Origin of the sequence: Salinicoccus roseus (genome assembly GCF_003814515.1) — a bacterium.
In the GTDB taxonomy this organism is placed as follows: Bacteria; Bacillota; Bacilli; order Staphylococcales; family Salinicoccaceae; genus Salinicoccus; species Salinicoccus roseus.
This window is the reverse complement of sequence record NZ_RKQJ01000003.1, coordinates 229717-286225: the sequence shown is the minus strand read 5'-3', so window position 1 is coordinate 286225 and position 56509 is coordinate 229717. Positions and strand designations below refer to the sequence as shown.

Annotated in this window: 60 protein-coding genes and 1 pseudogene (2 of these 61 running past the window's edge); 41 read left to right on the top strand and 20 right to left on the bottom strand. The window is 49.6% G+C overall.

All coding sequences use genetic code 11. The annotated features are described in order from the left end of the window. From EDC33_RS10630 to EDC33_RS10605, 7 genes are all read left to right on the top strand, one after another. On the top strand, positions 1-930 hold the 3' portion of the coding sequence (locus EDC33_RS10630; protein ID WP_124011162.1) for a hypothetical protein. It extends 285 nt beyond the left edge of the window; 930 of the gene's 1215 nt are visible here — the last part of the coding sequence; its start codon lies off the left edge, out of view; the stop codon is at positions 928-930. Then, a complete protein-coding gene (locus EDC33_RS10625) occupies positions 930-2105 on the top strand; it encodes a hypothetical protein (RefSeq protein WP_124011161.1) in 1176 nt (391 codons plus the stop codon). The genes EDC33_RS10630 and EDC33_RS10625 overlap by 1 nt, the downstream gene beginning before the upstream one ends. Further along, on the top strand, positions 2105-3001 hold the full coding sequence (locus EDC33_RS10620; protein ID WP_170156408.1) for an ABC transporter ATP-binding protein: 897 nt from the start codon (positions 2105-2107) through the stop codon (positions 2999-3001). The genes EDC33_RS10625 and EDC33_RS10620 overlap by 1 nt, the downstream gene beginning before the upstream one ends. Beyond that, complete coding sequence (locus EDC33_RS10615) at positions 2998-3720, top strand: hypothetical protein (protein ID WP_124011159.1); 723 nt, start codon at positions 2998-3000, stop codon at positions 3718-3720. Before EDC33_RS10620 ends, EDC33_RS10615 begins: the two co-directional genes overlap by 4 nt. Beyond that, positions 3720-4532 (top strand): carbon-nitrogen family hydrolase, encoded by an 813-nt coding sequence (locus tag EDC33_RS10610; RefSeq protein WP_249036096.1) that lies wholly within the window; start codon positions 3720-3722, stop codon positions 4530-4532. Before EDC33_RS10615 ends, EDC33_RS10610 begins: the two co-directional genes overlap by 1 nt. Before the next feature lie 220 nt (positions 4533-4752). After that, a complete protein-coding gene (locus tag EDC33_RS12890) occupies positions 4753-4884 on the top strand; it encodes a hypothetical protein (RefSeq protein ID WP_282957579.1) in 132 nt (43 codons plus the stop codon). 33 nt (positions 4885-4917) lie between these two features. Then, positions 4918-5670, top strand: a complete 753-nt coding sequence (locus EDC33_RS10605) for a tryptophan-rich sensory protein (RefSeq protein ID WP_124011158.1) — start codon at positions 4918-4920, stop codon at positions 5668-5670. A 50-nt stretch (positions 5671-5720) separates the two neighbouring features. On the opposite strand, the gene EDC33_RS10600 is transcribed toward EDC33_RS10605, so the two are convergent. Further along, positions 5721-7220: an FAD-dependent monooxygenase gene (locus EDC33_RS10600; protein ID WP_124011157.1), complete on the bottom strand. Its 1500-nt coding sequence runs from the start codon at positions 7218-7220 to the stop codon at positions 5721-5723. A gap of 182 nt (positions 7221-7402) precedes the next feature. Between EDC33_RS10600 and EDC33_RS10595 the strand changes: the two genes are divergently transcribed. From EDC33_RS10595 to EDC33_RS10585, 3 genes are all read left to right on the top strand, one after another. Further along, positions 7403-8866, top strand: a complete 1464-nt coding sequence (locus EDC33_RS10595; protein WP_094906917.1) for a PTS transporter subunit EIIC — start codon at positions 7403-7405, stop codon at positions 8864-8866. Positions 8867-8958: 92 nt separating this feature from the next. Continuing rightward, complete coding sequence (locus EDC33_RS10590; protein ID WP_124011156.1) at positions 8959-9378, top strand: pyridoxamine 5'-phosphate oxidase family protein; 420 nt, start codon at positions 8959-8961, stop codon at positions 9376-9378. Positions 9379-9390: 12 nt separating this feature from the next. Then, entirely contained in the window at positions 9391-9882 is a 492-nt protein-coding gene (locus EDC33_RS10585) for a dihydrofolate reductase (RefSeq protein ID WP_124011155.1), read from the top strand. 43 nt (positions 9883-9925) lie between these two features. On the opposite strand, the gene EDC33_RS10580 is transcribed toward EDC33_RS10585, so the two are convergent. After that, a complete protein-coding gene (locus EDC33_RS10580; RefSeq protein WP_124011154.1) occupies positions 9926-11056 on the bottom strand; it encodes an NADH-dependent flavin oxidoreductase in 1131 nt (376 codons plus the stop codon). 153 nt (positions 11057-11209) lie between these two features. Between EDC33_RS10580 and EDC33_RS10575 the strand changes: the two genes are divergently transcribed. Beyond that, positions 11210-11689, top strand: a complete 480-nt coding sequence (locus EDC33_RS10575; protein ID WP_124011153.1) for a hypothetical protein — start codon at positions 11210-11212, stop codon at positions 11687-11689. A 66-nt stretch (positions 11690-11755) separates the two neighbouring features. Here the strand turns inward: EDC33_RS10575 and EDC33_RS10570 are convergent, their stop codons facing one another. Next, positions 11756-12847, bottom strand: a complete 1092-nt coding sequence (locus tag EDC33_RS10570; protein ID WP_124011152.1) for a glycerol dehydrogenase — start codon at positions 12845-12847, stop codon at positions 11756-11758. Positions 12848-13034: 187 nt separating this feature from the next. On the opposite strand from EDC33_RS10570, the gene EDC33_RS10565 reads away from it, so the two are divergent. After that, on the top strand, positions 13035-14624 hold the full coding sequence (locus EDC33_RS10565) for a glutathione ABC transporter substrate-binding protein (protein ID WP_124011151.1): 1590 nt from the start codon (positions 13035-13037) through the stop codon (positions 14622-14624). Between the two features lie 67 nt (positions 14625-14691). On the opposite strand, the gene ggt is transcribed toward EDC33_RS10565, so the two are convergent. Beyond that, positions 14692-16407 (bottom strand): gamma-glutamyltransferase, encoded by a 1716-nt coding sequence (ggt, locus tag EDC33_RS10560; protein WP_371868346.1) that lies wholly within the window; start codon positions 16405-16407, stop codon positions 14692-14694. A 332-nt stretch (positions 16408-16739) separates the two neighbouring features. On the opposite strand from ggt, the gene EDC33_RS10555 reads away from it, so the two are divergent. The 7 genes from EDC33_RS10555 to EDC33_RS10525 all read left to right on the top strand — a co-directional run bounded on the left by EDC33_RS10555 (position 16740) and on the right by EDC33_RS10525 (position 22310). Continuing rightward, positions 16740-17519, top strand: coding sequence for a CHAD domain-containing protein (locus EDC33_RS10555; protein ID WP_124011149.1), 780 nt, complete (start codon positions 16740-16742; stop codon positions 17517-17519). Between the two features lie 97 nt (positions 17520-17616). Beyond that, entirely contained in the window at positions 17617-17847 is a 231-nt protein-coding gene (locus tag EDC33_RS10550; protein ID WP_124011148.1) for an AbrB/MazE/SpoVT family DNA-binding domain-containing protein, read from the top strand. Beyond that, entirely contained in the window at positions 17844-18239 is a 396-nt protein-coding gene (locus EDC33_RS10545; protein WP_124011147.1) for a type II toxin-antitoxin system death-on-curing family toxin, read from the top strand. The genes EDC33_RS10550 and EDC33_RS10545 overlap by 4 nt, the downstream gene beginning before the upstream one ends. A gap of 280 nt (positions 18240-18519) precedes the next feature. Next, entirely contained in the window at positions 18520-19254 is a 735-nt protein-coding gene (locus EDC33_RS10540) for an SDR family oxidoreductase (RefSeq protein ID WP_124011146.1), read from the top strand. Positions 19255-19340: 86 nt separating this feature from the next. After that, positions 19341-19862: an SRPBCC family protein gene (locus EDC33_RS10535; RefSeq protein ID WP_124011145.1), complete on the top strand. Its 522-nt coding sequence runs from the start codon at positions 19341-19343 to the stop codon at positions 19860-19862. A gap of 130 nt (positions 19863-19992) precedes the next feature. Continuing rightward, complete coding sequence (locus tag EDC33_RS10530; protein WP_094906905.1) at positions 19993-20217, top strand: hexameric tyrosine-coordinated heme protein; 225 nt, start codon at positions 19993-19995, stop codon at positions 20215-20217. A 197-nt stretch (positions 20218-20414) separates the two neighbouring features. Further along, positions 20415-22310, top strand: coding sequence for a heavy metal translocating P-type ATPase (locus tag EDC33_RS10525; protein WP_124011144.1), 1896 nt, complete (start codon positions 20415-20417; stop codon positions 22308-22310). Positions 22311-22528: 218 nt separating this feature from the next. Here EDC33_RS10525 and EDC33_RS10520 read toward each other — a convergent pair whose 3' ends face one another. The 6 genes and pseudogenes from EDC33_RS10520 to EDC33_RS10500 form a co-directional block, all read right to left on the bottom strand. Then, complete coding sequence (locus tag EDC33_RS10520; RefSeq protein WP_124011143.1) at positions 22529-23743, bottom strand: coiled-coil domain-containing protein; 1215 nt, start codon at positions 23741-23743, stop codon at positions 22529-22531. A gap of 555 nt (positions 23744-24298) precedes the next feature. Further along, positions 24299-25180: a helix-turn-helix domain-containing protein gene (locus tag EDC33_RS10515; RefSeq protein WP_124011142.1), complete on the bottom strand. Its 882-nt coding sequence runs from the start codon at positions 25178-25180 to the stop codon at positions 24299-24301. 384 nt (positions 25181-25564) lie between these two features. Continuing rightward, entirely contained in the window at positions 25565-25987 is a 423-nt protein-coding gene (locus EDC33_RS10510) for a hypothetical protein (RefSeq protein ID WP_124011141.1), read from the bottom strand. Positions 25988-26150: 163 nt separating this feature from the next. Beyond that, positions 26151-26369, bottom strand: coding sequence for a hypothetical protein (locus EDC33_RS12835; protein ID WP_229716727.1), 219 nt, complete (start codon positions 26367-26369; stop codon positions 26151-26153). A gap of 46 nt (positions 26370-26415) precedes the next feature. Next, positions 26416-26535 (bottom strand): annotated as a pseudogene (locus EDC33_RS12935) (alcohol dehydrogenase catalytic domain-containing protein); the annotation flags it as partial. Positions 26536-26816: 281 nt separating this feature from the next. Beyond that, entirely contained in the window at positions 26817-27035 is a 219-nt protein-coding gene (locus tag EDC33_RS10500; protein WP_188358200.1) for a heavy-metal-associated domain-containing protein, read from the bottom strand. Positions 27036-27254: 219 nt separating this feature from the next. Here EDC33_RS10500 and EDC33_RS10495 point away from each other — a divergent pair, with 219 nt between their 5' ends. From EDC33_RS10495 to EDC33_RS10475, 5 genes are all read left to right on the top strand, one after another. Beyond that, positions 27255-28163, top strand: coding sequence for a glycine betaine ABC transporter substrate-binding protein (locus tag EDC33_RS10495; RefSeq protein ID WP_124011140.1), 909 nt, complete (start codon positions 27255-27257; stop codon positions 28161-28163). Between the two features lie 247 nt (positions 28164-28410). Then, on the top strand, positions 28411-29448 hold the full coding sequence (locus EDC33_RS10490; protein ID WP_271400628.1) for a quaternary amine ABC transporter ATP-binding protein: 1038 nt from the start codon (positions 28411-28413) through the stop codon (positions 29446-29448). Further along, complete coding sequence (locus EDC33_RS10485) at positions 29444-30280, top strand: ABC transporter permease (RefSeq protein WP_040105906.1); 837 nt, start codon at positions 29444-29446, stop codon at positions 30278-30280. The genes EDC33_RS10490 and EDC33_RS10485 overlap by 5 nt, the downstream gene beginning before the upstream one ends. Before the next feature lie 46 nt (positions 30281-30326). Then, positions 30327-31226: a glycine betaine ABC transporter substrate-binding protein gene (locus EDC33_RS10480; RefSeq protein WP_229716728.1), complete on the top strand. Its 900-nt coding sequence runs from the start codon at positions 30327-30329 to the stop codon at positions 31224-31226. Between the two features lie 459 nt (positions 31227-31685). Continuing rightward, positions 31686-31961 carry a hypothetical protein gene (locus tag EDC33_RS10475; protein WP_124011138.1) on the top strand — a complete coding sequence of 92 codons (276 nt, stop codon included), beginning with the start codon at positions 31686-31688 and terminating at the stop codon, positions 31959-31961. Positions 31962-32078: 117 nt separating this feature from the next. Here EDC33_RS10475 and EDC33_RS10470 read toward each other — a convergent pair whose 3' ends face one another. Next, positions 32079-33815 carry a DUF2207 domain-containing protein gene (locus tag EDC33_RS10470; protein WP_170156407.1) on the bottom strand — a complete coding sequence of 579 codons (1737 nt, stop codon included), beginning with the start codon at positions 33813-33815 and terminating at the stop codon, positions 32079-32081. Between the two features lie 320 nt (positions 33816-34135). Between EDC33_RS10470 and EDC33_RS10465 the strand changes: the two genes are divergently transcribed. The 3 genes from EDC33_RS10465 (at position 34136) to arr (ending at position 35674) form a co-directional block, all read left to right on the top strand. Continuing rightward, positions 34136-34621: a LytTR family DNA-binding domain-containing protein gene (locus tag EDC33_RS10465; RefSeq protein WP_170156406.1), complete on the top strand. Its 486-nt coding sequence runs from the start codon at positions 34136-34138 to the stop codon at positions 34619-34621. A gap of 11 nt (positions 34622-34632) precedes the next feature. Next, positions 34633-35022, top strand: coding sequence for a DUF3021 family protein (locus EDC33_RS10460; RefSeq protein ID WP_170156405.1), 390 nt, complete (start codon positions 34633-34635; stop codon positions 35020-35022). 241 nt (positions 35023-35263) lie between these two features. Then, positions 35264-35674: an NAD(+)--rifampin ADP-ribosyltransferase gene (gene arr, locus EDC33_RS10455; protein WP_124011134.1), complete on the top strand. Its 411-nt coding sequence runs from the start codon at positions 35264-35266 to the stop codon at positions 35672-35674. A gap of 5 nt (positions 35675-35679) precedes the next feature. On the opposite strand, the gene EDC33_RS10450 is transcribed toward arr, so the two are convergent. Further along, positions 35680-36309: a TetR/AcrR family transcriptional regulator gene (locus tag EDC33_RS10450; RefSeq protein WP_170156404.1), complete on the bottom strand. Its 630-nt coding sequence runs from the start codon at positions 36307-36309 to the stop codon at positions 35680-35682. A gap of 117 nt (positions 36310-36426) precedes the next feature. On the opposite strand from EDC33_RS10450, the gene EDC33_RS10445 reads away from it, so the two are divergent. The 3 genes from EDC33_RS10445 to EDC33_RS10435 all read left to right on the top strand — a co-directional run bounded on the left by EDC33_RS10445 (position 36427) and on the right by EDC33_RS10435 (position 38981). Beyond that, positions 36427-37161: a glucose 1-dehydrogenase gene (locus EDC33_RS10445; protein WP_124011132.1), complete on the top strand. Its 735-nt coding sequence runs from the start codon at positions 36427-36429 to the stop codon at positions 37159-37161. A 162-nt stretch (positions 37162-37323) separates the two neighbouring features. Next, positions 37324-37506 carry a hypothetical protein gene (locus EDC33_RS10440; protein WP_124011131.1) on the top strand — a complete coding sequence of 61 codons (183 nt, stop codon included), beginning with the start codon at positions 37324-37326 and terminating at the stop codon, positions 37504-37506. 125 nt (positions 37507-37631) lie between these two features. Beyond that, entirely contained in the window at positions 37632-38981 is a 1350-nt protein-coding gene (locus EDC33_RS10435) for a M20/M25/M40 family metallo-hydrolase (protein ID WP_124011130.1), read from the top strand. A gap of 43 nt (positions 38982-39024) precedes the next feature. Here the strand turns inward: EDC33_RS10435 and EDC33_RS10430 are convergent, their stop codons facing one another. Beyond that, complete coding sequence (locus tag EDC33_RS10430; protein ID WP_124011129.1) at positions 39025-39897, bottom strand: patatin-like phospholipase family protein; 873 nt, start codon at positions 39895-39897, stop codon at positions 39025-39027. A 145-nt stretch (positions 39898-40042) separates the two neighbouring features. Here EDC33_RS10430 and EDC33_RS10425 point away from each other — a divergent pair, with 145 nt between their 5' ends. Continuing rightward, complete coding sequence (locus EDC33_RS10425; RefSeq protein WP_124011128.1) at positions 40043-40288, top strand: hypothetical protein; 246 nt, start codon at positions 40043-40045, stop codon at positions 40286-40288. A 54-nt stretch (positions 40289-40342) separates the two neighbouring features. Here the strand turns inward: EDC33_RS10425 and EDC33_RS10420 are convergent, their stop codons facing one another. After that, a complete protein-coding gene (locus EDC33_RS10420) occupies positions 40343-41110 on the bottom strand; it encodes an SDR family oxidoreductase (protein ID WP_124011127.1) in 768 nt (255 codons plus the stop codon). A gap of 230 nt (positions 41111-41340) precedes the next feature. Here EDC33_RS10420 and EDC33_RS10415 point away from each other — a divergent pair, with 230 nt between their 5' ends. Continuing rightward, positions 41341-42255, top strand: coding sequence for a DUF2382 domain-containing protein (locus EDC33_RS10415; protein ID WP_124011126.1), 915 nt, complete (start codon positions 41341-41343; stop codon positions 42253-42255). A gap of 50 nt (positions 42256-42305) precedes the next feature. Here EDC33_RS10415 and EDC33_RS10410 read toward each other — a convergent pair whose 3' ends face one another. Then, positions 42306-43061, bottom strand: coding sequence for a hypothetical protein (locus EDC33_RS10410; protein WP_124011125.1), 756 nt, complete (start codon positions 43059-43061; stop codon positions 42306-42308). A 192-nt stretch (positions 43062-43253) separates the two neighbouring features. Between EDC33_RS10410 and EDC33_RS10405 the strand changes: the two genes are divergently transcribed. Next, positions 43254-43961 carry a DNA alkylation repair protein gene (locus EDC33_RS10405; RefSeq protein ID WP_124011222.1) on the top strand — a complete coding sequence of 236 codons (708 nt, stop codon included), beginning with the start codon at positions 43254-43256 and terminating at the stop codon, positions 43959-43961. Here EDC33_RS10405 and EDC33_RS10400 read toward each other — a convergent pair whose 3' ends face one another. Next, positions 43962-44675 (bottom strand): DUF554 domain-containing protein, encoded by a 714-nt coding sequence (locus EDC33_RS10400; RefSeq protein WP_308809866.1) that lies wholly within the window; start codon positions 44673-44675, stop codon positions 43962-43964. 201 nt (positions 44676-44876) lie between these two features. Here EDC33_RS10400 and EDC33_RS10395 point away from each other — a divergent pair, with 201 nt between their 5' ends. After that, complete coding sequence (locus EDC33_RS10395; RefSeq protein WP_124011124.1) at positions 44877-45662, top strand: SDR family oxidoreductase; 786 nt, start codon at positions 44877-44879, stop codon at positions 45660-45662. A 49-nt stretch (positions 45663-45711) separates the two neighbouring features. On the opposite strand, the gene EDC33_RS10390 is transcribed toward EDC33_RS10395, so the two are convergent. Continuing rightward, positions 45712-46605 carry a YitT family protein gene (locus tag EDC33_RS10390; RefSeq protein WP_094906884.1) on the bottom strand — a complete coding sequence of 298 codons (894 nt, stop codon included), beginning with the start codon at positions 46603-46605 and terminating at the stop codon, positions 45712-45714. Between the two features lie 330 nt (positions 46606-46935). On the opposite strand from EDC33_RS10390, the gene EDC33_RS10385 reads away from it, so the two are divergent. Then, positions 46936-47625, top strand: coding sequence for a sulfite exporter TauE/SafE family protein (locus EDC33_RS10385; protein WP_124011123.1), 690 nt, complete (start codon positions 46936-46938; stop codon positions 47623-47625). Between the two features lie 96 nt (positions 47626-47721). Here the strand turns inward: EDC33_RS10385 and EDC33_RS10380 are convergent, their stop codons facing one another. Together EDC33_RS10380 and EDC33_RS10375 are read right to left on the bottom strand one after the other, a co-directional pair. Next, the gene (locus EDC33_RS10380; RefSeq protein ID WP_124011122.1) at positions 47722-48459 is read right to left on the bottom strand and encodes an SDR family NAD(P)-dependent oxidoreductase; all 738 of its coding nucleotides are present in this window, start codon (positions 48457-48459) and stop codon (positions 47722-47724) included. Between the two features lie 295 nt (positions 48460-48754). Then, positions 48755-49336 carry a YdhK family protein gene (locus EDC33_RS10375; protein WP_124011220.1) on the bottom strand — a complete coding sequence of 194 codons (582 nt, stop codon included), beginning with the start codon at positions 49334-49336 and terminating at the stop codon, positions 48755-48757. Positions 49337-49829: 493 nt separating this feature from the next. Between EDC33_RS10375 and EDC33_RS10370 the strand changes: the two genes are divergently transcribed. The 3 genes from EDC33_RS10370 to EDC33_RS10360 all read left to right on the top strand — a co-directional run bounded on the left by EDC33_RS10370 (position 49830) and on the right by EDC33_RS10360 (position 53337). Then, positions 49830-51233 (top strand): sensor histidine kinase, encoded by a 1404-nt coding sequence (locus tag EDC33_RS10370; RefSeq protein ID WP_124011121.1) that lies wholly within the window; start codon positions 49830-49832, stop codon positions 51231-51233. After that, positions 51211-51882: a response regulator transcription factor gene (locus EDC33_RS10365; RefSeq protein ID WP_170156403.1), complete on the top strand. Its 672-nt coding sequence runs from the start codon at positions 51211-51213 to the stop codon at positions 51880-51882. Before EDC33_RS10370 ends, EDC33_RS10365 begins: the two co-directional genes overlap by 23 nt. Before the next feature lie 132 nt (positions 51883-52014). Next, positions 52015-53337: an APC family permease gene (locus EDC33_RS10360; RefSeq protein ID WP_124011120.1), complete on the top strand. Its 1323-nt coding sequence runs from the start codon at positions 52015-52017 to the stop codon at positions 53335-53337. 77 nt (positions 53338-53414) lie between these two features. On the opposite strand, the gene EDC33_RS10355 is transcribed toward EDC33_RS10360, so the two are convergent. Next, positions 53415-53741, bottom strand: coding sequence for a four-helix bundle copper-binding protein (locus EDC33_RS10355; RefSeq protein WP_124011119.1), 327 nt, complete (start codon positions 53739-53741; stop codon positions 53415-53417). Positions 53742-53966: 225 nt separating this feature from the next. Here EDC33_RS10355 and EDC33_RS10350 point away from each other — a divergent pair, with 225 nt between their 5' ends. From EDC33_RS10350 to EDC33_RS10340, 3 genes are all read left to right on the top strand, one after another. Then, the gene (locus tag EDC33_RS10350) at positions 53967-54590 is read left to right on the top strand and encodes an NAD(P)H-binding protein (RefSeq protein ID WP_094906878.1); all 624 of its coding nucleotides are present in this window, start codon (positions 53967-53969) and stop codon (positions 54588-54590) included. Between the two features lie 33 nt (positions 54591-54623). Then, positions 54624-56204 carry an FMN-binding glutamate synthase family protein gene (locus tag EDC33_RS10345; RefSeq protein ID WP_094906877.1) on the top strand — a complete coding sequence of 527 codons (1581 nt, stop codon included), beginning with the start codon at positions 54624-54626 and terminating at the stop codon, positions 56202-56204. A gap of 203 nt (positions 56205-56407) precedes the next feature. Further along, positions 56408-56509, top strand: partial view of a CPBP family intramembrane glutamic endopeptidase gene (locus EDC33_RS10340; protein ID WP_124011118.1) — the 5' portion only. Its footprint extends 615 nt past the window's final position; 102 of the gene's 717 nt are visible here — the first part of the coding sequence; it begins with the start codon at positions 56408-56410; its stop codon lies beyond the right edge, outside the window.

The following is a 56509-nucleotide window of genomic DNA, read 5'->3' as shown; positions in this document are numbered from 1 at the left end:
TACCACAGTGCTATTGAAAATGGCGATGTCGCCCTGCTGGCCAGGATGACCGCCGGAGGACTGCCGGATTTCGCCATGGACACAGTGTGGGAGCAACTGAATGATAAATATGAGGGAGACCTCCAGATGATGGGCTACCATCAGACGCGCCTCTTCCAAGAGATGCGGAGCATTGCCGAGCAGGACGGGGTGACGCTCCATATGTACGACAGGAAAACGGCCTTCCAGCAGCTGTATACCTTTTTCGCCACTTACGGTCCGCTCATCGTGCTGCTCATCACAGTGTTTGTGGCGAGCGAGATACTTGTCGACGACCGGCGGCACAAAACGCTTAAAGCAGGTCAGCCGATGGGATGGCGCCGCTACATATTCCATCAGTCGCTCTCCCTTGCCATAATACTCGGTGCCATCTTCTCCGTACTGCTTGCGGTGTATTTCCTGGCTGCCGGGATAATGTACGGGTTCGGTTCACCGGGGCTTGAAGTGGGCGCCTACCAATATGATGAGGGATATCGCGGGGACGGCTCGAACTTCTCCACGCAGACAATCGGTGTCTTCATCGGCATGTCGCTCATCCTCATCATGCTGCTGATCTACTTTTTCATCCGTCTGAATGCACTGCTGTCACTTGTCTTCCGGCACGACATCCTCGTAATGCTCATCGGTTTCGTGATCCTGGGCTTCAACCGGATCTACAGCGGCAGAGGAGAGGAGGGCATCTTCGGCATCGGAGGGGAATATTTTCTGCACAACTATTTTGAGACGGGCCTCGTGCTGAGCGGGGAGCGGAACTTCCTCGCCATGACGGATGCCTACAGTTTCACCGGTGCCCTGATCATTATCGGGGTGTCGATACTGGTGCTCGAAATGCTGACCGCCCTCGCGGCAGGGTGGATGCATCGTCAGAAGTTCGAAAGGGAGGTGCGGTGATGCGCCTGTTCAAATGGGAAGTGCTTAAAATCCTCCGGGACTGGAAGGTGCGGATACTGCTTGTGGCACTGCTGCTGTTCCTCGCCACATACTCGACCCTCTATCAGGATCGTACAATAAAGCTTCCTGTGGAGGAGGCACGGGAAGAGTATCACGATACGCAGCGTCTTTTCCATGCGATTCCTGAGGCGCACTTCGAGACTGAGACCGGCCAGGACATTTACGACCGCCTCGCCCGTCAGCAGCAGATTCTCGGCATGCAGCGCTTCATCCTCTCCGAAAAGGAGGGGAACACGGTGGAAGGGCTTGAGGAGATCGTCAGCGACTACGTCGATCAGGGGATCGAGATGACAGAGAACCAGCTTCATTTCCATGAAGTGGATGACTTCGAATCACAGACATTGCTGTTGAGCTTCATACCCGGGGAAGTGGAACTTGAAAACAGGCTGAAGTTCCTGAATTACCTCAAGAAAAACGATGTGGCGATCGACTGGAACCCGATGTCGCCGAGTCTTGTGCTCTACAGTCTGATCAATATCCTCGCCGGCGTCTTCATCTATATCGTCGCTGCAGTCTTCGGTGCGGATCGGTTCAGCAGGGATCAGGAATACAACTGGAGCATCACACAGGGGATTCCGTTGACATGGAAGTCACAATGGCGGATGCGGACGGTCATCAGCTGGGTGCTGATATGGATTGCCATCCTCATCGGTCTTGTGGTCTCCTACATCATCAACCGCGCATCGGTGGACACCGGGACGCTCCTCTATCCTGTGCCGCTCTACAGCGGCAGCCAGCTGGAGTACATCAGCATAATGGAATACACTATGCTCGTGGTGGCCCTCACCATGGCTGCAAGCTACCTCATATTGAAGGTCTCTACTGGATTCAGTTGGATGTTCAGGAACACCTATCTCACAATCACGCTCGTAATCGGGATGTTCTTCGTCCCCTACATCTTCACGATCGTCCCGCCGCTCGGCAGTTGGAACCCGTTCCTCTATCTGCAGATACTCCCGGTTCTGGAAGGGGAATGGGCTGAAGCGGGTAGGGTGGATGTGCCGAAGCTCCTCATCAGTCTTCTAGTGCTTTATATTCTGGTCGAGCTCGCATTCCACTTCATATTCAGACTGATTCCGACACGTTCAGGAAAACTAGAAAGGAGGAGGAAATGATGACACTTGAAATAAAAGATCTGACCATCAGCTATGGCAGCCACACCGTCCTTGAAGATATCAGTTTCAGCATTCCCGACGGTACAATCATCGGCCTCGTCGCACCGAATGGCACCGGGAAGACCACGCTCTTCAATGCAATCATCCGCTTCATCCCGATCAATCAGGGTGAGATACGGATTGACGGCAGAAACTTCAGGAATACTGCGAAGGACGTCAGGGCGCTCCATGAGCAGATCACCTTCTTTCCAGATCAGGCGGAGCTCTACGAAAACTTTTCCGGCTACGAACATATCCAGATGTACAGGGATATCTGGAACAGGGAGGAGCAGGACATCGACGGCATCATCCAGCGGCTGAATATGGAGGGGTATGTCCGCAACAAGGTCAGCTCCTATTCCCTCGGCATGCGCCAGCGGCTCTGCTTTGCCATGATGATTGCTGCAGACACGAAGATCATGTTCATGGATGAGATCATGAACGGTCTCGATCCGATCAATGTCGAGCTTGTGAGCCGTATCCTTCAGGAGGTGAAGGCGTCGGGCAAGATCATCATTGTTGCGAGTCATCTGCTGGATAACCTTGATGACTACGCCGACCAGATATTCTTCCTGAATGACCGGCGTCTCGCCTACAAGTATGACCGCAGGAAGGAAACGGAAAAATACATCAAGGCCACAGTGCCGGGGGCAGCCCTCCATGCCATGAAACCATGGCCCGAGGGGACCATCCATCTGAACGGCAGCCGAATCTGCATACCGGCAGCGGAGCTTTCGGGAGAGCGGAAGGCCACCCTCATGGAGCGTCTTATGGAAAATGGAGCGGAATCGGCCACAATCGGACCGCTCGGGACATATGAACATTACTTGAGAATCTATAAGGGGATGGGGTCATGAGATGGTGGCTGTTTGCCGTGATCCTCATGGCTGGATGCAGCCATGGGGGTTTCATGCCGGAGAAATATGATGGTGAAGCGCTTGAAGCGGATAGGGCGGCCATCACAGCCTATGAAGAAAACAATATACTGATCACGGAAGATCTTCCGGAACGCTTCCCATTCACCAAGAGCACGGAGATAGCCGGCATCCAGGATGATACCGGTGAGGAGATGCAGCTTGAAGCAGGTACATATGATGTCGGAACCGATGTTCCTCCAGGCAGGTATGATGTCCTGCTGCAGGATGAGGCAGGGGCCCTTGTCATAGAGGATGATCAGGGCGTGCGGCTGCTTGAAATCCCAGTCGGTGTGCGGACACCGGTGGCACAGGTCGATCTCGCGCGTGGTTATACGCTGACGTTTGCATCCAGGGACGGCCAGCTGGCGATTACGCCAGTGGGAAATGATATGATGGAAATGGATGGGGAAGAATATATCGAAATTCCGGCCGGTACACACACGGTCGGCACCCATGTGCCAGCCGGAGAATATGAGCTGCTGTCGGAAAGCCTCCCGATCATGGGTGATGGTGGTCTCCCACGCATCTATTGGAATCCGTCCCCAATGATGCTGGGGCTTGATGAAGATATGGAAGACGTGAAGGGCGTTCCTACTGAAATGAAAGCAGGGGATACCATCGTTGCGGAATATCCTGTACAGCTGAAGAAAATAGAATGATGGGAGTGGTGGATATCAATATAAAAGCATTGCAGTATCAGGTGGCATTCGGAGATGTCGAAGAGAATATTGCCAGGGTCAGGGAGCAGTTTGACCGGGCAGAACTCAAGGGGACTGACGTCGTTGTGCTCCCTGAGATGTGGACATCGGGATATGACCTTGAAAATATCCAAAAGCATGCCTGCCAGGACCTCGAGCCTGCGCAGTCTGTAGTTTCCGAACTTGCACAGGAATATGATGTGAACATCGTCGCAGGTTCCGTCGCCAACATCAAGGATGATCCGGATGAGGTGTACAACACTGCATTTGTCGTCGACCGGAGCGGGAAGCTCGTATATGAGTACTCCAAGATGCATCTGGTCCCGATGCTGAACGAACCAGAATATCTGACGGGCGGAAAGGACAAGGTCGAGACATTTACACTCGATGGCAATACTTGCGGCCTCGTCATCTGCTACGACCTCCGCTTCCCGGAACTCTTCCGGGACCTGGCGTTGAAGGGGGCGACTTCCATCTTCACCGTCGCCGAATGGCCGATGGCGCGCAAGGCTCATTGGGAAGTGCTCATCAAAGCACGGGCAATCGAGAACCAGTGCTACCTCATCGCATCGAACACATACGGGGAGATTGGTGATCAGGAGTTCGCCGGCCGTTCCATGATCATCGATCCCTTCGGCAAAGTCGTCGATGAGGCTGCGGATCGTGGAGATGCGGCCGTAACCGGTCAATTGGACGGAAATGAAGTGGCACGGATCCGCAAGGAAGTGCCGATATTCGATAGCCGGAAAAGGGAGATGTATCATTTCCTGTAGTCAGCGGGCTCCCGCTGAATGCTCTATTCGTTCGAGCTCTCGTGGCATACAGGCTGAAAATACCTGATGAAATCATTTTCCCTCTGCTCTTCATGCTGGGTATGGAAGTTCGCGATGAAAGTGTTCGGACATATGGGCTGGGACCTATATTCCCGATTTTATTGGCATGGTGCTTTCATTTTTATGGGCAATGACCACGGGGGGCGATGTTACGGTTACCATGCTTGTCGGTGGGGTTGTCTATGCAACAAGCGCACCGATTACAGTGAAGATGCTGAACGTCCTGCAACTGAGCTTAAGAAGGTGTGCAGAAGTAGAATGTTTCATTGGCCGCTATAGAGAGAACAGATAAGGACACTATTACTTATAGAGAGAGTGAAGTCATATGTCCAGACAGAAGAAGTGGGCGACCGGGTACCTTGTCGCATTCATCGTCATGATATTCGTAAACTATTTGACCACCACCAATGTGGGCGGGGTGGCCAACAACAATGAAACGATCATCCAGCCGGCAGGATTTGCATTCTCCATCTGGGGACTGATCTATATTCTGCTGTTCATCTGGATAATAAAGGCATTCTTTGCGAAGACATGTGAGGAATCCGTGGCCTCCCGCCTGAAGTTCTGGCCGATCGTCAATTTTATGCTGAATGCCCTGTGGATCATCGTCTTCACGCAGCAGTGGATATTCGCCTCCGTCATTGTGATCATCGCTCTGCTGTATACGCTGGCGGAAATGTATACCACATTGACGGAAACCGGCTACCACTGGTTCGATCGGCTGCCGTTTTCCATCTACTTCGCATGGGTGACGGTGGCGACCATCGTCAATATCTTCAATTTGACGGAGAAGTACAACCTTGACGGCCTCTTTGGAATGGGTGAGCTTGGATGGACGCTCCTCATACTGGCTGTGGCGACACTGATTGGTGTTGCCATCGGAATCTACTTCAGAGACTGGCTGTATCCCCTTATCATCATCTGGCCATACTTCGGCATATACACGAAAAATGCCGGTGAGTATGGCAGCCTGGATATCGTCCTCCTCGTCGGATCGGTCATACTGCTGATCACCGCAATCATCGTCATCTTCATGAAGGTGCGCAGTGGATCGGGGAGGCCTGCAGAAAATCGATAGGAATAATCAATGGGAGACGCCCCTGATGCCGACAGCATCAGGGGCGTATTCTATCTCATCTTAAGGTTGAAGCGTTCCACATACTCTTCGATCGGCCTGATGTTTGCCGTGGTGGCGACCACTCCGACGTGGCCGTCCGGCCGGACGAGGAAGGCGGAGTTTCTTTTGATACCCTTCTTCTTCATATCCCTCGTCCATCGTGTGTAGTGGAGCGGGAGGCCGGACCGGTCGGACAGGTGTCTGATATTTTTGGCCGGACGGCCATAGACATGGAGCTGCCAATCCACACTAGTGAGCGGTTCGAAGTTGTCACCCTCTTCAATGGGCAGCCAAGGCAGGCGGTCACCGCCTCTGATGCCCCCACTTCTGCCCGTACTCAACTCACTGTCCGGATAACGGATCCTTGTCTGGGAAATGATCTTGAAGAGGATGCGTCGGACTTTGTAGGACTGCACCACTCTCGGGAATATATATGGCATCATGATGTTCCTGAACCGTTTCCTGTTGACCGCTTCCCTGAATATGCGGTCAGTGGTCGCAACGAGCTTCCGTGCAAAGGCGATCCGTTCCGTCTCGTACGTATCCAGGATGGCGGGGTCCATCCTTCCCTTTAAAACACAGGCGAGTTTCCATGACAGGTTGAAGGCATCGCCGATGCCTGTATTCATGCCCTGCCCGCCGGCCGGACTGTGTATATGGGCGGCATCCCCCAAAATGAAGGCCCGGCCTTTCCTGAATTTATCCGCCACACGGTGATGGACCCTGTAGGGAGAATACCAGTTCACCTCTCCCACTTTGATGGGCAGTACGCTCTCGACATGGGGGATGAGCGGAGAGAACTCCTGAGGGGGTTCGGGATCGATCAAGTGGGGTGGGATGATGCCGATCAGACGGACGGTGCCGGTTGTCCGGATGTTCAGTGCCAGATTGAACTCGCTGCCCCGGAAGCCGGCCGACATCCCTTTGAACGGCTGGGTGTTTTCTGCGTCTGCCACAAAGAAGATCTGGCTGTACGTGCCGCCGGGGAAATCAAGATCGAGCTGATGCCGTACTGTGCTATGTGCACCATCACATCCGCATACATAAGCATATCTGGAACGGGAGTTCCCTGAGTGGTTCTGAATCACTGCTTCGATGTGGTCTTCCTCTTCTTCGAATGAAATCAGTTCGGTCTGCCATTCCACCCGTATACCCTTTGAGGCCAGGTATTCGACGAGGATGGATTCATGTACATCCTGCGCCAGGCTCAGCAGGTAGGGGTAGGGGGTGATTCCTGTGCCCATCTCCCCGAGTGGGATTTTGCCGACCTCGAGACGGTCCTTATAGATGTGCACGGCATCCTCCACGATGCCGGCTTCCGTCAACCGATGTGCCAGTCCGAACTGTCGATAGAACTCGAGTGTCCGGGCATGGACGACCATCGCCCTCGACGTCTTACCGGGCTCGTCATTCTGTTCGATGATGCGGAACGGTACTCCCTGCTTCTCCAGTCCGATGGCAAGCGCGAGGCCGGTCGGTCCTGCACCGACGATCAATACTTCATTTTCCATGCATATCACCTCCGTGATGCGTTGTCCTTCCATCATTCATTACTACTATACCCATTATCCTCTTGGGTTCCTCCTGCGGATTCGAATGACACCCGCGGTTCTGCACCCCGGATTCTATGCTAGAATGATAGGGTCTGAACAATCATCCCATTACATATTGGAAAGAAAGGGGCAATCCATATATGAAGAATAAAAAGGACTACCGCATACTGGCCAGTGACATCATCAGGCTCGTAGGCGGGGAAGGGAACATCGATAAAGTGATCCACTGCGTCACCCGTCTCCGCTTCTATCTGAAGGACGACACCCTCCCGGACAGTGAGAGGATAAAGGAATTGGAGGGCATCATGGGGGTGGTGGAGGCAGGAGGCCAGTACCAGGTTGTTGTTGGGCCTGCGGTCGATGATATCCATAAGGAAGTGGTCAGCCAACTGTCTCTCTCTGATGAAACGGATTCGGAAGATGCACCTTCAGCCGGTCCTAAAGCGGACAGAACCGCTTCTGAAAAAGTACGGCATGGTTTCAACACCCTGATCGGCATCATTACCGGCGCCGTCATGCCGATCATCAGCATCCTTGCTGCCGCAGGGATAATCAAGGGGCTCCTTGCTGTACTGACAAGTTCGAACATCATTTCCGATACCGGGACGGCCTACCTGATCATCAATGCCATGGCTGATGCGGTATTCTACTTCCTCCCAGTACTGGTCGGCTTCAATGCGGCGAAACGGCTTGACGGCAATCCGCTGCTGACAGCCGTCATCGGGGGCGTCATCATCCATCCGACGATACTTGAAGCGGCAAACAGCGACGTCAGCATCTTCTCGATCGGCACGGTCGACTTTCCATTCCTGGCATATACCTATTCGATTTTTCCGATGATACTTGCCGCATGGATGGTCAAGAAGCTTGAAGAGTGGCTGAAGACATGGGTATCCGCCTACATACAGGCGATCTTCATCCCCATCGCCGTCATTGGAATTGTGTCGACCATCACCCTCATCCTGACCGGGCCGGTGCTGATCGGCTTCTCCTCACTGCTCGCCAATGGGCTGGAGTCGATGCTGAATCTGAATGCCCCGATATTCGGTGCGATCATCAATGGATTCTACCAGCTGCTGGTGATATTCGGACTGCACTGGGGCATCATTCCGATCTATGTCAACGACTTTGCGACCCTTGGCTACAGTTATCTTTCTGCGATGGTGAGCATGACCATCGTCGGACAGGGTGGGGCAGCACTTGGAGTAGCCGTCAAGACGAAGAAGGCCGACATCAAGGAAATCGGGTATGCAGGCGCCTTCTCCGCCTTCTGCGGCATTACGGAGCCGGCCATCTACGGCATCAATCTGCGTTTCCGCAGACCGTTCATCTGTGCGAGCATCGCGAGTGCACTTGGCGGCTTCCTGGCCGGGCTCCTCAACATCAACATGTGGAGCATCATCGGATCCCTCATCGGCCTGCCATCGTTCATAGATCCGGATAACGGCATCACTGCGAATTTCTGGTACGCCATCCTCGTCACAGCAATCACCCTTTTCGTAGCCTTCGGCCTCACTTATGTATGGGGCTATAATGACAGAATGGAAATGGCGAAGAAGCGCGAAAAGCCAAAGAATCCGGCCAAAGCGGACCTTGCGAAATGATTCTTTAATCCAGGAAATCGAACTTCGATGGTTCAAACGCCGTGATTCAGGATATGGATATATATAAATCAACAATAAGGACAGGTGATACGATGGAACAATCGAAGGTGATAGAACGCATTACTGAAATATTGGATGAATCGAAGATCGGTGTCCTCTCGACAGCACAGAATAATGAACCGAATGCACGTTACATGTGGTTCTATAATGATGGGTTGACGCTGTATGCGAAGACGAATGACCAGTCGTCGAAATATGATGAACTCGGGGATAACCCGAAAGCGCATGTATTGCTTGGGTTCCATGACTCCCCGAGTCACGCGTTCGTTGAAGTATATGGCGATGTCGAACGCATCAATGACCAGGAGACGATCGACTGGGTGTGGGAAGATGCCGATGCGGAATTCTTCGATTCCAAGGACAATCCACATCTCAAAGTGCTGAAGATTACACCGACGGACATAAAGATCATGAATGATGATAAGTATGAAGAAGTGAAATTGTCACTATAAGGAGAGGGTAGGATGCTTGCCTACGTATGGGCGGAAGACGAAAACAAACTGATCGGCAGGGATAAGGCGCTGCCATGGCGGCTCCCGGCCGACATCAAATTCTTCAAGGATGTGACGATGCAGGGAGATATCGTCACAGGCCGAAAGACATATGAGACCATCCCCAACCGGCCGCTGCCGGGCCGACGCAATATCGTCCTCACACTGCAGGCGGACTACGAGGCACCGGGTGCCATCGTCGTACATTCCAAAGAGGAGATACTGGCGCTTGAAGAGGAGAACGGGGAGGACCTCTACATCATCGGCGGTGGTACACTATTCAGGTTGTTTGAGAATGAGGTCGATGTACTTTATCGCACCGTCATCCATGACACTTTCGAAGGAGATACGTATTTCCCGCCGGATTTCGACTACACCCCGTTCGAACGTGTAGAATCATGGGACGGCCCTGTCGATGGGAAGAACAAATATCCGCACACCTATGAGGTATGGCGGCGCAAGTGATGCATACAGAAAGTCCCCGTATCATGGATACGGGGACTTCTTTCTACTGGTCCGTGCGCGGTACGGGATAGAATCCTTTATAGAGCTGCTGCCACAGCGGGTCCGGCAGTTCGTGCTTGTCCGACCGCTCCGGATCGAACACATTGATGATCTCATCTTCCCTGCCGGCTTCCGTCTTCTTGACGAAGTCATAGTCGAGCAGTGCGGCACGGCCGAGGGCGATCATGTCGACGTTGCCTGCTTCAACGGCTTCAAGCGCCTGGTCCGGCGTGAAGATGGAGCCGATGCCGATCAGCGGCATGCGGCCACCGATCCATTTATGCAGCAGTTCGACGCGTTCGATGCCTGCGTACTTGCCGTCGCGTGTCTCCGAATGTATATCGAACAGCGAGACGTGGAGGTAGTCGAGCGACTTCTCGACCAGCTTGCCGATCAGCGTTTCGGTGATTTCCATGTCTATCCCGGGAGACTGTGGCTCTTCAGGAGAGAAGCGGTAGCCGATGATGAAGTCATCGCCCGCATGTGTCTTGGCTGCCTTGACCACCTCGTCGACGACTTCCATCGCGAACAGGTAGCGGTCTCCTCCCCATTTGTCCATCCGCTTATTGAAGTAGGGGGAGACGAACTGATGGATGATGTAGTGGTTCGCGCCATGGATTTCCACGCCGTCGAATCCTGCTTCTGCCGCGCGCCGTGTCGCCTCGCCGAATGCCTTGATCGTCTCCTCGATCTCCGATTCGGTGATTTCACGCGCATCATGCGGTTCCGCTTCGCCAAAGCTCTGCATGGTGATCGGGCTCGGTCCGGCAGAGTCGCCACCCGGCGTCAGCTCAGGCAGTGCCTGTACGCCGCCATGGTGGATCTGGACGACGGCTTTCGCACCGTCGGCCTTCATGGCTTGGGCAACATTCTTCAGACCTTCGATATCCGAATCATGGGCGATGGACGGCTGGCCGGGGAAGGCCTTGCCGAGGTCTGTTACATTGGAAGCTGCAGTGAGCGCGAGTCCCATGCCTCTGGAGCGTTTGCCGATATATTCGATTTCCGCGTTTGATGCGGTGCCATCATCGTTCGAGGTGACGTGTGTCATCGGTGCCAATACAAATCTATTCCTGAGCTCGACGCCGTTCGGCAATGGAACGGTCTCGAACAGGGGTGCATACTTTTCGTTCATTGTGTTTGAAGCCTCCTGATATTTCTTGATTGGTGCAACAGGATATACTATACCAATCTGCTTTCCATCTTTTCAATTTTCCTGTTCGGCAGGGTGGTTAAGGGAAGGAAATATGGTAGAGTATGAAGAGAAAAAATGATGGAGGATAAAAACATGAGCATCTGGTTTCTATTGAATGGGCTGCTGCTCATCTGGGCGATATGGAATGTCGCTTCGGGTGTGGCGGTCCATACATCATACATCCATATCCTCCTCGGTTTCACGGGCTTCCTGTTCTTCATCTTCAATTGGACCCGCAACGCGGTCTTCTCCACAATCCGGAACATCGAAAACAGGCAGACGAAGATCAGGCTCGCCACAATGTCCAAGCGGATCCGGCCGTACCACCGATGGGTGGGGACGGGGGCGTTTCTGATCATACTGCTGCACGCCTGGGCGGTGGTCGCTCTATACGGATTCAATCTTGGCAACATGAAGATACTGACCGGTTTCCTCGCGTCCATCAACCTGTTTGTTCTCGTCCTCTCGGGCTGGTACCGCCTGCTGGTCGATCCGAGGATCAAAATCAGGAAACTCCATATCCGCCTCGGCGTTTCGATGTTCATCCTGACCGCTGTGCATTTCATCTATTGAATAAATAGAACCTGGCAGGAATGGAACCGCCAGGTTCTACTAAAGATTGATGTTTTGCGAGAATTCTCATCTGCTGCTTAGCTCGCTGACAGCAAGGATGGCATTCGCCACTTCTTCTGGAGTGATCTTGTCGCTCAGATTGGCAAATGTGTCGTTCGGGTCCGTGGCCAATTGCCCCACTTTTACGAGGTCCTCATAGTTTGTGTCTTCAAGATGCATTTCTTTAAGTGTCGTTGGCATGCCAATACTTTTGTAGAACTCGATGTACCTGAGCATTGTTTCATCAGAACTGTTTTCAAGCATCAGCTGGACGAGTGTACCATAGGTCACTTTTTCACCATGGGAGAGGTGATGGATATCCCCTGAAAGGGTAGTGAAGCCGTTATGGATTGCGTGGGCAGCAGCAAGGCCGCCATTTTCGAAACCAAGACCGGACAGAAGGGTATTGGCCTCTATAACGGCTTCCACCTGTGGTGTCACTAGCCCTTTGGATGCTGCTTTGTAAGCTGCATGACCATGCTTGAACAATGTTTCTTCACATTTTTCAGCTATTGCGACTGAAGCAAGTGTAGGTTGCCCGCCTACCATCGTTTCCCCGTTGCTCTTCAATACTGCACGGGCTTCCACAAGCGTGGCCATGGCATCGCTCATGCCTGAAGTAAATAACTTTATTGGTGCGTTTACGACGACTTCAGAATCGACAAGAATCAAATCTGGGTTCTTGTCATAGAACCGGTAGCCGGTAAATTCACCATCATCGGAATATATGACAGAAAGGGAGCTGGTTGGGGCATCGGTGGAAGCCGTGGTCGGAACAATGATTACCGGTACTTTCAAATTGTCAGCAATCGCTTTGGAAGTGTCCAAAGTTTTGCCGCCACCTATACCAATGATGATGTCTACGTCATTTTCCTTTCCAACATCACTCAGTCTGTCAATTTCAGTTTCAGAGGCTTCGCCTTTGAATTCTTCATATACAAAATCGATATTGGCATTGCGGAAGCTTTCTTTAATCTTCTCCCCAGTAATTGACCAGACCATCTCATCAGAGATGGCAAGGGGGTTTTTGGCCAGTTTCTCCGTCTCTTCGCCCAGGGTCTCGAGGACCCCTGCTCCCTGTATATATTTGCCGGGAGATTGGAATACGCTTTTCGCCATTGGAAAGACCTCCATTTTTATATTGTCTTTATAATTTTCATGTATCCTTCATTTATCCTCTGTATATACTTTTAAACATGGCGTATCAGAAGCTGCAGGTTATCCCTACCAAAATGGTAAGTTTGCGCCTTCATTCCGAGTACATAACTATGTATAATGGTGTGTATATGAAAATGGAGGTAGAGAGATGAAGAAGTATTTGTTTTTGATGCTGTCGGTATTGTTCGTGCTTGTACTGGCTGCGTGTACAGATGACAGTGGCGTGGAAGAGGAGGCGGAAGGGGACGGTGAGGCAAGCGCCGATGATGCGGAAACATCCGATGACATCACTATGAGCCTGCTTGCAACACCGAATTCCATGGACCCGCATGCGGCGAATGACCAGCCGTCGAACCATGTGAACGTGAATATATATGAAGGCCTGGTGCGATTCACGCCGGAACTTGATATCGAACCCGCTCTTGCGGAATCCTACGAGCAGATTGATGATGTGACGTGGGAATTCAAATTGAGGGAAGGCGTCGAATTCCATGACGGTACCCCGTTCAATGCGGAAGCGGTCAAGGCGAATCTCGACCGTGTAAGGGATGAGGAAGTGGGAGCACCGGTGGCATTCCTCTTTGAACTGATAGATTCTGTTGAAGTGGTGGACGAAAACACAGTACATATCAAGACCATCCACCCGTTCGCTGCCCTGCCGTCGCACCTGGCACACCCGGCGGGCGGTATGATCAGCCCGGCTGTCATCGAGGAAGACTACGCACAGTATGAAGAAGGTGGAGAGATCCTTACCGAGGTCAACCGCAACCCGGTCGGCACAGGGCCGTTCAAATTCGAGGAGATTTCAGAAGGGGACTACGTGACACTCGTGCGCAATGAAGACTACTGGGGAGAGCCGGCCAAATCGGCATCCTTCACCTTCAAGGCAGTCCCTGAAGATGCGACCCGCATCGCGGAACTCATGACAGACACAGCCGACCTGATCTATCCGGTCGACCCGAACGACTATGCACAGATCGATGAGTCGAATGATACGAAAATGAACGAAACGGAAAGTGTCCGGATGGAGTATGTCGGATTCAATACGGATAAGGCGCCGTTCGATGATCCGTCTGTAAGGCAGGCCGTCGCCATGGCCATCGACAAGCAAGCCATCATCGACGAGATGCTGGTCGGCCGGGCGGAAGTGGCGGATACACCGCTGGCGCCGGCCGTGTTTGGACATAGTGATGACCTGGACACCGTTGAGAATGACAAGGAAGCGGCAAAAGCACTGCTTGAAGAGAGTGGATATGCAGACGGCTTCACTGCCGAGATTACGGTCATGGACCGGACGGCTGCAGATATGGCAGCATTCATCCAGGAGGAGCTGGCCGACCTGAACATAGAGCTTGAAATCTACCAGCTCGAATCCGGTGCATTCCTCGATTATGTCGGGGGCGGAGATCATGACATGTTCATCGGCGGCTGGGGTACGGTGACTCTGGATGCCGACTATGGCCTCTATGCACTGTTCCATTCCTCAAACATCGGTACATCCGGCAACCGTTCCCGCTATCAAAATGCGGAAGTCGATGCACTGCTTGACGAAGCTCGTTCGGAAACCGACGAGGCCAGCCGACTGGCGCTCTATGAAGAGGCCCAGCAGATCATCCTCGACGAATCACCGATCATCCCGATCTACCATCCATCACTGCTCACAGGACTCGGAGCGGACATTGAAGGATACGGACAGCATCCTGCAAGCTTCCATTTCCTGAAGGACGTACACAGATAAAATGACAAACGCATTACCCGAGCGGGTAATGCGTTTTTTGGTCTGCCTGAAATATTTTATAATAATCCTACTGCGCTACAGGTTCCAGGCCGAGGGCGGCCCCGTTGCGGCTGCTGTCGGCAACCCCTCTGAAGGTGCCGTTCTCCTGATCGATCAGGATGCTGTTGACGTTGCCGAGGGACTCGGGCTCGTCACCGAAGTTATGACCCATGCCGTTCAGCCGGTCGATGACATCACTCGGCACCCCTTCCTCATAGGTGTAGTTCTCCATGCCATTCGTGAAGATGCGCGGTTCTTCAACCGCCGCCTGCAGTTCCATCTCATATTCGAAGTTGTTGATGATGGTCTGCAGCACGGAAGTGATGATCGTCTGTCCGCCCGGTGATCCGACGGTCAGCATCGGCTTGCCATCATCGAAGACGATGGTCGGGGTCATGCTGCTGAGCGGACGCTTATTCGGCTGGACTTCATTGGCGCCGCCCGGCTCTGCATCGAAGTCGGTCAATTCATTGTTCAACATGAATCCATATTCCGGAACCATGATGCCTGAACCGAATACCTGCTCGATTGTGGTCGTATAGGAGACGACATTGCCGTACTGGTCGGCGACACTGAAGTGTGTCGTCTGTCCGTCGACTTTATCTCCCGGCTGGTCGACGGAATCATAGTCCGCCATGCCGCCCTGGTAGTCGAACGGATTGCCCGGTTCCGGTTCTTCGATGACCGAATCGAGGCTGATCATGTTCCGTCTCTCTTCGAGGTAATCCGGGTGGAGGAGTCCTTCAATCGGTACTTCGACGAATTCAGGGTCCCCAGCATATTCACCACGGTCGGCATAGGACAGGTGCATCGTCTCCGCCATCAGGTGGTATTTCTCCCAGGACTTCATGTCATATTGGGAAAGGTCGAAGCCATCCAGTATGCCGAGCATCTGGAGGAGGAAGACGCCGCCGGAGCTCGGTGGCGGCATCGTGGCGATGTCATAGCCTTTGAATTCTCCCCATACCGGCTCATCGACCGTCACGTCATACTGCATCAGATCATCCTTCTCCATCGAGCCGCCGAATTCCTGGACGGTATTCGCCAAAGCTTCTGCAATCTCACTGTTGTAGAAGTGGTCGATGCCATTGTCTCTGATCAGCTGCAGTGTATGTGCAAGGTCTTCTTGGACTAGGGTATCCCCTTCAGACAGCGGTTCGCCATCATTGAAGAATACTTCACTTGCTGCGCTTTCCATCAGCTTTTCCTGGCTGTCCTCAATGGAGAAGGCAAGGACATCATCGATCGGGAAGCCCTCACTTGCGATATGGATCGCCGGATCGACCAGATCAGGCATGGCCATGGTGCCCCACATCTGGTGCGCAGTGTCCAGACCCTTCAACGTGCCAGGAACACCGACTGAAGTCCCCTGCATGACACGTTCCTCAAAAGGAATCGGCTCTCCATCCTCACCGAGGAACATATCTGGTGTGGCACCGGCAGGTGCCCGTTCCCGGCTGTTGACGATGGTCGTTTCACCCGTCGCCCCGTCATGGACGACCATGAAACCGCCCCCGCCCATGCCGGACATCATGGGTTCCACGACATTCAATGTAAACTGCATCGCAATGGCTGCGTCGATGGCGTTGCCATCCGACTCAAGAATATCCAGACCCACTTCGGATGCGAGCGGGTGGGCTGAAACCACCATGCCGCCATTCGCTTCTGCCACATCATTTTCCGTACCGTAATCCGCTTCGTAGTCTGCTGCGAGGACGCCTTGGGATACTGTCGTGATAATCATCAGCAATACGCCAAACATCAAACTGGAACGTACAAGAAACTCCTTCATCACTACACCCCTTATAATTTATTAATATGGGCTTGATATCCGTGCATCGGTATCCAGTCCATATTATGTAATCGGAATTGCGCAAGCGGTCCTGCCATATGTGTGGGGGTGAAGCATTATATTAATTTTTGTAATATTACAACTATTAAACTAATAGTAGCAATATTTTCCATATGCGTCAACGCTGCACTGTGGCACATGGGTAGGGACGCAGTATTCGGGTCACAAAGAAGTAGGTATTTGCAGAGCGGGGGAGGGTATAGAAAAGGAAAGGAGTGAGCAGAATGGAAGAATTGAAGAACGTGCTGTATAAACGTGTGGAGAAGCTGAAGAAATCCTACAGGGATTATGAGAACAATCCATACCATCCGAAGACGGCGCACGCATTGAGGGTGAGTTCGAGAAAGGTCCGTAGCTTGCTGAATTTCCTGAAGCATACTTTCGACGAGGAGGAATATGACCGCCTCAACAAGGAACTGAAGGATCTTGCACAGATATATGGACGGTTGAGGGAATTCGATGTACTCATCGACCTGTGCAGTGAGATTGCCCTGCGTCAGCCTGACTTGAGCGACCATTACAGGGATATGTTCAAATATCTCAATCAGGAACGTGCGAGGGAGATGCGCCGGACGTTCAACAAGACGAATATCCAGTCTACAGTATCAGCAATCGAAAGCGTCGACTCCGCAACCCATGCATTGAAGTTTGAAATCGACGGCGACTGGGATGAATATATCGGAAAACGGCTGAAGAAGCGGAGCCGCAAGCTTGCAGAGGATTATGATAATGTCGATATGAGCGACTATGAGGCGGTGTATGACATCCGTAAGCGTGCGAAGAAACTCAGGTATGCCGCCCGCTACTTCGGTGGCCTGACTTCGAAGAAGCACAAGAAGCTCATGAAGCGGGCCAAGAAGATCCAGGATCAGTTTGGGGAAGTGACCGATGCCCGGATCAATCAGCATCTGCTTGAACAGCTGGCAGAAAAAGTGGAGGATGAGGACCTGCAGATGACCTTCCAGTACATGAGCCGGATCGAGGAGCAGGCGAGACAGCCTTAGATAGTGAAAACCATTTGATAAAATTTTTATCATTATAAGTACTGAATATTGATTTGAAAAGTATATACGTATATACTTTTAATGAGGGGTTGATATTATGTCTATTCAAAGAAAAATAAGGAAAACAGGGAACAGTACCGTTGTCAGCATACCTAAAGATATTCTCGAAAAATTGAATGCTGGGGAAGGGGACAATCTGGAGTTCGTCATAGAGGATGAAGCAGTAGTTATAAGGAAAGAGGAAGATTCACAAAAGGATATATTGACACTTTCCAATGAAATGTTCGAGAAGTATGACAAGACCATGCGTGATCTGGTAGAGAGATGATTTATTATTTAACAGAGCAGGATTTGGTACTCATCAATGTCAACGTAATAAAAAACTATTCTCCCAAAGAACAGATTGGAATCAGAGAGCCAAATTCATTGAATATGACCATCGAGTCGCCTAAACAGGAAGTTTATGGGAGAGAACTTTATCCCACTTTGAAACTGAAGGCTGCAAATTTATATAGGAACATAATTATAAAACATATATTTTTTAACGGAAACAAACGTACGGCAGCCAATGCATTATATGTTTTTCTCCGGTTGAATGGTGTTACCCTGACAGTTGGACCGGATGAATTTACTGAGTACACAGTAAGGGTTGCCACGGATAAAATTGAAGAAAAAGAAATTGCGGAGTGGTTGGCACTTCATACTAAATGTACGGACTGATACCAGGATTCCTATTCTCATCACTCGCAATCTTAATGTTTTCCAAAATCGGCTCAGCCCCGACTGCGGACATGAGACATGAGTTCGAAATGGCCAAAAGAGGCTGATCAATAACGAGCCCCCTTAAGATTTTTTCATCTTAAGGGGGCTTTAATATTGTTTCAAATCCTGTCTTTCCCTATTTATGCAACTTTTTAATTACCAACATGTATAATGACCTTAAAGGCAATTCAACACAGTAATGGTTGGTCATTACAATAAGTGATGAGGAGGATGTCCCATGTATAAGAGGATATTGATCACCGGCGTCAGCAGGCCGGGCGGCATCGGAAGCGAATTGGCCCGGAAGTTTGCGGAATCGGGGTACGCAGTATATGCGCACGGATCCGCAGGATATGATGAAGCTATCGGCTACAGTGATGCAGGGAAAAAGCGTTCGATGGACAAGGTCACGAGACTGGAGGATTCCGACCTCTCGACAAAAGAGGGAGTGGAAAAACTGCTTGCTGAACTTTCGAACCATGAGCCATTCAGCCATATGATACTCTGTCATGCGCACAGTACAGAGTGTGAAATGGAAGATTGGTCATTCGAAGAGATCAACAGTCACCTGCTGACGAATGTCACTTCAAGCATGCTGTTGATCCAGGAATTCCGGAAAAATTTCGAAGACACTGCAGGATGCATCACCCTGTTCGCCTCAGGTCAGAAGCTGGGTCCGATGACGAATGAAATTCCCTATGCCGTATCGAAGGCGGCGGTTGCCAACCTGGCGGTACAGGCTTCCCACGTTCTGGGCAGCATGGATATCCGTGTCAACGCCGTGAACCCGGGTCCGACGGATACGGGCTACATTGAAGACCCGGAACTCTACCATGAGATTGAAAGCCGCTTCAACGCCAAACGATGGGGCACACCTTCTGATGTAGCCAATCTTCTCCTCTTCCTCCACAGCAGGGAGGGTGCATGGATCACCGGACAGGTAATCAACAGCGAAGGCGGCTTTAGGCGGTAAGTCAGCCAAATGATGCGATAACCTTTAATATCCTTTTGACGGGGTATATGTAGTGTGTAATTACACTACCGGAAAGCAGGTTGAATATGGAAATCTTCTACGATAAAGATGAGAACAATGCGTATCAGACCATCAGAATTGAGATTGATGCAACGCCCGAGGCTATCTTCAGATATATCGGGACGACGGAAGGAATCAGGCAGTGGTTTCCCCAGCTCTCCTTCAGGCAGGATGGAAACAGGCATCAGCTGCTGTTCGACCTGGGAGATGACAAGTATGAGGAGATGGATGTGCTGATCCATGAAGCGCCTGAACACCTCAGATTCACATGGGATACCGGAGAAGTGGATATGCAGTTGAAATCGACAGGCTATTATACGGAACTCATATTCGAAGAAAAATTACCATATGAATTCGGGACTGTGGCACAGGATTTCACAGGATGGCAGTTCCAGGTCGGGAATATCAAGCATATCGCCGAAACCGGAGAACCGAGACCATCGGAAGATCATGATTTCAAGGCGGCGGAGGATAAAGTCGCAGAAGCCCTTGAAAAGGAAGAGGGCGAAGGGGAGAAGAAGCAGGACAGTGATGGGCTGCCCGAGTAGAAGTTGGTAATACAGAAAGCAACCATGAAAGTACATGTCACAGGCTGTAAAAATCAAAAGATTACATTTACAGCTTTTTATTCTATAATCAAAGGGAGTCATACATCATATTTAAGGAGGAATCGGTCTTATGGAAGAGTGGCTGCCCAGTTTGAAGACGGATACACCGCAGGAAGGATATGAGTTGGCAATCAAGTTGGCACGCAAAGGGGTTGCACTGACACAGCCGGACGCAGAGGTTAGGAAGAAGCTGAGAGGCATCTATGCAGAAAATGCAGACAGCCTGACATTGGCCTCCCAGGTGATCGCCATCCACTACCAGACAGTTGCGGCGGCAAACGACTATTGGAAGTAGCGCATCCGCCCTCCTTATTCTAAGGAGGGTTTTTATTATGCGTTTTTCAAGCGATGCCGGCATATACAAGGGTCTGTTGAATAATCTTCCGCTTGCCCCAGATACTTGATGGCCGTCAATTTTTATTTCATGTGCTGCCTCTATAATTATAAGTAACAGGAAGCACGGATTTAAAAATTAAGGAAGAGGTGGCAATTATGAGCAAGTGGTTCAACAGGCATTTAAACCAATTGATGTACATTTCAGGCGCATTGATCGTAATCGGTATAGTGGCGGGGATACTCGGCTACAGTGAAGTTACAAACATCACTTTCATCGTCGCAACAGTCGTTGCAATCGGCCCGATCATCAACAAGGCATGGATGGCACTCACAATGAAGAGCTTCAGCATCGAACTCCTAATCACCATCGCAGTCATCGGGGCGATGTTCATCCAGGAATATACGGAGGCGGCAATCGTCACATTCCTGTTCCTGTTCGGGGCGTACCTCGAGAAGCGGACACTGAACAAGACGCGGAGCTCCATCCAGTCCCTGGTGGATATGGCACCGGCAACGGCAACGGTCATACGGGATGGCAAAGAGATGGAACTCGATGTGGATGAAGTGGAGGCCGGTGACCATGTCATCGTGCGGCCGGGCGGCAAAGTGCCGGTCGACGGTACAATCCTGAGCGGGCAGGCCCACATCAACGAAGCAGCAATTACAGGAGAATCCAACCTGCGGTTCAAGGCCGAAGACGCGGAGGTCTTCAGCGGCAGTGTGCTGGACAGCGGATACATTGAACTGACAGCAACGAAAGTCGGGGAGGACACGACCTTCTCCAAAATCATAGAGTTGGTCGAGGAGGCGCAGGAGCGGAAGAGCGGCACAGAGAAGTTCCTCAACACATTTGCCCAATACTACACACCAGCCATCGTCGTACTCGCCATCGTCGTCTACTTCCTTACACGGAACCTGCATCTTTCCATCACATTCCTCGTCATCGCATGTCCGGGCGCACTCATCATCGGTGCACCGGTCGCCTATGTGGCAGGCATCGGCAACGGCGCGAAGAACGGCGCACTCATCAAGGGTGGGGAAGTCATCGACAACTTCGCGAAAGTCGATACGGTCATCTTTGATAAGACCGGTACACTCACGGAAGGCAGTCCGACCGTCACAGACATCACGATATTCGATGATACAGATGAAGAAAACTTCCTGAGACAGGTCGCAAATGTTGAGATGGTCAGTGAGCATCATCTTGGACAGACCATCGTCAAGGAAGCGAAATCAAAATCCATTCCTGTCGAAAAGAGCACTGTCGAAGACGCAGAAGCCATCAAGGGCAAAGGCGTAAGCGGCATATTCGAAGGTGCAAAGTATATCATTGGCAATAAAAAACTGATGGAAGACTACAATATTGAGCTTGATACGGATACCGAAGCAAAGTATATCGACCAGCAGAAGGCAGGCAACACCGCAATATTCGTGGCTCGCGATAACCAGATCGTCGGCATCTTGTCCATCATGGACAAGATCAGGCAGGATGCCTTCACTGCCATCCAGACACTCAGGGACAAGGGCGTCGGCTCACTCGTCATGCTGACGGGTGACAACTACCACTCCGCGAAAAAGGTCAGCGACATCCTCGGACTGGACGGCTTCCACGCAGAACTCATGCCTGACGACAAGATGAAGTATATCGAAGATGAGAAGGAGCGCGGCCGCAAGGTGATGATGGTCGGCGACGGCATCAACGATGCACCCGCACTCGCATTCGCAGACGTCGGCATCGCCATGGGACATGGCGGCACGGACATCGCAATGGAGACGGCGGACGTCGTGCTCATGGGCTCCAGGATGGAGCAGCTGGCACACGGGTTCACAATATCCAAGATGACCTATAGGGTCATGCTGCAGAACACAGCCATCGCACTGCTCACCGTCGCACTCCTGCTCGGTGGTGTACTGTACGGCTACATCCATCTCGCCAGCGGCATGTTGATCCACGAAGTGAGCATCCTGCTCGTCATCCTGAATGCGATGCGGCTCAGGAAGATCAAGGAACATGTACCGAAGGAAAAGAAACTGCAGGAACGCTACAGTTAGAATTGATGGATTAAGAGCACTGTCCCAGAATTCCGGGGCAGTGTTCTCCTGCGTTTTATAGTTGAAAAGGATAAGTTGGTGGAATAAAAAGAAACCGGACGGCAGGTCCAGTTTCTAGTATTCATTCCTAGCTTGATTTGATGCTTTCGACTTCGTAGCCGAGTTTTTCGATGAATCCACTGATTTCAACAGGGCTGGTCTTGCTCCTGTATATGCACTTAATAGCTGGCATCACTTATTTGTGCGTAGTCAATGATTGCAAAGGTTTCCTTATTCATAATGTAATTGACATTTGAAATTCTTTTGCCGTTTGAATTGGCATGTGAGTAAACTCTAGATACGTCTAATTCTACTGTGCCATCTCCCAGATCATTGACATCATTTAAAGTTACCTCATAGGTCGTATGGTCTTTATAATCTCCACTTGATTTATTTGAGGTGATTTTATCATAAGCCGGGGTTCCTTCTCTAAGGTAATAGAAAATATCATCTTCCTCATCATTTAAAGTGTAATTGTAGTAGGCGGCCAGTCGATATAGATACTCATTGATGAGGGTTTCATATGTTATAAAGTCATCAGCACTAATTTCTTCAGATTCCTCATCTTCAGCATGAGGATTTTCATCAAATAGACTGCGTTTAACTGTACCGATTACTTTACCGTTGGGCGTACCAATAGTAGTAGCTCCTGTAATATAATATCGGCCATCCTCGCCCTCTCCTTCATAATTGTAGTACGGAAGCCCATTATGTGTCTTAGACCCATCATCGTAACCTTCTGGTTCCCCTAATGCTTTATACAGGTCCTCTTCTGGGATGCCTGCATAATAGTAAACAGAATCTACATAATTATAGTCTGGATCAATCGTATTATCTGACCCATCATTACCTGGCCCGAATGGAACAAGGTGTTCATATACTACTGCCAAGTTTCCATAGAATGCAGGAGAAGCCCCGCTAGTATAGAGTGTAAAATCGTAAGGGCCATATTTTTCTTCCACTTCTGTTTGTGACATTCCTGGGATAATTGCATCTTGTGCAAACGTCCCATCCGCATTACCAGTAGTGGTTCCGATTAGCTGGGATTTCACCTCGGAGGAGTTGATATCGAAATCAAGGGCTGCTCTATTTTCACTTAACGAAGGATTGTCATCTGAATCTTTTGAAGCGGTTTCAGATTCTTGTGCATCTTTGGAGGAGTTTGATCTATCTTCCTTATCGTTTTCTTCATCCTCCGATTCTTTCTGTTCTTCAAGTTCTTTACGTAACTCTTCATTTTCCTTTTCTAATTTTTTACGTTTTAGCTCTTCGTTTTCTTCTTTAAGTTTTGCTGTTTCTTCAGAAGTTTCACTGGCATTAGCATCGCCCACATCTTCCGTGGTTACTTCTTCATTTCCACACGCAACGAGGAACAGGGAGATCATCACTAGCATCAAAAGTCTCTTCAATAACATAACCTACTTTCATATTGTGTGTATAGTTACATATAGTATACTCTAATTTTAGAAAATATTGGGATTAATTTTAAAATAATTATATGGGTTAATTTAGAAGTAATTGATACTTTCCTTGGTCTTCTCAACTGCAGAGCCCCTAGACCGAAGTTAAACAGAAATTATACTATGAAAGTCTATGAATTATGCATAACAAATGTCTAGGGCTATTTAATGTATATATTTGTGATAGAGTCTCTCTTATTTATGTGAATCAAAATTGGTCTTAAGTTAGTGGTAAACAAAAAACCGGACATCCTGTCCGGTCTCTGACGTGAGTTTCTAGCTTAATTTGACGCTTTCAACTTCGTAGCCGAGTTTTTCGATTTCAATTTTCTTAACAGAATTGATTTGTTAAATTCACATAGTTCTACAATAATCCAAGCTATTTGTTTTCATCTTCTCCAAACACAGGGCCTAACCCTAATAAGATCGTAAGTGTGTTCATGATGGATAGAGTTAATACCATAAATTTTTTTAACAACTTTTTGCCTCCTAATCTTCAAAAGATAAATTAGTCGGTGCTTCTAATATTGTATGACTTAAATCCATATTCGTAGTTGGGGTAGAGACATCAACGATGGAAAATTGAAACTCATCTGCCCAGACTTTTCCTTTTCCCGCTAGTAAAATTCCAAAAGAAACGGAGCCACTGCTTTCAGGAACATCCAGTACTATCGAATAGTAGTTCCAATCAGTTGTAGAAGTAATGGGTCTGTCGCTCATATTATCGAATTGAAGTACATCTCCTAAAGAATCATCAACACGCATCCACATTCCACAGTAGTTTTCTACGTTTTCGGCTTTGATGAAGCTTGATAGTTTCAGTCTTTTTCCTTTAAACTGGTCAGCTTTAAACATTTGCATCATCGTTGCGAATTCATTTTCATTTGCAGCAGTTTTGGATTGTAAATAGCCAGCTGATTGACCTTGGTGGAATACTTTCTTATCGATACCCATTTCGTAATTATGTGGATGCGTCCCACTTAGCATCCATCCCTTTATATTACTTTCTTTTTCCATCTCTGACGCTCCTTTTTTAATAATCATTTTGGACATTAGTTTCCTGTACTTTCCAGGTGATAGACTGTATACGTTTTTAAACGCACGACTAAATGCTTCCTGTGAATTAAACTGAAAGCCCAAAGCAATATCAAGAATATCAACTTCTGTATAAAGTAATAGCACAGATGAGGTAGCCATTCTCCTGTTTCTGATGTATTCCGATGGTGACATCCCTACTTCAGATTTAAAAATCCTGTGCAGATGATATTTGGAGTACCCTGATTTTTCTTCCAGAACGGATTGTGAGAGCTCCATATCAAGATTATCTTCGATAAACTTTATTAATTCTTGTATGAGTAGATTGTTTACCATCATGTCACTCCTCTATGTATTAATCATAACAAGTTGAGAAGTGTATTTTTTGATAAATCTTGCTGTTTATATCATAAATTAATTATTTGCGAAAATTAGGTAAAACAGTTTCGATGGGTATAAGCTTTTCAAGTTTTCATGAAAGACTCTTATCTGTAAATTCCTTACTATTGAGATTTTGAACTCATAAAAAGCATTGTAGACAGTGAAATCCGATCTGCACTGAACCATATTGAAGAATGGAAGTTGGGGTCATTTTCTATAGAGTACGCTCCCTAACTCAAGATACTGAGGCTTAAAATGATTAATAAGAAATAGTATAGGTTCTTATTCATGATTTACTCGCCTTACTGATGAGACATTACTTTTCTATGCATTTACCGTCTATGATCTTTTCTCGACAACCAGCCTATACGTATTGAAGAAGAGGGAAGTGATGCCAACAACAATGAAGGCAATGGCCAGCAACAACCCCAGTAGCCTTGCCCATTCATGGTCATAAGGCGCACCAGTGACGAGGATATAAATATTGGCTGAAAGGAAATAAAGGAGTGTGATGACAAAAAGTAAATGTGTCACCTTGCTCAAAGCGGTTCTTCTTATCGTAATGACATCCCCTTGTCTCACATGAACCTGGTCACTTCGATTCAGCGACTCCACATATTTCAAAGTTCCCTCTGACTCCGGAATTGATACGACTTTCTCCTGAAAACCAGAAAGCGAGGTCATCATATCCCCATTAAACTCTAGAGGGATGGGCGTGAGGGCACCAAGTAATCCTGTACATCTTTTTACGGTAATCTCCATAAGATAACCACTCCTTTCCATCTAGGCTATCACACATGGATTAAGCTTTAAATTAACAGTGGAAGAATCGAGAAAGCGCATTTTTTGCTGTTTTTAGGAGACTTCAATCAAATGAAGTATATAAAAAAGAAACCGGACGACCTGTCCGGTTTCAAGCATGTGATTAAGATTCATCGTATACGGCGACCAGGCGTCCTTGGACTTCACCGCGGTGGAGTCTATTGATTCCTTCAGGAATTTCATCGAAGGTGATATCAGGGAGTTTAAGGGAGAGCCCGCCAATGCCGATCAGTGCAATTTTCATGCCCTTTTCCGCCTTGTCTCTGTTGAAGAGTGCATGGTAGGAAGTCATGCCGGCATCTGTGGCCGAAGCCGCCGTCATATGCGTAACCGTGTGCCAAGCCTGATGGGCCGGTCGGGCAAATGGCTACACGGTCTCCTTCCTTGAAATCCGTGACACCTTCACCGACTTCGATGATGATTCCGGCGTTCTCGTGCGCCATGATGACTGGAGCATTCATTAGAGACATCCAACCTTCATCTTCCATCGTGCCCACATCAGAGTGGCAGAGGCCTACAGTCCCTGTTTTGATGACTACATGGTCTTTCTCAGCTTTCGGATTTTCCTTTTCGACCAATTTCAACGGTTCATGCGTTTTAGTGAATTGCCAACCTTTCATTTGAACACTTCATTTTAATGATCTGTCCTGGTGAAGGACTTTACTCACTGTAATCTTCTCAAACTTCTTCTTCATAAACCAGAATGCGCATCGAACCAAAAAGTAAAAGGGAGTTTCTACACTCCCTTTTACTTGGTTGACATGGATTATTAGCTCGATTTGACGCTTTCGACTTCGTAGCCGAGTTTTTCGATGAGTCCCCTGATTTCATCAGGGCTGATCTTGTTCTCGTCGTGTTCCACTTTGACTTTGCTGGAGTTGAACAGCACCTTCGCCGTGTCCACACCATCACTCCTATTCAATGTGCCTTCAATCTTCTTGATGCAGCTCGGGCAGGTGAATGTTTCCGTCTTCAGATTCGTCTTCATAATGTTCTTCCTCTCCTTAGTAGTGTCTTCCTATCTCACTTACTATTATGGGACAGAAGAGGAAAATAAAAATTGACGCACGTCAATTATGGCGAAGATATATGGAAGACTTAATAATATGGGCTTTCCAGGCCGCATTGAAATATCTCCCATCTATGTTAACCTTTATTAATGTCAAATTTAAAAAATTCCATTATTTCAGGAAAGGTGTTGTAATGTATGAAATCATTTAAGAGCCTTATGACGGTCGGCATTTCATCGATTATTTTCCTTGCTGCATGCGGCAATGATGGAGCTGAGGATGAGTCGGCAGGGAATGGGGAAAGTGGAAATTACAGTGAAGAAATGGAGTATACCATTACTGGCATTGAACCGGGTGCAGGGATAACTGAATCGGCCCATAACACACTCGAGGCATACGATAACCTTGAGGGATGGGAACTTCAGGAAAGCTCGACCGCCGGCATGATGGCCGAGCTTCAGGATGCCATCGAAAACGAGGATCCGATTGTCGTTACGGGATGGACGCCGCACCATAAATTCATCCAATACGATCTGAAGATGCTCGATGATCCGAAGGCTGAAATGGGGGAAGTGGAATCAGTACATACGCTCACACGCCTCGGCCTTGAGGAGGATATGCCGAATGCATATCAGCTGCTTGATAACTTCAACTGGGAAATTGAAGACTTGGAACAGGTCATGTTTGATGCAGAGGAATCCGACTTTGAAACTGCAGCGGCTTCATGGCTGGAGGATAATCAGGATAAGGTAGATGAGTGGACTGAAGGTGTCGAGGAAGTCGATGGCAAGGAAATCGAACTTGCTTCAATGCCTTGGGAATCAGAAAAAGCTGCAGCAGCAGTCATCGAACAGGTATTCATCGACCTGGGATATGATATAGCAGTAACGGAAGTCGACCCTGCGATACTGTTTGAAAGCATCGCGAGCGGCAGCGCAGACGCCACGATTTCACCATGGCTGCCTTCAACTCAAGGCCACCTTTATGAAGACTACGAAGGTGAATTTGTCGACCTGGGTGAAAACTTGGTCGGTGCCCAGAACGGGTTCGTAGTGCCTGAATACATGGATATCGATTCCATTGAAGATCTGGAACCGAAGGAATAGGGATGAAGCAATCTCCATCAATAGTGATGGAGATTTATCTTTTCCGCTGGAATCATTTGAGGGGGGAAGAGTCCAAAAAGTATATGATTACAATAAGTTTGTAACTTTCATATTGGAAGCAGCTTTGACATTTTTATGAAATAAATGGTACGCTTATATGGTTGAAGTAACTTCGAACCATAGTTATTCATTTATGGAATACATAACTTCAGGAAACAGATTAATAAAGAGAAAGCAGGGATGACTTTTGAGTGTAATTGAAGTATCAAATATGACCAAAGTGTTTGGACAATATGATGACAAAGTAAAGAACCTGCTTGAGGAAGGAAAGTCCAAGACAGAGATACTGTCAGAAACAGGCTCGACGGTGGCTGTAAAATCAGTGGATTTCTCGATCGATGAAGGGGAAGTCTTCGTCGTCATGGGACTCTCCGGAAGTGGGAAATCCACGCTCATCAGATTGATCAACCGTTTGATAGAGCCCTCCACAGGAACCATCACCATACATGGTCAGAATGTATCGGAAATGGGCAAAGAGGAATTGAGGGAATTCAGGAGAAAGAATTTCAGCATGGTCTTCCAGAATTTCGCACTCTTTCCCTTCAAGACTGTACTGGAAAATGCGGCATTCGGGCTGGAAGTCAAGGATGTTCCGAAATCGGAGCGTCTTGAAAAAGCACAGTCGGCACTTTCACTGGTCGGCCTCGACGGATACGAGCATCAATATCCTTCACAATTATCAGGGGGGATGCAGCAGCGTGTCGGTCTTGCCCGTGCGCTTGCGAATGACACGGACATCCTCTTGATGGATGAAGCCTTTTCAGCATTGGATCCCCTGATCAGAAAAGAAATGCAGCAGGAGCTCGTACATATACAGAAGGATATGAAGAAGACGATCATCTTCATCACCCACGACCTGGACGAAGCACTCAACATCGGGGACAAGATCGCTCTGATGAAGGATGGGGAAATCGCCCAGATCGGTACACCGGTGGATATCATCACATCGCCGGCGGATGATTACGTCAGGTCCTTCGTCAAGGACATAAATCATGCGAAAGTATTGCGGATCAAGCATCTGATGGATACGACGGGCGATGCTGCTGCATACAGCCCTGAAGATGCGATAGAATCCCACGAACTGCTTACTGAATCCTTCAATTACTTCAAAGAGGGTGCAGAAGTCATTGCAGTTAAAGAGGATGATAAGGTCGTCGGCACTTTAAGTTCCCGTGCCGTCTACAAAGTATTGGCTGAAGGAAGTGGGGTGGGAGCTGATGATTGAGAACTTGATGCCTAATTTCCCGGTGGATGATTGGGTTTCGGATTTCGTTTCCTGGCTGACGGATACATTCCAGTTCATATTCGATCCGATCGAGGTTGGACTCAGTTCCGTGATGAATTTCATCATCGACATACTGACGGCGATTCCTCCAGTCATATTCATACTCGCTGTAATGGTGCTTACCTTCTTCTTCATGAAGCGGACGATTACTGCACCCATACTTGTCGCTCTCGGTCTTCTGTTCATATATGACCAGGAACTCTGGGCCAACATGCTGAGCACATTGACACTGGTTCTGATCAGTGCGCTGATTTCAGTAGTACTCGGGGTTCCGCTTGGGATATTGATGTCCCGGAACGATCGTTTTGAAGCGGTCATGAAGCCTATTCTGGACTTTATGCAGACAATGCCTGCATTCGTATACCTGATACCTGCAGTTGCATTCTTCGGTATCGGCATGGTGCCGGGCGTGTTCGCTTCATTCATCTTCTCTGCACCGCCGACAATCAGATTGACGAACTTGGGCATCCGGCAGATCGACCCTGAATTGACTGAAGCAAGTGATGCATTCGGAACGACAGCGATGCAGAAGCTGTTGAAGGTTCAAATGCCGCTCGCCCAGCCTACTATAATGCAGGGGATAAACCAGACGATCATGCTTGCACTATCCATGGTGGTCATCGCCTCCATGATCGGGGCTCCAGGACTTGGAAGGGATGTATTGAGTGCACTACAGCGTGCAGACGTCGGTACCGGATTCGTTGCCGGACTCAGCATCGTCATCCTGGCCATCATCATTGACCGTTTCACCCAGGCACGAAGTGCCAAATGACTTCAGTAACAATTTTTAAAAATAAATTTATATGGAGGTATGGTTCATGAAGAAAATCTATTTGTTGCTCCTCGCTTCAATGACGGCAATTGTACTTGCTGCATGTGGCGGAGGCGGCGAAGAAGAGCAGACCGAAGAAGCCGGCAACGGTGAAGGCGGCTCTGAACTCGGACAGGAAACCATCGAAATCCCTTATGTTGAGTGGGATTCCGAAATCGCATCTACGCACGTGATCCAAAAGGTTCTTGAAACTGAAGGGTACGACGTGGAGATCACTCCGCTGGATAACGCAGTAATGTGGCAGTCCGTCGCATCAGGAGACACTGATGCAATGGTTTCAGCTTGGGTGCCACTGACTCACGGAGATTTGTACGATGAGCATGAGTCAAGCCTGGACGATCTGGGTCCAAACCTTGAAGGTGCAAAAATTGGCCTTGTCGTCCCTGAAGATTTCCCTGTAGATTCCATCGCAGACCTGTCCGATGAAGCTGGTCAGCAGGTCACTGGCATCGAACCGGGAGCCGGTGTCGTACAGGCAGCAGAAGACGCAGTCGAAACATACGATAACCTTGAAGGATGGGAAGTCCAGACTTCCTCTTCAGGAGCGATGGCAACTGAACTGGGTCAAGCAATTGACAATGGTGAAGAAATCATCGTGACTGGATGGACGCCACACTGGAAGTTCCAGACATATGACCTCAAATACCTCGAAGACCCGGAAGGTGTATTCGGCGAAGCTGAAACAATCAACACCTTGGCACGTGAAGGATTGGAAGAAGATGCACCACGCGCCTATGAAATTTTGGATAATTTCTATTGGGAAACTGGAGATATGGAAGAAGTAATGCTGGAAATCGAAGATGGTGCTGATCCATCAGAAGCTGCTCAAAATTGGATTGATGAGAATCAGGACACAATCGATGAGTGGCTGCAGGCAAGTGAATAAGTAAGAAGTATTAAGGGACCCTGGTCGATAAGACCAGGGTCCCTTAATCATATGGAAATAAATCTGGTTATCGGGGACAGGCATCTTTAACCAATATGGCAATCTTCCATTTCACTCAAGTGATCAAGTATTCCCTCCATTTTTGTGGCTCATCATGTCACTTTGCAATTTTTCTTTGCCTAATACTTTCTAGAACTATTTAATATAATCAAAGGATAGTTATTGATGTCCCAATGGTTCAAAGTGTGCATTGGAATAACATGGTAATATGATAAGGCCTCACAATCCTTAAGTTATATGGCGAGGTTTCCGTGGAAGAACTGGATATGGAATTCAGGCGCCTTCTGGAAGAAAAGAGAAAACTGCTTCGAGATGAAGGACATTAAATGATAGACTGGAGTCGGGAATAGTTACAACAATTTTTCTTTTAAGAAAGAGCAGGAAAATGGAGGGAAGGACATGCAAACCATGATTTTGAGCGTAGTGGCCATTCTATTGTTCACGGTGTTTATACTGATGAGTAAAATAGACAGGCTGGAAGGCCGTCTGAAGAATACACAGCAGATTCTGGAGCAGATTGCAGCGCAGTATGACATGCCTGAAAATCCAGTCAATGATGAACTGCGTCGTCTCATTAATGACGGCAAGGAAATTCAGGCAGTCAAGCGGGCCAGAGAAGCCCTCGGCCTCTCACTCATTGAAGGCAAGCAGTATGTCGACAGGCTGAAAAGCTGATTCGTCCAGGCTGCGTGATATAGGACCTCATTCTCATAGAAATCACTCTGAGTAGAGCCCCCTAAAAATCAGGCCCAGCTTGCGAAGCAAGCTGGGCCATTTTCTATTTCTTCATTTCTAGCGGGCACCACCGCCGCCACCGCCGCCGGCACCAGCGCCGCCGCCCATCCCGGTCGATCCTCCGCTGCCTGACGCGGCGGAAGAGTTGACGGAACTGAATCCGCCCTGACCAAGGCCTTTCGACCAGCTTTGCGCTGTCAGATGCGAACCGAAGTAGTAATGGATCATCACTGGATATGCTGTCTGATTCCCTTCATCCGGCGTCAGTTTGGAGAGGTGCTTCCTGACGTCATCGCCTTCGCCGACAAGCAGGCTCCAGATGATATGGGTCCTGTAGGTGTCATCATCTTCATAAATCCGGCGGTAATCCTCCTTCAGATAATTTTTATATTGGGAGAGCTGATCAAGCAGCTGATTCCCTTTTTCAGTCGGCGCCTCTATCGGTACCGTAATCCCCCACACTTTATCTTTTTCAAACTTGAAATAGCCATGCGCCTCGAGCCAGCGCTTTGAATACTCCACGATTTCATCGGCGACCGTGCCGACTTCCTTCGCATGCTGCTTCGACCATTTCCTCAATGCCTTTTCCCCGATGACACCTTCATCCGCAGTATCGAGCATCATCCTCCATAACAGCGGTTCATAGCTGCCTTCGAGATCATTCTCCTCCAGTTGTTCACTCACTTCCTTGAAGGAGTAGGAGTACCCTTTTATCAGTTTCTGATAGTCATGTATGATGATTTGCGGCCTCCCTTCATCAAGCTTCTGGCCGTCCTTCCGATCGATTTCAATCGTGATTCTGCCTTCATCCATCCATTTCATCAAGTATGCCTGGAATATATCTTCAAAGTAGCTCATATGCAGATGGTTGAATATATAGGAGAGGGCTGCGTAATCATCGATTTCAGGGGGTCTTTTTGTCTCATGCCCTTTATTCCTCCGCTTGATGTGGTGGGCTGAATCCACATGTCCGCCCTTCGTCTGTCGTCTGGAGTACTTTGTGAAGAAGGTGATGATGGCTGCGATTGCAGCACCGAACGCACCGGTGATTGCGGCGATGGTCCCGCCGCTGAGGCTGCCGTCATCGTAGATTGAGCCGTCCATGGCCGCTGCCGCCTCCTCTTCGAGTGTCCCGTCATCCGTTGCGTCCGTATTGAACGTTCCTTCAGGAAAATGCATCAGCAGCACGACATCATTGCCGCTCGTCAATGTCTCTCCGGCAGTCCAGCGGATGCCGTCCTCGACCGCAACGATGTCCCCTTCAAAGCCGAAACCCCAATAACGGATGTCTTCATCATTGAGCGGGACATCCGATGTCACATCCATTATGAAATTATCCGTCGGCAGCTCGGTGAATGTATCGAAGTTCCAGTAGAGTGACTGGCCGTCCTCCAGATTGCGCACCGCATTCTCCAGGGTGTAGTTCACGACATACGTCTGTTCACCGTAGTCGCCGATCCCCCAGACGAGCTCTGTCCCGTCATCGGTATCGATCATACCGTACCGGCCCGCCTTCTCTTCGAGGCCTGCATCCATATCCCAGTCCTCTTCTTCCGTAAAGCCTTCGACGGAGAAATCGGTGACTTCGACGCCGTTCATATCATCATCATCGAACACCATATAATTTTCCGTGCCCTCCGTCATATCGGCCTCCCGCGTCTCCGTCACTGTCACCGAACCGTCCGGATTGATCTCCACTTCCATATGCATATTGGTGATTTCGTTCGCCTCAGCGTCCATACTGAGCATCAGGACGGCTGCGAAAGTAACCCAAATTCCCAGAATGTATTTCATATTCCAACCCTCTTTCATTAGACCGATATTAAATGTCCTTCTTTCCATTATTCCACTTTATGCTAAAAAAATGAAATACTATCACATGGAGTTTACGGGGTTACAGATCCTGTTCCGTCTCATTTATTTATAGTTAATCAACCAGACCCTTTGAAAAGTTTTAATTGAAAGGTGTAATGCGGGGTGATTATGGAATCGGGGGTAGAACGGAAATATCCGGTTGGGAAGTATATGATACCGGTCATGGAAAAAATCCACATGGGAACGTCATTTCCTTTTATACTTAAGACATGAAGCAGCAGTGGAGGATGAAAAGGTCTATGAGCATTCACCAAGAAGGAGAGATGGGAATGAGTGAGGACTACAGGGTCGAGTTGACGTTGGATGAAGAACTGGATGAGAATCACATCGTCATTCAATGCCGGTCTCAAACGCTCGGGGCAAGGATATTGTCGCACCTGAACAGTTTGGCCAGTGACAGGAGGAGATTAGTGGTGAAACAGGCGGAGGAGTATGTGATGGTACAAAAATCGGAGATCATATTTGCTGAAGTGTATGGGAAAGAGCTGACATTGTACACGCAGGAGGAAGCACTGAAAACCTCGAAAACCCTCTCTTCACTGATGGGGGAACTATCGAAAGAAAAGTTCGTGCAAGTATCCAAATCCTCGGTGTTGAACATGGAGATGATCCAGCGGGTCGAGCCTTCTTTTTCCGGGAACCTGGTTGCAAGGATGGCGAATGGTATGAAGGTGAGCATCTCAAGGAGATACGTACCCCAGTTGAAAAGCATGCTTGGAATATAGGAGGGGAAATGATGACAATTTTAAATCTCATGAGATTTATCATGCGGGCGCTCATGATCGGAAGCTTCATCTACAGCGTCAATATTGCTTTCGGTCACGCATCACAAGGTAGTACAGAAGTAATCAGCGTGTGGATCGCTTCAGCTGCGATCGGCGCAGTCTCAGTGCTCTACACATTGAATGTTCCTGAAATGATTTGCGTATCGGCACAGGTGGCAGTCGGGCTGATCGGATTTACAGCAGCGGCGGTCTTCAATGGATGGATCGGAATGTCGACGGGTGAAATGATCGGATTTGCTTTGGTGACATTTGTTCTGATGATGATCATCATCGGGGTTCAATATATCTTTGCAATCCTTGATTCGAAGAAGATCAATGAGAGGCTGGACCGGAGCGAGTGATTCAGAGTTGGCATTTTGGACATTCATGATTTAAGTGTAAAGCGCACCCGGTTTTGACCGGATGCGCTTTATATGTGGCATATAAATATTTTTATTCGAGTGGACATGTGTTTTGATTTTATTATCTGTCCTTCCAACTTTATTATACACCATGTAAAAAGTAAATTACAGACTGCACCTGCAATGGAAATCGGTGTATATTATTCTCAGATTTAAAATACTATTGTTGGGAGTGTTGAAGATGACGGAGAAAATGCAAGATAAGGGACCGTTCTTCCATGGTACAAAAGGTGAGCTGGCCCTCGGGGACATGCTGAGTCCGGGCTTTGGATCGAACTTCAGGAGCAGGGGACTGAACCATATCTATTTCACTGCCACGCTGGATGCCGCCAAGTGGGGTGCAGAGCTTGCACAGGGCGAGGGTGCGGAAAGGATATATATCGTCGAACCGACCGGCCCATATGAGAATGACCCGAACCTTACGGATAAGCGTTTCCCCGGGAATCCCACCCGGTCCTACCGCTCGAAGTCGCCGCTTAAGGTTGTGGCGGAGCTGGGCCGTTGGGAACGGCACAGTGAAGCGGAGATCGACAGGATGCACGAAGGGCTTTCAAAACTCCGCGAAGCGGGAAAGGATATCATTGAAGACTGATGGCATCAGCTCCTGAGACGTACCATGTACATGTCATGGATGATCGACAGCTGCTGCTTGGCATCGGGGGTGGCCTCGAGTTCGAGGATATCGTTCATCAATGCAAGCTTTCTTGCAAACAGGCCGAAATTGTTGATCATGGTCATGATTTCATCCATCATCGATGCCCCTTGTGGCAGTGAACCGTCTGCCTGGCCCTCCTGTACGATATTTTTGACGATGAGGGCGATCTCTTTACGGATTTCAAAATATTTGGCGGCGGCAGTCTCATAATCCTCGATGTCACCGATGTTGGCGTCGAACCTGTCGATGAACTTTGCTTCATCTATGACATCGGGTGTCTTCAGACGGTTGTATTGATGAAAAATTGCCTCGATCTTTTCAAAGCCCGACAGCTTCTTTTCCTGTATAGCATGGAAGAATCCGAGTTCGCGTGAGAGGAGTTGCTCTGCAACTGCGATGATGACAAGTTCCTTCTTCGGAAAGTACCTGAAGAGTGTGGCGACTCCAATACCGGCCGCGTCAGCAATGTGCTGCATCTGTACAGTCTCCCAACTGTTTTTTGTGAACAGCCGTTCTGCCGAGTCGATTATGGTTTGATACCGCTTCTCCCTGTTGCTCTGCTGTTTTGACATGACATTCCCTCCTGTAATGTGACTATTATAATACATGTGCAATTGATAGCCCATCCCTGAATAAAGTAGTATAATAAAAATGATAGTTTAACTATCATTTTTTAGAGGAGGGTTATCATGAGAGGATTATCAAAAAAAGTCGCCATCATTACAGGTGGTGCGCGGGGCATGGGGGAATCCCACGTCCGCAGATTTATTGAAGAGGGTGCAAAAGTGGTGTTTACGGACATCAATACTTCAGCCGGGGAGGCACTTGCTGAAGAGCTTGGTGAAAATGCGGTATTCGTCGAGCACGATGTGACGGATGCAGACGGCTGGAAGACGGTCGTCGACCAGGCTGAGTCTGCTTTCGGACCGGTCAATGTGCTGGTCAACAACGCAGGCATCAGCATGAGCAAAACAATTTTTGAAATGACCGAAGCGGAATACAGGAAGATCATCGACATCAATCAGGTCTCCGTCTTCCTTGGAATAAAGGCTGTCCTGCCATCCATGCAGAAGGCGGAAGGTGGATCCATCGTGAACATCTCGTCCATGAATGGCATCGTCGGAGGTGCACCGGGCTATACCGACTCCAAATTCGCAGTCAGGGGGCTGACGAAAGCTGCGGCCATCCAGCTCGGCGGACTTGGCATCCGGGTCAATTCCGTCCATCCCGGTGTCATCGAAACACCGATGGTGTCAGAAGGCGATGCCGTCGAACAGATCCGGGAATTCGCCAAGCAGATTCCGATGAAGCGTACAGCGCAGTCGGAAGAGGTGACGAATATGGTGGCATTCCTCGCCAGTGATGAGGCCAGCTATTCCACCGGTTCCGAGTTCATCATCGATGGCGGTCTAACTGCAATGTAGAAAAGAAGCATCTGTCCTCAACTGGACAGATGCTTCTTTATTGGTATGAGAGGATTTGAAGCCAACATCGAATCGGCATCGACCCTAAATTATTTAAGCATAAACCGGCCATGGGACGGGTACAGTAGTAAGTGGAGAAACATAAAAGGAGGCGCACATTTCATGGTCATTAGACTGATATTCAGTGCCATCGTTCTGCTGCTGTTCACGGCTCTGTTCATGAAGAAACTGAGCAGGGAATCAAAAGAGCAGAGCAGGGTATCGAAGTGGAGCATCTTCTTCCTCGTGCTGGCAGCGGTGCTGTGGATTGCCCTGATTCTTACAATATTCGGCATGGCGATGTAGAATAAAGGGGAGCCGTATTTTCCTGGAAAGCATTTCTGAAATGCGGAGAGAAATGGCTGCTCCCTTTAACTTTGCCGGTACAGGTTGTCATGAAGGATACATACTACAGATGAGGGGGAGAATGAATGGATTTCAGAAGGGTGATTGAAGCAAATAGGGAAAGCTACATGGATGAACTTTTCGAAGTGCTGAATCAGAAGAGCATCAGTGCACAGAACGATGGCATCAGAGAGTGCGCTGAATTGATGATGGAGAAGCTGAAGAGTTCCGGCATCGGACATGTGGAACTGATGGAGACGGAGATACACCCCGTCGTCTATGGGGAGTACCATGTGTCAGATGATGCACCGACGATACTGATCTATGGGCACTATGACGTCCAACCGCCGGACCCGATCGGAGAATGGGAAAGCCCGCCCTTTGAGCCGACAATCCGTGACGGCAGGATATATGCACGCGGTGCCGGGGACAACAAGGGCCAGATCATGGCACAGATCATGGCCATCCGGACCTATCTTGAAGCGGAAGGCGAACTGCCGGTGAATGTAAAGTTCCTCATTGAAGGCGAGGAGGAGATCGGCAGTGTGAACCTTGATTCATTCGTGGCACAGCATAGGGAGAAGCTTGAAGCGGATCTCGTCTATACTTCCGATGGCCCGATGCTGCCGAATGGCCATCCCTATGTGCTCCTCGGCGTGAGGGGGATGCTGTATGTAGAGCTTGAGGCGCGTGAAGCGGACTTCGACAACCATTCCGGGAATAAAGGGAACATCGTACCGAACCCTGCATGGAAACTGATGGATCTCCTCCGTACGATGCGTGATGCGGATGGTCAGGTGCTGATCGAAGGATTCCACGACACCGTGAAGGCACCGACTGAACGCGAGATGGAACTGATTGAAAAGCTCCCATTCGACCTGGAAGAAGTGCGGCGGAACGTTGGACACACGGGCATCGAAATGACGAAGGCGGAGTACTATAGGAAGCTGTGCTTCGAGCCGACCTTCAACATCTCGGGCTTCACCAGCGGCTATGGCGGGGAAGGGGCGAAGACGATCATCCCTAAGGATGCCAAGGTGAAGATTGATATGCGCCTCATCATGGACCAGGATCCGGATGTCATTTTCGAACTGATCCGGGACCATGTCACGCGGCATGCGCCGGATGTCTCGGTGAAGAAGCTTGGACAGATGTCACCTTCCAGATCATCCGTAGACCTTCCATTCATCGAACCGATACGGAAGGCTGCCGAAGCGTCATTCGGGAAGGAGGCCTTCATCCAGCCGAGCATGGGCGGCAGCCTGCCTGATGCCGTATGGACGAAGGTGCTCGGAACCCCGTCGGTCGTCGTCCCATATGCGAATGTCGACGAGGCGAACCATTCACCGAATGAGAATCTGGTGGTCGAGCATTTCTACAGCGGGATTGAGACGACATGCCGGGTGATTGCTGAAATGAAGCACATCAAACTTTAAGTGAAGTGCGCTGGAGATTTCCAACACCCTTTGTTCATTAAATTCAATTTGTCATCGGCTGCCCGGCCGGCTGTTCGAGAAATGCCTGCAGCGCTTCGAACTGTGCCTTCGCGTCATTCCAGCCGAGTTCATATAGGGCTTCGAGCTTTTCCCTGCTGCGCTCGGTCCGGCCGACCTTGAGGCTCCTGCTCGGGCTGATGACGAATGCATTGCCGTCGCGTTCACGTTTGGAGACGTCATAGAGGGTTTCATTGTAGTGTCTGTATCGGACGCCGAGCTTTTCGTTGATGATGGGATGGTCCCTGTATTTGATGATCTTCGTCATCCGGCTCGGTTTCTTGAAGTAGCCTCGGGGCTTTGTGAGGATGACGACATTTTTCGGGAAGCCGTCCGATTCCGCTTTCCTGATCGGAATCGGGTCGGAGATGCCTCCATCGAGCAATTGCCGGCCACGGTAGTGGACACTCGAAGCCACGAATGGAAGCGAACTTGAAGCCCTGAGCAGTGTCGGAAGCGACTCTGCATCATAGTCCTGCTTCCTATAGTAGGCCGGTTCACCGGTCTCACAGTCCGTCGTGACGATGACGAACTCTTCTGGATTTCCGAGCAGCGTCCCGGTATCGAATGGAACGAGGGTGTTCGGAATCTCATCGAAGATGAAATCCATGCCGAAGAGCTCGCGTCTGCGGAGATAGTTGGAGAGGGAGATGTAGCGCTTGTCATCGATATAGTCCAAGTTGACGCGTCTGTTGCGTCCACGCTGCCTGGCCAGGTAGGATGCACCCATGCAGGCACCTGCAGATACACCGATGACATATGGAAAGTAGAGTTCCCGGCTCATGAAGTATTCTAGCACACCAGCGGTATATAGACCCCGCATGCCGCCGCCTTCAAGCACCAGTCCTGTGTCTGTCATAATTCACACCTTCAGTCCTTTTAAATGTAGATATCATATAATAAATCCATTCTAGCAGAATTCGGGTCTACGTGTAAGGCGGACGGACTGTGGGAAAACCTTCATATGTTAGAATTTGTCTAAGGGATTTTAGGAGGGGAAAAGCATGCCGGAATTGAATAAGACTTCTTTGCTTCTCGGACTGGTATGGGTGGTCCTGTCATTCATCGCTGTGAGGACTCTCCTCATGGAATGGCTCCAGACGATGCCGGTGGTCACCATCGCAATAATCATTATAGGTCCTGCGATGCTGATCAAGGCTTTGTTTGAGAATATACTCAAATATGACTTCTTCAACAAGGACTACAAGAAGGGGAAGAAGCGGAAGGCTAAGCGGGGAAGAGACGAATGAATATTAAGAACGCCGCATCTGATTCAGATGCGGCGTTTGTCATACCATGGAATTCTAGAATGCCGCTGTCCAGCCGCCATCGACTGTGAGCACTGTGCCGTTGACGAAGCTTGAATCCTCTGAGCCCAGGAAAAGCGCTGCTTCAGCAACCTCTTCAGGCTGACCGGTGCGCGGTGACAGGCCGTGCGTCATGCCGGCACGCTGCATGCCGAAGTCGCTGACGTCCTTCATGCTGGAACCGATATTGGTCTCGATTGCGCCCGGTGCAATGCCGTTGACCCGGATGCCGTTCTTCGCGTACATAAATCCTGTGTTCTTCGTGAGTGCCACCACGGCATGCTTGGATGCGCCATAGGCGACGCCCGCATGTGCACCATTCAGTCCGCCGGTGGAGATGGTGTTGACTATGACGCCTTCCTTCTCGTTCTCCATCCAGTAGTTCACCGCCTTGCGCATTGCACGCATGACACCCTTCGTATTGACATCGAAGATCTGGTCCCACTTCTCGTCGGTGATTTCACCGACCGGCTCGAAGCCGTCCATGATGCCTGCATTGTTGACGAGGATGTCCAGTTCTCCATATTCACTGATTGCCGTATCGACTATCTTCTCCACCTGATCCTTGTCCGAGACATTGACGCTGACCGCTTTCGCAATACCCCCTTCATCAATGATTTCGGCCGTGACCGCTTCAGCCCCCTCCATATTGAAGTCGGCGACGATCACCTTTGCGCCTTCCTTTGCATAGAGCTTCGCAATCGATCTGCCCATTCCTGAGGCTGCACCTGTGACAATCGCGACTTTACCTTCCAGTTTTGCCATTCATATCTCTCCTTACGAATAATTGGATTACATACTTCCATTTTATTCCTTCTAATAAAATCTGCAAGCGATTACACTCGCAACGCAAATTTCCATATTTGCTGTCATGTTTAACAAAGCCGTGCACGGGTATCCAAATGTTGACCGTGATTTGAAGCATGTTGCTGACATGGTCAATCAATTGAAACGGTAACCACTAAATAAAACAAATGAACTACGGAGGGATTATTATGCGTAAGATCGAAACATTCAATACTGAACAGGAAGCAGTCAGCAGAATCGATCAGCTTAAGACCGAAGGCGTAGACGAAAATCAAATTACAATCGTATCCAATCGTGACCTTGAAGCCGGTGGCGCATTCGGCGACTATTCCGGTGTAAACGTCAAGAGTTCCGAAGGCAGTGCATGGGATAAAGTCGTGTCATTCTTCACAGGTGATGCGCCTGAAGACCAGGCAGTAAACAATATGAATCTGACAGCTGCAGAAGAGCAGGAATACAGGGAAGCACTTGATGCAGATAAGATTCTCCTTTATGTAGACGGCACTTCAACAGTTGAAGGCCAAGGCACAGGCGTTGCAGGCGGACCGGCAGCAGGTGCTGCAGGTGCACGTGCAGACCGTGACTTAGATGACAGGGATCTCAACGACAGAGACCGTGCCGATAGGAATGTTACTACAGACGAAGAGTCACTCAAGCTCCATGAAGAGCGGCTGAACGTCGACAAGGAGAACGTCAAGACCGGCGAAGTCAACATCGACAAGCATACTGAAACAGAGCGTCAGGAATTCGATGTTCCGGTAGAGCGTGAAGAAGTTACAGTAGAGCGGCGTCCTGTAGATGGCGACCGTCCAGTCCGTGATGGCGAAATCGGTGATGACAATGATTCCATCAGGGTACCGGTCAATGAAGAACGCGTCAATGTAAATAAAGAAGACGTCGTTTCTGAAGAAGTCGTCGTCAAGAAGGATAAAGTCAGAGATACTGAACATGTCTCCGAAGATGTCCGTCGTGAAGATGTCGATATCGATGAGAATACGACCGGCCGTACCAGAGATGGTGTCGGCAGGGACGGTCTCAGAGATGACGATGAAACATTGAGGGACAGCCTGAGGGATGACGCGAGAAGAGACGATAAACTATAATAGTGCATTCCACATTTAATGCCGACCCGGGTTTCCGGGCCGGCATTTTTTTAACTGTATATGGCGATGATTTCAATTTCAATACCAGTTGACCGCATCTTGATGGGTGACAGGATTCCGGAGTCGGGAAGCCTTTTTTCAACTGCTTTTAATGTGCCGGCATTGAGTGTGACGAAATCCTTCAGAGGGTCGAACAGCGTGAAGTGCGTCTCATGGGTCCTTCTGACCTTGGCCAGGACGATGTTATCCTCCGACAGCTCCTCCAGTTCATTCTCCTCAATCAGCAGGCAGTCCTTATGAAGTTTGCTGAAGATGACCGTGCCCATGTCATCATTATAGACGGGCAGTCTGATCTTATCGAAGTCGAACACCATGTTGAACAGTTCGACATCATCGGATGTCCTGCCCATGAATCCGGCCTGCTCCAACTCCGCCTTCATCCGTTTCGTCATTTCATACATATCGAATGACTCATGTATCTTGAGGGGGAGAGTGGCCCGGAAGATCATCCGTCGGCTCAGGTCTTCGATCTGATGGAAGATGGGTTCCGTCTCGAAATCGACGAAGAAGTCGTTATCCACAAGGCTGTGTTCAAGGTTGATGAGTTTTGATGCCGGGTTATTGATGACTTCCCCCTTTATGACGGAAGATTTTCCGAGGCCCACATGTGTATCATTGAATCCCAACTGAGCCCCTTTGTCGGTCTGCGATTCGATTTCGTTGAATTGTACCGCCCGGCCGGCATTGGCGAATGTATAGTAGGTGTCATATAGATTTTCGTTAAAATATATCAGGTTATAGAACATGTCCCAACCTCCAATGGTGTGGGGTGCGTGGATATGATGACAGTCTGTTCTGCCGATCATCACTGCACCCCGATATTTTCAATGTCACCCGAACGTATACCCATTATATCACGAACATACGTTCGATTAAATGGTGATGTAGAAAATAGGAAGGTGTTATAATGGATACATATCATGAAGGGAGTGCTGCACATGGATTTTGATGCCGTCATGGAGGAACTTGAAGGTCTGGGAAAAGAACGCACGAAGAAGATGTATATATCGAACGGGGCGAAGGAACCTGTCTTCGGTGTGGCAACGGGTGCCATGAAGCCGATGGCGAAGAAGATAAAAACCAATCAGGTACTTGCTGAGGAATTGTATGCGACGGAAAACTATGATGCCATGTATTTCGCAGGCATCATTGCAGATCCGAAAGCGATGACACGTGCGGATTATGACCGTTGGATCGAAGATGCCTATTTCTACATGCTTTCGGATTACGTGGTGGCGGTCACCTTATCCGAGTCCGACATCGCCGAGGAGGTTGCCGATGGATGGATCGACAGTGGGGAAGAACTGAAGATGTCGGCCGGGTGGAGCTGCTACTGCTGGCTGCTCGGCAGCCGGAAGGATGATGCGTTCGAAACCGGCAAGATATCCGGGATGCTCGACAAGGTTGAAGCGGACATTCATTCAGCCCCCGAGCGGACGAAGGCTTCCATGAACAACTTCATCTATACCGTCGCGACATCTTTCCTGCCGCTGCATGACAAGGCGGTCGAAACCGCCGGAAGAGTGGGGAAGATCGAAATTAGAAGGGAAAACAAAAAACCTGCCATACTGGATGCCCATGGGAACATCCAGAAGCAGGTCGACAAGGATCGGATCGGCTTCAAAAGGAAGTATGTAAGGTGTTGATCAGATTGCGGGTGTCCAGTAGTACAGTACGGCCACAATCAGCATGATGATCGGTATCGCTGGAAGCAGGTTCGCCACCCGGATGTTCAGGATGCCGAGGAGCCTCAGGCCGATGGCAATGATCATGACGCCGCCTGCACCGGTGATTTCGATGATGAACTGATCCATCAGGTCCGGTGGGATGAAGCGGTCGATCTGGGCGGCGAATATCGTGATGGAACTCTGGAACAGGAATACCGGAACAGCGGAGAAGATGATGCCGATGCCGAGTGCCGAAGTCAGGAAGATGGACATGATGCCATCGATCAGCGACTTCGTAAAGAGCACCGTATGGTCGCCACGGAGGCCGCTGTCAAGGGCACCGACGATGCCGACGGCACCGACTACATAGACTAGGGTGGCCGTGACGAAAGCCGCCGCGACACCGCCTTCCTTTGCCCCGGTCTTCGTCTCGAGCCATATACCGAAGCGGTTCATCCGCTCCTCGATGTGCCATCTCTCCCCGAGCATTGCACCGAGTGCGATGCTGATCACAACGATGATGATCCGATTGCTTTCCAGAGCCATGTCGATGCCGAGGACGATGACTGTGATCGAGAGCCCCTGGATGATGGTGGTCTTCATATCTTCATTGATGTTGCGCCAGAACAGGCCGATGAAGCTGCCCGCGATGATCGCCAGGGCGTTGACCGCAGTACCGAGAAGTGACAACATTGACTTTCCTCATTTCTGTGATGTACGCCATCAGATGGTATGAAATACTCTGATGACTTTTGATTAGTATAATGATATTACTGGATCGGGCGGTTGTCAAAGGGGGATCAGCAGATCCTCCGGCGGTTTGGGGAAGTTTATGATGCTCTGAAGAGGGAAAAATGGAAACATCATAAAAAACGTTCAAGGAGGCAACTATAAATGGCTAAAACCATCATGATTACAGGTGCGGGTTCCGGACTCGGGAAGGGGACGGCGCTCGGATTGGCAAAAGAGGGACATAAGGTCATCGCCGCTGTAGAGATTCATCCGCAGATCACCGGCCTGAAGGAAGCGGCGGAAAAAGCCGGGGTGGACCTTGAAATCTTCAAGATGGACATCACAAACCCGGATGACCGGGAACGGATGAAGCGCTATGACTATGATGTATTCGTCGCGAATGCTGCAGTCAATGAAGGCGGCCCGATATGGGAAGTGCCGATGTCGGCGCTGAGGCAGCTGTTCGAGGTGAACGTCTTCAGTACGCTTGAAACAGCCCGTATCGCAGCAGAGCACTTCGTTGAAAAGCGTCAGGGCAAGATCGTCTTCATGTCCTCGATGGCCGGGACGATGGCTTCTGCCTATAAGGGACTCTATGCATCATCCAAGCATGCCGTAGAAGCCATCGCCAAATCGCTGAGGCAGGAGATGGAAGCATTCAATGTGCAGGTTGCGACGATCAACCCGGGACCATTCGATACCGGGTTCAATGACCGCGCCGTGGAAGAAAAGTGGGAATGGTTCGACTCGGAAAAGCACCATACTTCCGTTGAAAACCTGAAGGAGAGCGAGCAGGGACTCGACCAGCAGTATGATCCGCAGATGATGATCGACAAGATGGTGGAGGTCATTCCGAAGGACCACCACAAGTTCCGTACCGCATATCCTGAAGATACTGCCGAGAACATGCGCAAGGAAGAACAGGACAACTGGGATATCGAGATATAAAGAAACAGGGTGCAGCACCAAACGGTGCCGCACCCTGTTTTACTGTAATCTATACAAATGAACTGCCAAGTACGCTGTTCACATCATTTACTACAACGAATGCTTCTTCATCATACTTTTGGATCAGACGCTTGAGGCGTGTCAACTTGGATTTATTGATGACGACATAAAGGATGTCGTTCTCTTCCCTGGAGTAGAATCCTTTACCATTCATCATTGTGACGCCCCAGCCGATTTCACTGTTGATCAGCTTGCCGAGCATCTCCGGATTTTTGGAGATGATGGTGATGGCCTTCTTCGGATTCATACCTTCTATCATGAAGTCCATGACCTTCACGTTGATGTACATGGCTACAACGGTGAGCAGCACCTGCTCGATTGTAAGTACCGTCAGGCCGAGTGTGATTACCATGAGGTCGAATATCAATACGGCGTTGGTGATCTTCACATCCAGATACTTGTGGGCGATCCTGCCGAGTATCGCAGAACCTGCTGTGGTTGCGCCGATTCGGATGACGAGCCCATTGCCGAGTCCGAGGAACAGGCCGCCGAATATCACATTGAGCATCACTTCGTTCGTCTGTACTACCCATGATTCCGTAATGCCGAGGAATACGGACATCATGACTACTGCAAATATCGTATAGTACATCCCGCGTCTTGAGAGGAATCTGAACCCAATAATAAGCAGCAGGCCGTTCAATACGAGTGTGGAGATGGCCGGAGAAATGTCAAACGCATACAGGATTATGATGGCCAGTCCCGATACGCCTCCGTCCCCGAGATTCCCTGGAATCATGAATAGATTCACACCGATGGAAAAGAGGAAGGCCCCCAATATGACAGCCAGGATATTCATCCATGTCTGCATTGTAAATGCTGGCGCCAGGCCGGCTTTCACCTTCTCAAAGTTTGTTCTTTCCAGTCTATTTTTGATTATCATCATAACCCTCCTTGTATGTCGCTTGATTAGCTTCGATTCATAATACTAGAAAATCATGACAAATTACAATGCCTTTATATATAGTCCTAATTTACAGAATTTTAACGCTGTATCCCTTGGCATGACTGGAGTTTGATACGCCTGGGGGTAAGCGCTTCCCAAACCGGTTATTGAATAGTGACAAAGTTGTGACAGTACGTAATATGGTTGATGAAGAGGGGATTTTCACATGGCTGATGCCGGGTTCCAGGAAGGCGATGATTGGTGCCGGGTGCTGAACGGCTGGAAAAATGATAGGATGTCATCATTCGAACAGATAGGAGGAGACCCATGGAAATTGCCATGTTCATCATGATCATACTGATCGCTTCCATATTGCAGACGAGTACAGGGTTCGGCTTCTCGATATTGGCGACACCCTTTCTGCTGCTGATATTCGAACCTGCTGAAGCGATTCAGATCAATCTGGTCCTGTCCCTCGTCATTTCAGCTGCATTGATCCGGACCATCAGGCAGGACATCGACTATCCGGTACTCAGGCGTTTCATATCAGGCAGTGTCATCGGCCTTTTCATCGGAATAGGCATCTTTCTGATTGCGGACATCGATGGATTGAAGTGTGTCATCGGCATCATCATCCTTACATTGACGCTGCTTCTGCTCTTCAAGTTCCGTATAGCGAGGAAGAGGGGCAGGGATTTCTTCGCGGGAGGCATCGCAGGCTCCCTTACGACCAGCATCGGCATGCCTGGACCACCGCTGCTTCTGTACTTCTCAGGGACAGACAGCCTGAAGGAGAAGGTGAGGGGGACGACGCTCGCATTCTATCTCTTCATCTATGCAGTGAGCCTTCTCATCCAGGTCGTCTTTGCCGGTACCGGACCAGTCGTATGGACCGCAAGCCTATGGGGGCTGCCCCTGGTTTTTATTGGACTGTATATAGGCCAGATGCTCTTCAGATACATCATCCTGGCGGCTACAGGCATCTATCTCCTTCTCGATAGTTTCGGGATGCTTTAAAGGAGGGCGGAATAGAGCGGCCGAAGGCAAAAAACTGCCCCGGATCTGTAAGGACAGAACCGGGGTAGTCTTATTCGATATGCTTTTAAGTGATGTTTATTGCGCAGTGAAGCCACCGTCGACGGTCAGCGTATTTCCTGTCATGAAGCTGGAATCATCTGAAGCGAGGAACAGTGCCGCTTTGGCCATTTCCTCGGACTGGCCGAGACGGCCCATTGGTGTGATCTCGGAAAGTGTTTTCTTCTGGTCTTCCGGAATGATCGGCGTGTCGATGAAGCCCGGGCACAGTGCGTTGACCCGGATGTTCTTCGCTGCATATTCGACACCGAGGGAGCGTGTGAGGTTGATGACGCCGCCTTTGGCTGCATTGTATGCTGCAGAGCCCGGCGCACCGATCCAGCCATACATTGAAGCGGTGTTGACGATGATGCCCCCGCCCTGCTCAAGGAAGCGCTTGATGGCATGCTGTGCGAACAGGAATACGGCATCCAGATCGACATTCACGGTCTTGCGGTATTCGGCATAAGGCACTTCATGCGTCGGTTTCACCGCTCCGATTCCTGCGTTGTTGAAGAGGATGTCCACGCGGCCGAATTTCTTGATTGTCTTATTGAATACATTTTCTGCATCCGCTTCGCTCGTCACATCCGCTCTGATGAAGATGGCTTCATGACCGTTGGATGTATACTCTGAAGCAACCTCCTGGCCCTTCTCTTCATCCATGTCGACGAGTATGAGCTTGGCGCCTTCGGCTGCGAACAGATCTGCAGACGCCTTCCCGATGCCTGAAATTCCACCTGTAATGATCGTTACTTTGTCCTGTAGTTTACCCATGATTGACCTCCTATAATTTTTATTCATATTAAACATGACGCTGAATGATTGAAAACTGTCCAGTCCATGAAGTTTTATATGCACACCCTTCAATGGAGAGTGCAGACATTTGATTACACCTTCATTATATCAATATGTGAAATAATTATCAATTTAATTCAATTTTGAAGTAATATCTATATGCTATCCATTGAAGCCGAATGGTTACTGGTCGGGTGCCAAAAGGAATCACCATACAGAAAAGGCATCCATTCATCTGGGAATGGATGCCTTCTTGGATCTGCGGTCCTTTAATCTATTCGACAGGGGACAGTTCGCTCTCCGTCACCCATTTATGGTTCTGTACTTCTTCACCGGTATTGGTGGTCGTGAAGTCGACCATATAGACGGTGGTCTGTTCTGCGGAATCTATCGTCGCAACGGCACCTTCCATGCCCTCCATATGTGTGGCTTCCATGGTCACTTCGTCACCCGGCTGCAATGGTGTGGCGCCAGGGTCGACCAGTTCCTCATGAATGACCCATTTATGGTCTTCGACCATTTCGCCACCTGTCGTCGGCATATAGGACACAGTGTAGACAGTTGTATCGAATGCACCGGAAATTGTTGCTTCAGCGCCGTCCATGCCCTGCATATGATCTGCAGTGATGCGTGCTGTGCTTCCTACTTCATATGTAGGATTCACCGCTTCTTTCAAGTCTCCAGGAACTTCACCGGAACTCGACATCTCTTCAGCGGAATGGTTCATGTGTCCGCCCGAATGTGATTCAGGTTCCATATTCATATGTCCATCAGAGTGGGGCCCGGACTGCTTATTGTATTGGTGCAGTCTTTCTTTCAGCTCTTCCTTTGTCAGGCCATTGATGTAGTTCGTCATCTCCCCGTCTGGACCGAGTTCATAGTAGTAGTGGCTGCGATCACCATTATAAGGATAACCCAATTTACCTTCCAATTCCTCTTCGGTCAATCCGTCAATGTACTGTGTCTTGTCTCCATTCGCATCCACTTCGTAATAATGGTAGCTTCCATCCTCATGCGGGGAAGCCTCCATACCTCCAGCTTCTGCTGCACCTGTGCCGAGGCCCAGAGTTAATGTAAAGATCATGGCACCGGATAAAGAAATCCTTTGATATCGTCTCATGCGTCATTCCTCCATTTTCTGTGATAGTAAAAAGCTACCCCCGGAATGTGCAGTTTATGTGCATATATGGTGAAATTTGTATGAAATCAATCTGTTCCGTAGAAATTCTTACCGTCCATGTGGTTTCTGAAATGGAAGGTGCACGGGGAAATAAGGTATGATTACGATGTTAGTCAATTGAGCAGTTGCGGTATATTCTTTTCGAAGGGCTTGGAGGAGGGGGAATGTGATGCGGAATCAATTATCTTTGAAGATAGGACTGCTGTTCTTTGTGGTCATCGTCACTGTTGAACTCATCCTCTTCTCCATACTGTATACAAATCTGGTCAATGATCGTGTCAATGAAGTGATGGGGGATCTGCTGGCACGGGGCAACACCCATCGGGATGTGCTTCAGGAGAACTATACATCTACGACTCTGGATCATGTTGCCATAATGGAATCCGAATCCGACTTCATTGCGGTGATTACGGATCAAGAGGGATCGGTCATCACCAGTTCCAGTGCCATCGCACCGGAAATCAACACAGTCATCGACCATACGGATGAGGAACACATACCTGATGAGGGTATCATATTGGAGTCCGACTGGGCGGATGAGAAGTACGTCGCGACAGACAGTCCGATCATTATGGATGGAACGCACATCGGGCATGTCTTCATGTTTGCCGACAGTAACGACATCAAAGAGATCATCAGCAATCTCGGACGCCAGTTCCTGTTCATCGGACTGGTGACGGTCATATTGACCATCATTACGGTGATGGTGCTGTCCAGAGTGATCACCCAGCCGCTCGTCAGGATGAAGGAGGCTACAGAAGCATTGAATGGCGGCACCCATGAAGTGGCCCTCTCTACTGACCGTAAGGACGAACTTGGCGAGCTGGCAACGGCCATCACACGCCTGTCCCAGGACTTGAAGCGTGTGAAGAATGAAAGGAATGAGTTTCTGGCAAGCATCTCCCATGAGCTCAGGACCCCATTGACCTACCTTAAGGGATATGCCGATATCATAGGCAGGGGAAATGTGGCTGAAGAAGATCGGGCAAGGTACATCCGGATCATTCAGGAAGAGACGGCGCACCTTTCTGGCCTGGTACAGGGACTTTTCGAACTGGCCAAAATAGATCAGAATGAATTTGCCGTCGAGAAGGAGAAGATAATGTTTGATAATCTGATACAGAAGGTCGTGGAACGCATCTATCCGGCAGTCAAAGAAGGGGAAATAGAATTCTCCTATAACTGTCCAGATGATGTAGTCATAGCGGTCGATCCGGAACGGATCCAGCAGGTGCTGCTCAACATATTGGATAATGCCATCAAATATACGCCCCGCGGAAACCCGGTGCATCTGGAAGTGTTCCAGGATGACAGTGAAGTTCTGATAGTCATCTCAGATAGTGGGGAAGGCATCGCAGAAGAGGATCTGAAGTATATATTCGAGCGCCTCTATCGTGCAGAGAAGTCCAGGTCCCGCTCCAAGGGCGGCTCTGGTCTCGGCCTCACCATCGCTAAAGAAATCGTTGCTCTGCATAACGGCAGTATGGAAGTGGAAAGTAATATAGGCGAAGGGACCCGATTCAAAATAACTTTGCCGAAGGAGGATGCTCATGAAGAAGGTGCTGTTGATTGATGATGAAGCACGGATGCTGGAATTGCTGACGCTCTATCTGACCCCGTATGGCTATGAATGCAGAAAAGCTTTGGGGGCGAAGGAGGGGCTTGAATATATCAGGCAGGAGCGGTTTGATATTGTGCTGCTCGATATCATGATGCCGGATAAGGATGGTTGGCAGACGGCAAGGGAAATCCGTGAAAGCTCCGATGTGCCGATCATCATGGTGACGGCCCGTGAACAGAAGACGGATGTGGTCAAAGGGTTGAAACTCGGAGCGGACGACTATATCACGAAACCTTTCGATGAAGCGGAACTCATTGCGCGGATGGAAGCCCTGTTGAGGCGGGTGGAACCTGCGAGCCGTGTCGAAGTGGAGGGGCTCCTTTGGGATGAGGAACGGTTTGAACTGTCCTATGAAGGGCAGCCCATCAAGCTGACACCAAAGGAATTTTCACTCATCGGGCTGGTCATGAAGCACCCGGGCCGTGTCTATTCAAGGGAGCACCTGATCGACCTGGTATGGGGGATGCATTCGGAGACTGAAGGGCGCACCGTCGACTCCCATGTCAGGAACATCCGGGAGAAGATCAGGGAATCAGGATTCCCGATCGACAATCATTTCCATACAGTGTGGGGTATCGGATACAAGTGGGTGAAGCAGTAGATTCGAGACGTCTTCCACCAGTTATATTGGACCCCATCATCATGATGAATATCAAATATTTTTTAATCTGCACAATAACTGCATAAAACATGGGCATATACTTCAGAGAAATCTATTTTTGAGGTGAGGATAATGAGCGACTATAAAGAGAACAGCCTATCCCTGACAGGTGCAGTCGGCCTTGGTACAGGCGTGATGATCAGTGCCGGCATATTTGCACTGCTGGGTCAGATTGCAGCACTTGCCGGAACCTGGTTTCCGGTCATGTTCATCGTCGGGGGCATTGTGACGGGTTTCAGTGCCTATTCCTACATCAAGATGAGCAATGAGTATCCATCGGCTGGAGGCATCGGCATGTTTCTGGCGAAAGCATATGGCCAGGGCACCATCACCGCTTCTGCAGCGATGCTCATGGCCGTCTCCATGGTCATCAACCAGAGTCTCGTGGCGCGTACCTTCGGCACCTATACATTACAGATATTCGGCATGGATGCAACGAGCTATCTGGTGCCTGTGCTTGCAGTCGGCCTTCTGCTCTTTGCATTCCTGGTCAATATTTCCGGCAACAGCTTCATCCAGACGTTCACCTCGATCGTTTCCCTGCTTAAAATCCTCGGTCTTGTCACATTCGCTATGGGCGGGCTGTGGGTTGCCGGATTCTCCATCACACCGGCTGAAAGCAGTGGGGGCACAGAGGATGCCACAATCGCCAGCATCATTGCAGCTGTAGCCCTTACCATACTGTCATTCAAAGGATTTACGACGATCACGAACAGTGGTTCTGAGATCGTCAATCCAAACAAAAATGTCGGCCGGGCGATCGTCATATCGATTTCGATCAGCCTATTCGTCTATCTTCTGGTCGCATGGGCGGTATCCAGCAATCTGCCGCTCGACCAGATCATTGCAGCCAAGGACTATTCCCTTGCTGAAGCGGCCAGACCGGCATTCGGCGACTACGGTGTATGGTTCACCGTCGCCATCGCCATCATCGCGACAGTATCCGGCATCATTGCCAGCGTATTCGCCGTCTCCCGTATGCTTGCCATGCTGACGGACATGAAGCTGATTCCACACAAGCACTTCGGGATGCCCGGACGGATCCAGAAGCACACATTGGTATACACGATTGTACTTGCGATGGTGCTCGCGGTCATCTTCGACCTCAGCCGCATCGCCTCGGTCGGTGCCATACTCTATCTCGTGATGGACATGATCGTGCATTGGGGCGTGTTCAGACATCTGAGGGAGAAGGTCGATGCCAAGCCATGGATCCTCATTACAGCCTTGATCCTTGATGGGATCGTACTCGCTGCCTTCGTCTGGGTCAAGCTGATGAATGACTGGCTGATCGTTGCCGTGTCACTTATTTTCATCATCGTCATCTTCGTCGGGGAGTATGTATTCCTTAAAAACCGGGATGAGGGAGGAGGAGCACATGCGGACCATTATTGATTCAGGTGCCAATATAAATTTAAAAGGAAGGGAAATTGGGGGAGCCCCCAATTTCCCTTCCTTTTTTGATTTCCGTCCTATGCGAACTGTTTACACGCTTCCGCACATTTGAAGCATGCATCTGCACACTTCTGGCAATGGTCGTGGTCGTGCTTCTTACATTCGTTTCCGCATGCTTCGCAGACTTTTGCACATACGGCAGCCAGGTCTGAAGAGAATGGTGAGTTTCTGGTCAGAGACTGCTCCAGGAATGCACAGATATCTGCACACTCACGGTCCAGACGGATGCACTCCGCCATCATCTTCACATCTTCTTCCCTCAGGCAGGCGTCGTAGCAGTGGTTACAGGCTTCCAAACATTCATGCAGCGTCTGAATCAGTTGCTGGTTCTTTTCATGAGCCAATGTAAATCCCTCCCAATAGAATTGAATGCGCTTGCATTAATTGGATTCCCATCCATCTCTCGCATAAACCGATATTTTTAAACTCCACAGAAACTGCACAGAATTTTAATGTTTTCGATTGAAGGCCGGGAGCGGGGTGACAGATACGGCGTGTCTAATCAGTGGTTTCGCCTGCACCGAATAGGGAAGTTAGAGGATAAACATATCAAAAGGAGGGGACATTCGATGAAGGTGTGCGTGTTTGGCGGGAATGAAGATGTGGGCGGGTATATCCTGAAGCAGCTGAATGCAGCAGGATATGAAGCCGTGACCATGGCGGAAACTGAAAACAGTGCAGAAGAGCTGAAGATGCTCGGTGCAGCAGAGGTGATCATTTCTGAAGCGGGGGATTTTTCCAGAGCATTTGCAGGAGCGGATGCGATCATATACATTGCAGGCGCAAGCATCAATGCAGCTGAGAGCCAGGATGCTTTGGTCGACCATGATGCCGTGAGCGCTGCACTTGAGGAAGCGGAACGGGAGAAGGTGGGACGCTTCGTCTACTTGAGCGCCGTCCGCATGGATGAACCCGAGGAAACGAAGAAGACGGGTGGAAAGCACAAACCGGAAGAGTGGATGGAGGAGAGCGGTCTCAACTATACGGTAATCCGGACGTCGAAGGCGGTCAGCAAGCCTGGGAAGGGCACGATTGAAGCGGCAGAGACGGTTGATGGAGTGGATGCAGAGGTGCCTTATGAGGATATAGCTGCCGCTATTGTCGAATCACTCGACAACAAGAATACATTCAGGAAGACATTCGAAATGACTGCCGGGGAGACCGGCATCAAAGTGGCACTGGATGACTTGTAGAATATCAATGATGAAAAAGGAAGGGTGGTTCATATGGGAAAGATAACGAAATATCTGCCATCGGCGATCATGACCTCCTCGGTTGCGGCGCCGCTTGCCTATATGGCATACATGTATCAGAAGGATGACCGGCAGAAGCAGCACGCGATATTGCGCAATTTTCCTCTGCTCGGGCGGGTGCGGTATATATCGGAACATGTCGGGCCGGAATTGAGGCAGTATCTTTTTGCGGAAGACAATGAAGGGGAACCGTTCTCAAGACTCGAGTTCCAGAATGTGGTCAAGGCGGGAAAGTACAATGAACGGCTGCTGGGATTCGGTTCTGACCGTGACTTCAAGGAAGAGGGGTTCTTCATAAGGAACAGTCCGTTTCCGAAGCTGTCTTCAGAAATGCGGGTCGATAATACCCAGAAGACGAATACTTATAAGTACATCGTCGACAATGAGGGACTCTTCTCCCGTAAGGAGCATCGTGAGGAGTCACAAGCTGATCCGTACCTCCTGCGGGATGAGGACGCAATCGTGCTTGGTGAGGGCAGGTGCCGGCAGCCGTTCCATGTCAAAGGACAGGTAGGCATGTCCGGGATGAGCTATGGTGCCCTCGGTGAACGGGCGATCACTGCACTGTCGAGAGGGCTGTCGCTTGCCGGCGGTACATGGATGAATACCGGGGAAGGCGGGATATCCGATCATCACCTGGCCGGCAATGCGGACCTCATGATGCAGATTGGACCGGGACTTTTCGGCGTCCGCACGCCAGCAGGTGAATTCTCCTGGGATGCCTTCAGGGAAAAGGCGGAGCTGGAGCAGGTGAAGGCCTTTGAGATCAAGCTTGCCCAAGGGGCCAAGACCCGGGGCGGCCACCTTGAAGGAAAGAAGGTCACTGAAGAGATTGCCAGGATCCGATTGATCGAACCGGGGAAGACCGTCAACAGTCCGAACCGTTTCGTCGAATATGATTCCTTCCCGAAGCTGTTCGACTTCATCGAAGAACTGCGTGAAGTCGGCGGAAAACCGGTGGGGATGAAGATCGTGGTCGGTGACATTGAAAGCCTCGAAGAGATGGCCCAGGCCATGAAGGAGTCGGGTAAGGGACCGGACTTCATCACCATCGACGGCGGGGAAGGCGGAACAGGTGCGACGTATCAGGAACTTGCGGATTCCGTCGGTCTGCCGATCATGACCGCGCTGCCGATCGTCGATGAGCTGCTCCGTGCGTACGGTATCCGGGACCGCGTCAAACTGATCGCCTCCGGCAAGCTGATCACACCCGATAAGGCAGCCATCGCGCTTGCGATGGGGGCGGATCTCATCCATATCGCACGCGGTTTCATGATCAGCGTCGGCTGCATCATGGCCGAAGTCTGTCATACCAACACATGTCCGGTCGGGGTGGCGACGACCGACGATAAGCTACAGGAAGGCCTTATCGTGGATGAGAAGCTCTACCGCGTCACCAACTATGTCACCTCGATGCGTGCTGGACTGTTCAATGTAGCCGCCGCTGCCGGGGTCGATTCACCGACCAAGATCGAGCGGAAGCATATCGTCTATAAGGATGGACAGGGTCGCATTTCATCAGTGGAAAGCATGATGGAAAAGCTTCAAAAATAAGAATATATAAAATAATATTTAAGAGGGGGCCTTGAAAGGCCCCCCCTCTCCATGTAGATGGATGGGTATGGAAGGCAAAAATAAAAAATCAGATAATTTGTTATACTGGTAACATACCAAATAGTTACATACGGTAAATTGAATTGATGGTGAAGTCGCACAAAGTGGGAGCAACATGACTTGACGATGGGGAGAATGCGATTGTGCTATTGGTGGGGGATGACTGGAAACTCGCCACTCAAAATTTGAAGGTTGATTACAGGGGAGTGGGAAAAATGAAGGATATGGGTAAGTTTGCTCTAGCC

What these genes read in the sequence shown, in the direction of transcription:
- EDC33_RS10625 (WP_124011161.1), top strand. Translation starts at nt 930, where the DNA reads ATGCGCCTGTTCAAATGGGAAGTGCTTAAAATCCTCCGGGACTGGAAG.
- EDC33_RS10620 (WP_170156408.1), top strand. Translation starts at nt 2,105, where the DNA reads ATGACACTTGAAATAAAAGATCTGACCATCAGCTATGGCAGCCACACC.
- EDC33_RS10615 (WP_124011159.1), top strand. Translation starts at nt 2,998, where the DNA reads ATGAGATGGTGGCTGTTTGCCGTGATCCTCATGGCTGGATGCAGCCAT.
- EDC33_RS10610 (WP_249036096.1), top strand. Translation starts at nt 3,720, where the DNA reads ATGGGAGTGGTGGATATCAATATAAAAGCATTGCAGTATCAGGTGGCA.
- EDC33_RS12890 (WP_282957579.1), top strand. Translation starts at nt 4,753, where the DNA reads ATGCTTGTCGGTGGGGTTGTCTATGCAACAAGCGCACCGATTACAGTG.
- EDC33_RS10605 (WP_124011158.1), top strand. Translation starts at nt 4,918, where the DNA reads ATGTCCAGACAGAAGAAGTGGGCGACCGGGTACCTTGTCGCATTCATC.
- EDC33_RS10600 (WP_124011157.1), bottom strand. Translation starts at nt 7,220, where the DNA reads ATGGAAAATGAAGTATTGATCGTCGGTGCAGGACCGACCGGCCTCGCG.
- EDC33_RS10595 (WP_094906917.1), top strand. Translation starts at nt 7,403, where the DNA reads ATGAAGAATAAAAAGGACTACCGCATACTGGCCAGTGACATCATCAGG.
- EDC33_RS10590 (WP_124011156.1), top strand. Translation starts at nt 8,959, where the DNA reads ATGGAACAATCGAAGGTGATAGAACGCATTACTGAAATATTGGATGAA.
- EDC33_RS10585 (WP_124011155.1), top strand. Translation starts at nt 9,391, where the DNA reads ATGCTTGCCTACGTATGGGCGGAAGACGAAAACAAACTGATCGGCAGG.
- EDC33_RS10580 (WP_124011154.1), bottom strand. Translation starts at nt 11,056, where the DNA reads ATGAACGAAAAGTATGCACCCCTGTTCGAGACCGTTCCATTGCCGAAC.
- EDC33_RS10575 (WP_124011153.1), top strand. Translation starts at nt 11,210, where the DNA reads ATGAGCATCTGGTTTCTATTGAATGGGCTGCTGCTCATCTGGGCGATA.
- EDC33_RS10570 (WP_124011152.1), bottom strand. Translation starts at nt 12,847, where the DNA reads ATGGCGAAAAGCGTATTCCAATCTCCCGGCAAATATATACAGGGAGCA.
- EDC33_RS10565 (WP_124011151.1), top strand. Translation starts at nt 13,035, where the DNA reads ATGAAGAAGTATTTGTTTTTGATGCTGTCGGTATTGTTCGTGCTTGTA.
- ggt (WP_371868346.1), bottom strand. Translation starts at nt 16,407, where the DNA reads ATGATTATCACGACAGTATCCCAAGGCGTCCTCGCAGCAGACTACGAA.
- EDC33_RS10555 (WP_124011149.1), top strand. Translation starts at nt 16,740, where the DNA reads ATGGAAGAATTGAAGAACGTGCTGTATAAACGTGTGGAGAAGCTGAAG.
- EDC33_RS10550 (WP_124011148.1), top strand. Translation starts at nt 17,617, where the DNA reads ATGTCTATTCAAAGAAAAATAAGGAAAACAGGGAACAGTACCGTTGTC.
- EDC33_RS10545 (WP_124011147.1), top strand. Translation starts at nt 17,844, where the DNA reads ATGATTTATTATTTAACAGAGCAGGATTTGGTACTCATCAATGTCAAC.
- EDC33_RS10540 (WP_124011146.1), top strand. Translation starts at nt 18,520, where the DNA reads ATGTATAAGAGGATATTGATCACCGGCGTCAGCAGGCCGGGCGGCATC.
- EDC33_RS10535 (WP_124011145.1), top strand. Translation starts at nt 19,341, where the DNA reads ATGGAAATCTTCTACGATAAAGATGAGAACAATGCGTATCAGACCATC.
- EDC33_RS10530 (WP_094906905.1), top strand. Translation starts at nt 19,993, where the DNA reads ATGGAAGAGTGGCTGCCCAGTTTGAAGACGGATACACCGCAGGAAGGA.
- EDC33_RS10525 (WP_124011144.1), top strand. Translation starts at nt 20,415, where the DNA reads ATGAGCAAGTGGTTCAACAGGCATTTAAACCAATTGATGTACATTTCA.
- EDC33_RS10520 (WP_124011143.1), bottom strand. Translation starts at nt 23,743, where the DNA reads ATGCTAGTGATGATCTCCCTGTTCCTCGTTGCGTGTGGAAATGAAGAA.
- EDC33_RS10515 (WP_124011142.1), bottom strand. Translation starts at nt 25,180, where the DNA reads ATGGTAAACAATCTACTCATACAAGAATTAATAAAGTTTATCGAAGAT.
- EDC33_RS10510 (WP_124011141.1), bottom strand. Translation starts at nt 25,987, where the DNA reads ATGGAGATTACCGTAAAAAGATGTACAGGATTACTTGGTGCCCTCACG.
- EDC33_RS12835 (WP_229716727.1), bottom strand. Translation starts at nt 26,369, where the DNA reads ATGACGGCGGCTTCGGCCACAGATGCCGGCATGACTTCCTACCATGCA.
- EDC33_RS10500 (WP_188358200.1), bottom strand. Translation starts at nt 27,035, where the DNA reads ATGAAGACGAATCTGAAGACGGAAACATTCACCTGCCCGAGCTGCATC.
- EDC33_RS10495 (WP_124011140.1), top strand. Translation starts at nt 27,255, where the DNA reads ATGAAATCATTTAAGAGCCTTATGACGGTCGGCATTTCATCGATTATT.
- EDC33_RS10480 (WP_229716728.1), top strand. Translation starts at nt 30,327, where the DNA reads ATGAAGAAAATCTATTTGTTGCTCCTCGCTTCAATGACGGCAATTGTA.
- EDC33_RS10475 (WP_124011138.1), top strand. Translation starts at nt 31,686, where the DNA reads ATGCAAACCATGATTTTGAGCGTAGTGGCCATTCTATTGTTCACGGTG.
- EDC33_RS10470 (WP_170156407.1), bottom strand. Translation starts at nt 33,815, where the DNA reads ATGAAATACATTCTGGGAATTTGGGTTACTTTCGCAGCCGTCCTGATG.
- EDC33_RS10465 (WP_170156406.1), top strand. Translation starts at nt 34,136, where the DNA reads ATGAGCATTCACCAAGAAGGAGAGATGGGAATGAGTGAGGACTACAGG.
- EDC33_RS10460 (WP_170156405.1), top strand. Translation starts at nt 34,633, where the DNA reads ATGACAATTTTAAATCTCATGAGATTTATCATGCGGGCGCTCATGATC.
- arr (WP_124011134.1), top strand. Translation starts at nt 35,264, where the DNA reads ATGACGGAGAAAATGCAAGATAAGGGACCGTTCTTCCATGGTACAAAA.
- EDC33_RS10450 (WP_170156404.1), bottom strand. Translation starts at nt 36,309, where the DNA reads ATGTCAAAACAGCAGAGCAACAGGGAGAAGCGGTATCAAACCATAATC.
- EDC33_RS10445 (WP_124011132.1), top strand. Translation starts at nt 36,427, where the DNA reads ATGAGAGGATTATCAAAAAAAGTCGCCATCATTACAGGTGGTGCGCGG.
- EDC33_RS10440 (WP_124011131.1), top strand. Translation starts at nt 37,324, where the DNA reads ATGGTCATTAGACTGATATTCAGTGCCATCGTTCTGCTGCTGTTCACG.
- EDC33_RS10435 (WP_124011130.1), top strand. Translation starts at nt 37,632, where the DNA reads ATGGATTTCAGAAGGGTGATTGAAGCAAATAGGGAAAGCTACATGGAT.
- EDC33_RS10430 (WP_124011129.1), bottom strand. Translation starts at nt 39,897, where the DNA reads ATGACAGACACAGGACTGGTGCTTGAAGGCGGCGGCATGCGGGGTCTA.
- EDC33_RS10425 (WP_124011128.1), top strand. Translation starts at nt 40,043, where the DNA reads ATGCCGGAATTGAATAAGACTTCTTTGCTTCTCGGACTGGTATGGGTG.
- EDC33_RS10420 (WP_124011127.1), bottom strand. Translation starts at nt 41,110, where the DNA reads ATGGCAAAACTGGAAGGTAAAGTCGCGATTGTCACAGGTGCAGCCTCA.
- EDC33_RS10415 (WP_124011126.1), top strand. Translation starts at nt 41,341, where the DNA reads ATGCGTAAGATCGAAACATTCAATACTGAACAGGAAGCAGTCAGCAGA.
- EDC33_RS10410 (WP_124011125.1), bottom strand. Translation starts at nt 43,061, where the DNA reads ATGTTCTATAACCTGATATATTTTAACGAAAATCTATATGACACCTAC.
- EDC33_RS10405 (WP_124011222.1), top strand. Translation starts at nt 43,254, where the DNA reads ATGGATTTTGATGCCGTCATGGAGGAACTTGAAGGTCTGGGAAAAGAA.
- EDC33_RS10400 (WP_308809866.1), bottom strand. Translation starts at nt 44,675, where the DNA reads ATGTTGTCACTTCTCGGTACTGCGGTCAACGCCCTGGCGATCATCGCG.
- EDC33_RS10395 (WP_124011124.1), top strand. Translation starts at nt 44,877, where the DNA reads ATGGCTAAAACCATCATGATTACAGGTGCGGGTTCCGGACTCGGGAAG.
- EDC33_RS10390 (WP_094906884.1), bottom strand. Translation starts at nt 46,605, where the DNA reads ATGATAATCAAAAATAGACTGGAAAGAACAAACTTTGAGAAGGTGAAA.
- EDC33_RS10385 (WP_124011123.1), top strand. Translation starts at nt 46,936, where the DNA reads ATGGAAATTGCCATGTTCATCATGATCATACTGATCGCTTCCATATTG.
- EDC33_RS10380 (WP_124011122.1), bottom strand. Translation starts at nt 48,459, where the DNA reads ATGGGTAAACTACAGGACAAAGTAACGATCATTACAGGTGGAATTTCA.
- EDC33_RS10375 (WP_124011220.1), bottom strand. Translation starts at nt 49,336, where the DNA reads ATGACGAACTACATCAATGGCCTGACAAAGGAAGAGCTGAAAGAAAGA.
- EDC33_RS10370 (WP_124011121.1), top strand. Translation starts at nt 49,830, where the DNA reads ATGCGGAATCAATTATCTTTGAAGATAGGACTGCTGTTCTTTGTGGTC.
- EDC33_RS10365 (WP_170156403.1), top strand. Translation starts at nt 51,211, where the DNA reads ATGAAGAAGGTGCTGTTGATTGATGATGAAGCACGGATGCTGGAATTG.
- EDC33_RS10360 (WP_124011120.1), top strand. Translation starts at nt 52,015, where the DNA reads ATGAGCGACTATAAAGAGAACAGCCTATCCCTGACAGGTGCAGTCGGC.
- EDC33_RS10350 (WP_094906878.1), top strand. Translation starts at nt 53,967, where the DNA reads ATGAAGGTGTGCGTGTTTGGCGGGAATGAAGATGTGGGCGGGTATATC.
- EDC33_RS10345 (WP_094906877.1), top strand. Translation starts at nt 54,624, where the DNA reads ATGGGAAAGATAACGAAATATCTGCCATCGGCGATCATGACCTCCTCG.